The organism is Stenotrophomonas sp. YJH_SMC_54 (assembly GCF_059368435.1).
Window position 1 is genome coordinate 1 of the sequence record NZ_JCAFRS010000011.1, and the last position, 53,266, is coordinate 53,266.

64 protein-coding genes, 1 tRNA gene and 1 pseudogene (1 of these 66 cut by a window edge) are annotated in these 53,266 nt (G+C 65.7%); 38 read left to right on the forward strand and 28 right to left on the reverse strand.

The window, feature by feature from the left end:
• The coding region (locus AC5P5S_RS13375; RefSeq protein WP_146257439.1) for an integrase core domain-containing protein at positions 1–126 on the forward strand (126 nt) is incomplete at its 5' end.
• Between the two features lie 83 nt (positions 127–209).
• Here the strand turns inward: AC5P5S_RS13375 and AC5P5S_RS13380 are convergent.
• The 7 genes from AC5P5S_RS13380 to amaB form a co-directional block, all read right to left on the reverse strand.
• Complete coding sequence (locus AC5P5S_RS13380) at positions 210–1,097, reverse strand: DMT family transporter (protein ID WP_032966688.1); 888 nt, start codon at positions 1,095–1,097, stop codon at positions 210–212.
• Positions 1,098–1,129: 32 nt separating this feature from the next.
• Positions 1,130–2,191 carry a UDP-N-acetylmuramate dehydrogenase gene (gene murB / locus AC5P5S_RS13385; protein WP_049459957.1) on the reverse strand — a complete coding sequence of 354 codons (1,062 nt, stop codon included), beginning with the start codon at positions 2,189–2,191 and terminating at the stop codon, positions 1,130–1,132.
• An 8-nt stretch (positions 2,192–2,199) separates the two neighbouring features.
• Entirely contained in the window at positions 2,200–3,255 is a 1,056-nt protein-coding gene (locus AC5P5S_RS13390; protein WP_005409365.1) for a quinone-dependent dihydroorotate dehydrogenase, read from the reverse strand.
• 8 nt (positions 3,256–3,263) lie between these two features.
• Positions 3,264–4,034: a class I SAM-dependent methyltransferase gene (locus tag AC5P5S_RS13395; RefSeq protein WP_049459949.1), complete on the reverse strand. Its 771-nt coding sequence runs from the start codon at positions 4,032–4,034 to the stop codon at positions 3,264–3,266.
• 4 nt (positions 4,035–4,038) lie between these two features.
• Positions 4,039–4,323, reverse strand: a complete 285-nt coding sequence (locus AC5P5S_RS13400; RefSeq protein WP_005413144.1) for a DUF4190 domain-containing protein — start codon at positions 4,321–4,323, stop codon at positions 4,039–4,041.
• Between the two features lie 219 nt (positions 4,324–4,542).
• Positions 4,543–5,382 (reverse strand): SDR family NAD(P)-dependent oxidoreductase, encoded by an 840-nt coding sequence (locus tag AC5P5S_RS13405; RefSeq protein WP_049459950.1) that lies wholly within the window; start codon positions 5,380–5,382, stop codon positions 4,543–4,545.
• Entirely contained in the window at positions 5,382–6,914 is a 1,533-nt protein-coding gene (gene amaB / locus AC5P5S_RS13410) for an L-piperidine-6-carboxylate dehydrogenase (RefSeq protein WP_062605959.1), read from the reverse strand. Before amaB ends, AC5P5S_RS13405 begins: the two co-directional genes overlap by 1 nt.
• A 183-nt stretch (positions 6,915–7,097) precedes the next feature.
• Between amaB and AC5P5S_RS13415 the strand changes: the two genes are divergently transcribed.
• Positions 7,098–7,174, forward strand: a tRNA-Arg gene (locus AC5P5S_RS13415).
• A 93-nt stretch (positions 7,175–7,267) separates the two neighbouring features.
• On the opposite strand, the gene AC5P5S_RS13420 is transcribed toward AC5P5S_RS13415, so the two are convergent.
• The 6 genes from AC5P5S_RS13420 to AC5P5S_RS13445 all read right to left on the reverse strand — a co-directional run bounded on the left by AC5P5S_RS13420 (position 7,268) and on the right by AC5P5S_RS13445 (position 9,318).
• The gene (locus AC5P5S_RS13420; protein ID WP_231098200.1) at positions 7,268–7,747 is read right to left on the reverse strand and encodes a tyrosine-type recombinase/integrase; all 480 of its coding nucleotides are present in this window, start codon (positions 7,745–7,747) and stop codon (positions 7,268–7,270) included.
• A gap of 26 nt (positions 7,748–7,773) precedes the next feature.
• Positions 7,774–8,106 (reverse strand): site-specific integrase, encoded by a 333-nt coding sequence (locus AC5P5S_RS13425; protein WP_227415226.1) that lies wholly within the window; start codon positions 8,104–8,106, stop codon positions 7,774–7,776.
• Between the two features lie 8 nt (positions 8,107–8,114).
• On the reverse strand, positions 8,115–8,450 hold the full coding sequence (locus AC5P5S_RS13430) for a hypothetical protein (protein WP_227415225.1): 336 nt from the start codon (positions 8,448–8,450) through the stop codon (positions 8,115–8,117).
• Between the two features lie 11 nt (positions 8,451–8,461).
• A complete protein-coding gene (locus AC5P5S_RS13435) occupies positions 8,462–8,644 on the reverse strand; it encodes a hypothetical protein (RefSeq protein ID WP_062605956.1) in 183 nt (60 codons plus the stop codon).
• 109 nt (positions 8,645–8,753) lie between these two features.
• Complete coding sequence (locus tag AC5P5S_RS13440; protein WP_196757850.1) at positions 8,754–9,173, reverse strand: DNA N-6-adenine-methyltransferase; 420 nt, start codon at positions 9,171–9,173, stop codon at positions 8,754–8,756.
• 4 nt (positions 9,174–9,177) lie between these two features.
• Entirely contained in the window at positions 9,178–9,318 is a 141-nt protein-coding gene (locus AC5P5S_RS13445) for a hypothetical protein (protein ID WP_171968965.1), read from the reverse strand.
• A gap of 197 nt (positions 9,319–9,515) precedes the next feature.
• Here AC5P5S_RS13445 and AC5P5S_RS13450 point away from each other — a divergent pair, with 197 nt between their 5' ends.
• Complete coding sequence (locus AC5P5S_RS13450; protein WP_049431021.1) at positions 9,516–10,109, forward strand: hypothetical protein; 594 nt, start codon at positions 9,516–9,518, stop codon at positions 10,107–10,109.
• A gap of 439 nt (positions 10,110–10,548) precedes the next feature.
• Entirely contained in the window at positions 10,549–10,998 is a 450-nt protein-coding gene (locus tag AC5P5S_RS13455; RefSeq protein ID WP_155730702.1) for a hypothetical protein, read from the forward strand.
• A 5-nt stretch (positions 10,999–11,003) separates the two neighbouring features.
• On the opposite strand, the gene AC5P5S_RS13460 is transcribed toward AC5P5S_RS13455, so the two are convergent.
• The 4 genes from AC5P5S_RS13460 to AC5P5S_RS13475 are packed head-to-tail and all read right to left on the reverse strand — an operon-like array spanning position 11,004 to position 12,008.
• Positions 11,004–11,261, reverse strand: coding sequence for a hypothetical protein (locus tag AC5P5S_RS13460; RefSeq protein ID WP_062605952.1), 258 nt, complete (start codon positions 11,259–11,261; stop codon positions 11,004–11,006).
• Entirely contained in the window at positions 11,258–11,479 is a 222-nt protein-coding gene (locus AC5P5S_RS13465) for a hypothetical protein (RefSeq protein WP_049431011.1), read from the reverse strand. The genes AC5P5S_RS13460 and AC5P5S_RS13465 overlap by 4 nt, the downstream gene beginning before the upstream one ends.
• Complete coding sequence (locus AC5P5S_RS13470; protein WP_227415224.1) at positions 11,476–11,769, reverse strand: hypothetical protein; 294 nt, start codon at positions 11,767–11,769, stop codon at positions 11,476–11,478. Before AC5P5S_RS13470 ends, AC5P5S_RS13465 begins: the two co-directional genes overlap by 4 nt.
• Positions 11,766–12,008 carry a hypothetical protein gene (locus AC5P5S_RS13475; RefSeq protein ID WP_062605950.1) on the reverse strand — a complete coding sequence of 81 codons (243 nt, stop codon included), beginning with the start codon at positions 12,006–12,008 and terminating at the stop codon, positions 11,766–11,768. The genes AC5P5S_RS13470 and AC5P5S_RS13475 overlap by 4 nt, the downstream gene beginning before the upstream one ends.
• Positions 12,009–12,251: 243 nt before the next feature.
• Here AC5P5S_RS13475 and AC5P5S_RS13480 point away from each other — a divergent pair, with 243 nt between their 5' ends.
• The 3 genes from AC5P5S_RS13480 (at position 12,252) to AC5P5S_RS13490 (ending at position 14,158) form a co-directional block, all read left to right on the forward strand.
• A complete protein-coding gene (locus AC5P5S_RS13480) occupies positions 12,252–13,208 on the forward strand; it encodes a hypothetical protein (RefSeq protein ID WP_146257174.1) in 957 nt (318 codons plus the stop codon).
• 317 nt (positions 13,209–13,525) lie between these two features.
• Positions 13,526–13,711 (forward strand): hypothetical protein, encoded by a 186-nt coding sequence (locus AC5P5S_RS13485; protein ID WP_146257105.1) that lies wholly within the window; start codon positions 13,526–13,528, stop codon positions 13,709–13,711.
• Between the two features lie 147 nt (positions 13,712–13,858).
• Positions 13,859–14,158 (forward strand): hypothetical protein, encoded by a 300-nt coding sequence (locus AC5P5S_RS13490; protein WP_188246264.1) that lies wholly within the window; start codon positions 13,859–13,861, stop codon positions 14,156–14,158.
• Between the two features lie 521 nt (positions 14,159–14,679).
• Here the strand turns inward: AC5P5S_RS13490 and AC5P5S_RS13495 are convergent.
• The gene (locus AC5P5S_RS13495) at positions 14,680–15,483 is read right to left on the reverse strand and encodes a hypothetical protein (RefSeq protein ID WP_146257106.1); all 804 of its coding nucleotides are present in this window, start codon (positions 15,481–15,483) and stop codon (positions 14,680–14,682) included.
• On the reverse strand, positions 15,480–15,689 hold the full coding sequence (locus tag AC5P5S_RS13500; protein ID WP_062605944.1) for a hypothetical protein: 210 nt from the start codon (positions 15,687–15,689) through the stop codon (positions 15,480–15,482). The genes AC5P5S_RS13495 and AC5P5S_RS13500 overlap by 4 nt, the downstream gene beginning before the upstream one ends.
• Before the next feature lie 61 nt (positions 15,690–15,750).
• Between AC5P5S_RS13500 and AC5P5S_RS13505 the strand changes: the two genes are divergently transcribed.
• The 3 genes from AC5P5S_RS13505 (at position 15,751) to AC5P5S_RS13515 (ending at position 17,638) form a co-directional block, all read left to right on the forward strand.
• Positions 15,751–16,434 carry a hypothetical protein gene (locus tag AC5P5S_RS13505; protein WP_062605942.1) on the forward strand — a complete coding sequence of 228 codons (684 nt, stop codon included), beginning with the start codon at positions 15,751–15,753 and terminating at the stop codon, positions 16,432–16,434.
• Between the two features lie 427 nt (positions 16,435–16,861).
• Positions 16,862–17,047 (forward strand): phage major capsid protein, encoded by a 186-nt coding sequence (locus AC5P5S_RS13510; protein ID WP_231098201.1) that lies wholly within the window; start codon positions 16,862–16,864, stop codon positions 17,045–17,047.
• A gap of 57 nt (positions 17,048–17,104) precedes the next feature.
• Positions 17,105–17,638 carry a hypothetical protein gene (locus AC5P5S_RS13515; protein WP_062605940.1) on the forward strand — a complete coding sequence of 178 codons (534 nt, stop codon included), beginning with the start codon at positions 17,105–17,107 and terminating at the stop codon, positions 17,636–17,638.
• 5 nt (positions 17,639–17,643) lie between these two features.
• On the opposite strand, the gene AC5P5S_RS13520 is transcribed toward AC5P5S_RS13515, so the two are convergent.
• Positions 17,644–18,294, reverse strand: coding sequence for a hypothetical protein (locus tag AC5P5S_RS13520; protein ID WP_146257112.1), 651 nt, complete (start codon positions 18,292–18,294; stop codon positions 17,644–17,646).
• A 607-nt stretch (positions 18,295–18,901) separates the two neighbouring features.
• On the opposite strand from AC5P5S_RS13520, the gene AC5P5S_RS13525 reads away from it, so the two are divergent.
• Complete coding sequence (locus AC5P5S_RS13525; protein ID WP_180849171.1) at positions 18,902–19,330, forward strand: hypothetical protein; 429 nt, start codon at positions 18,902–18,904, stop codon at positions 19,328–19,330.
• Between the two features lie 333 nt (positions 19,331–19,663).
• Here the strand turns inward: AC5P5S_RS13525 and AC5P5S_RS13530 are convergent, their stop codons facing one another.
• Positions 19,664–20,629, reverse strand: a complete 966-nt coding sequence (locus AC5P5S_RS13530) for a hypothetical protein (RefSeq protein ID WP_143568313.1) — start codon at positions 20,627–20,629, stop codon at positions 19,664–19,666.
• Positions 20,630–21,520: 891 nt separating this feature from the next.
• Between AC5P5S_RS13530 and AC5P5S_RS13535 the strand changes: the two genes are divergently transcribed.
• The 4 genes and pseudogenes from AC5P5S_RS13535 (at position 21,521) to AC5P5S_RS13550 (ending at position 24,806) form a co-directional block, all read left to right on the forward strand.
• Complete coding sequence (locus AC5P5S_RS13535) at positions 21,521–21,910, forward strand: hypothetical protein (RefSeq protein WP_196757849.1); 390 nt, start codon at positions 21,521–21,523, stop codon at positions 21,908–21,910.
• Between the two features lie 584 nt (positions 21,911–22,494).
• Positions 22,495–22,947, forward strand: a complete 453-nt coding sequence (locus AC5P5S_RS13540; protein WP_049430985.1) for a hypothetical protein — start codon at positions 22,495–22,497, stop codon at positions 22,945–22,947.
• Positions 22,948–23,330: 383 nt separating this feature from the next.
• Positions 23,331–23,795 (forward strand): annotated as a pseudogene (locus AC5P5S_RS13545) (GNAT family N-acetyltransferase).
• Between the two features lie 117 nt (positions 23,796–23,912).
• Positions 23,913–24,806, forward strand: coding sequence for an AraC family transcriptional regulator (locus AC5P5S_RS13550; RefSeq protein ID WP_049459953.1), 894 nt, complete (start codon positions 23,913–23,915; stop codon positions 24,804–24,806).
• Here AC5P5S_RS13550 and AC5P5S_RS13555 read toward each other — a convergent pair.
• Entirely contained in the window at positions 24,754–25,584 is an 831-nt protein-coding gene (locus AC5P5S_RS13555) for a universal stress protein (protein WP_049459958.1), read from the reverse strand. The two genes, AC5P5S_RS13550 and AC5P5S_RS13555, sit on opposite strands and share 53 nt — an antisense overlap.
• Positions 25,585–25,756: 172 nt before the next feature.
• Between AC5P5S_RS13555 and AC5P5S_RS13560 the strand changes: the two genes are divergently transcribed.
• The gene (locus tag AC5P5S_RS13560) at positions 25,757–26,323 is read left to right on the forward strand and encodes a TetR/AcrR family transcriptional regulator (RefSeq protein ID WP_049469523.1); all 567 of its coding nucleotides are present in this window, start codon (positions 25,757–25,759) and stop codon (positions 26,321–26,323) included.
• Between the two features lie 30 nt (positions 26,324–26,353).
• Here AC5P5S_RS13560 and AC5P5S_RS13565 read toward each other — a convergent pair whose 3' ends face one another.
• Both AC5P5S_RS13565 and AC5P5S_RS13570 read right to left on the reverse strand, forming a co-directional pair.
• The gene (locus AC5P5S_RS13565; RefSeq protein ID WP_005409405.1) at positions 26,354–26,713 is read right to left on the reverse strand and encodes a response regulator; all 360 of its coding nucleotides are present in this window, start codon (positions 26,711–26,713) and stop codon (positions 26,354–26,356) included.
• Complete coding sequence (locus AC5P5S_RS13570; protein ID WP_414497920.1) at positions 26,703–27,866, reverse strand: two-component system sensor histidine kinase NtrB; 1,164 nt, start codon at positions 27,864–27,866, stop codon at positions 26,703–26,705. The genes AC5P5S_RS13565 and AC5P5S_RS13570 overlap by 11 nt, the downstream gene beginning before the upstream one ends.
• A 151-nt stretch (positions 27,867–28,017) precedes the next feature.
• On the opposite strand from AC5P5S_RS13570, the gene AC5P5S_RS13575 reads away from it, so the two are divergent.
• The 5 genes from AC5P5S_RS13575 to AC5P5S_RS13595 are packed head-to-tail and all read left to right on the forward strand — an operon-like array spanning position 28,018 to position 33,834.
• Positions 28,018–31,119 (forward strand): hybrid sensor histidine kinase/response regulator, encoded by a 3,102-nt coding sequence (locus AC5P5S_RS13575; RefSeq protein ID WP_231336823.1) that lies wholly within the window; start codon positions 28,018–28,020, stop codon positions 31,117–31,119.
• Positions 31,116–31,940 (forward strand): CheR family methyltransferase, encoded by an 825-nt coding sequence (locus AC5P5S_RS13580; protein WP_005409408.1) that lies wholly within the window; start codon positions 31,116–31,118, stop codon positions 31,938–31,940. The genes AC5P5S_RS13575 and AC5P5S_RS13580 overlap by 4 nt, the downstream gene beginning before the upstream one ends.
• Complete coding sequence (locus AC5P5S_RS13585) at positions 31,940–32,515, forward strand: chemotaxis protein CheB (protein WP_005413150.1); 576 nt, start codon at positions 31,940–31,942, stop codon at positions 32,513–32,515. The genes AC5P5S_RS13580 and AC5P5S_RS13585 overlap by 1 nt, the downstream gene beginning before the upstream one ends.
• Entirely contained in the window at positions 32,512–33,645 is a 1,134-nt protein-coding gene (locus AC5P5S_RS13590; RefSeq protein ID WP_005413151.1) for a hybrid sensor histidine kinase/response regulator, read from the forward strand. Before AC5P5S_RS13585 ends, AC5P5S_RS13590 begins: the two co-directional genes overlap by 4 nt.
• A 54-nt stretch (positions 33,646–33,699) precedes the next feature.
• Positions 33,700–33,834, forward strand: a complete 135-nt coding sequence (locus AC5P5S_RS13595; RefSeq protein ID WP_005413152.1) for a hypothetical protein — start codon at positions 33,700–33,702, stop codon at positions 33,832–33,834.
• Positions 33,835–33,849: 15 nt separating this feature from the next.
• Here the strand turns inward: AC5P5S_RS13595 and AC5P5S_RS13600 are convergent, their stop codons facing one another.
• The gene (locus tag AC5P5S_RS13600; RefSeq protein ID WP_012480019.1) at positions 33,850–34,170 is read right to left on the reverse strand and encodes an ArsR/SmtB family transcription factor; all 321 of its coding nucleotides are present in this window, start codon (positions 34,168–34,170) and stop codon (positions 33,850–33,852) included.
• Positions 34,171–34,256: 86 nt separating this feature from the next.
• Here AC5P5S_RS13600 and AC5P5S_RS13605 point away from each other — a divergent pair, with 86 nt between their 5' ends.
• The 3 genes from AC5P5S_RS13605 to AC5P5S_RS13615 all read left to right on the forward strand — a co-directional run bounded on the left by AC5P5S_RS13605 (position 34,257) and on the right by AC5P5S_RS13615 (position 36,226).
• Positions 34,257–34,694 (forward strand): YeeE/YedE family protein, encoded by a 438-nt coding sequence (locus AC5P5S_RS13605; RefSeq protein WP_043035070.1) that lies wholly within the window; start codon positions 34,257–34,259, stop codon positions 34,692–34,694.
• The gene (locus tag AC5P5S_RS13610) at positions 34,691–35,104 is read left to right on the forward strand and encodes a DUF6691 family protein (RefSeq protein WP_005409414.1); all 414 of its coding nucleotides are present in this window, start codon (positions 34,691–34,693) and stop codon (positions 35,102–35,104) included. The genes AC5P5S_RS13605 and AC5P5S_RS13610 overlap by 4 nt, the downstream gene beginning before the upstream one ends.
• A 69-nt stretch (positions 35,105–35,173) precedes the next feature.
• A complete protein-coding gene (locus tag AC5P5S_RS13615; protein WP_038645921.1) occupies positions 35,174–36,226 on the forward strand; it encodes a linear amide C-N hydrolase in 1,053 nt (350 codons plus the stop codon).
• Here AC5P5S_RS13615 and AC5P5S_RS13620 read toward each other — a convergent pair.
• Positions 36,223–37,002 (reverse strand): DUF6491 family protein, encoded by a 780-nt coding sequence (locus AC5P5S_RS13620; protein WP_033833286.1) that lies wholly within the window; start codon positions 37,000–37,002, stop codon positions 36,223–36,225. The genes AC5P5S_RS13615 and AC5P5S_RS13620 overlap by 4 nt on opposite strands.
• 81 nt (positions 37,003–37,083) lie before the next feature.
• Here AC5P5S_RS13620 and AC5P5S_RS13625 point away from each other — a divergent pair, with 81 nt between their 5' ends.
• Both AC5P5S_RS13625 and AC5P5S_RS13630 read left to right on the forward strand, forming a co-directional pair.
• The gene (locus AC5P5S_RS13625) at positions 37,084–37,782 is read left to right on the forward strand and encodes a helix-turn-helix transcriptional regulator (protein WP_005409417.1); all 699 of its coding nucleotides are present in this window, start codon (positions 37,084–37,086) and stop codon (positions 37,780–37,782) included.
• Positions 37,783–37,901: 119 nt separating this feature from the next.
• Positions 37,902–38,852 carry a DMT family transporter gene (locus AC5P5S_RS13630; RefSeq protein WP_062605936.1) on the forward strand — a complete coding sequence of 317 codons (951 nt, stop codon included), beginning with the start codon at positions 37,902–37,904 and terminating at the stop codon, positions 38,850–38,852.
• A 9-nt stretch (positions 38,853–38,861) separates the two neighbouring features.
• Here AC5P5S_RS13630 and AC5P5S_RS13635 read toward each other — a convergent pair whose 3' ends face one another.
• Positions 38,862–39,182: a hypothetical protein gene (locus AC5P5S_RS13635; RefSeq protein ID WP_162292024.1), complete on the reverse strand. Its 321-nt coding sequence runs from the start codon at positions 39,180–39,182 to the stop codon at positions 38,862–38,864.
• A gap of 27 nt (positions 39,183–39,209) precedes the next feature.
• Between AC5P5S_RS13635 and thrA the strand changes: the two genes are divergently transcribed.
• From thrA to thrC, 3 genes are read left to right on the forward strand one after another with little or no spacing between them, the layout of a single operon-like run.
• Complete coding sequence (gene thrA, locus AC5P5S_RS13640) at positions 39,210–41,714, forward strand: bifunctional aspartate kinase/homoserine dehydrogenase I (RefSeq protein ID WP_062605934.1); 2,505 nt, start codon at positions 39,210–39,212, stop codon at positions 41,712–41,714.
• The gene (locus tag AC5P5S_RS13645) at positions 41,711–42,625 is read left to right on the forward strand and encodes a homoserine kinase (protein WP_062605932.1); all 915 of its coding nucleotides are present in this window, start codon (positions 41,711–41,713) and stop codon (positions 42,623–42,625) included. The genes thrA and AC5P5S_RS13645 overlap by 4 nt, the downstream gene beginning before the upstream one ends.
• Positions 42,626–42,654: 29 nt before the next feature.
• Positions 42,655–43,941 (forward strand): threonine synthase, encoded by a 1,287-nt coding sequence (gene thrC, locus AC5P5S_RS13650; protein ID WP_062605929.1) that lies wholly within the window; start codon positions 42,655–42,657, stop codon positions 43,939–43,941.
• Positions 43,942–44,043: 102 nt separating this feature from the next.
• On the opposite strand, the gene AC5P5S_RS13655 is transcribed toward thrC, so the two are convergent.
• Positions 44,044–44,796, reverse strand: a complete 753-nt coding sequence (locus AC5P5S_RS13655) for a Crp/Fnr family transcriptional regulator (RefSeq protein WP_005409422.1) — start codon at positions 44,794–44,796, stop codon at positions 44,044–44,046.
• A gap of 126 nt (positions 44,797–44,922) precedes the next feature.
• Between AC5P5S_RS13655 and hisS the strand changes: the two genes are divergently transcribed.
• The 9 genes from hisS to hisF all read left to right on the forward strand — a co-directional run.
• Positions 44,923–46,317, forward strand: coding sequence for a histidine--tRNA ligase (gene hisS, locus AC5P5S_RS13660; protein WP_005413164.1), 1,395 nt, complete (start codon positions 44,923–44,925; stop codon positions 46,315–46,317).
• A gap of 304 nt (positions 46,318–46,621) precedes the next feature.
• Entirely contained in the window at positions 46,622–46,930 is a 309-nt protein-coding gene (locus AC5P5S_RS13665; RefSeq protein ID WP_005416326.1) for a YerC/YecD family TrpR-related protein, read from the forward strand.
• Between the two features lie 34 nt (positions 46,931–46,964).
• A complete protein-coding gene (hisG, locus tag AC5P5S_RS13670) occupies positions 46,965–47,876 on the forward strand; it encodes an ATP phosphoribosyltransferase (RefSeq protein WP_012480030.1) in 912 nt (303 codons plus the stop codon).
• Complete coding sequence (gene hisD, locus AC5P5S_RS13675; protein WP_049461200.1) at positions 47,873–49,168, forward strand: histidinol dehydrogenase; 1,296 nt, start codon at positions 47,873–47,875, stop codon at positions 49,166–49,168. The genes hisG and hisD overlap by 4 nt, the downstream gene beginning before the upstream one ends.
• Positions 49,165–50,259 carry a histidinol-phosphate transaminase gene (gene hisC, locus AC5P5S_RS13680; RefSeq protein WP_062605927.1) on the forward strand — a complete coding sequence of 365 codons (1,095 nt, stop codon included), beginning with the start codon at positions 49,165–49,167 and terminating at the stop codon, positions 50,257–50,259. The genes hisD and hisC overlap by 4 nt, the downstream gene beginning before the upstream one ends.
• Positions 50,256–51,329 (forward strand): bifunctional histidinol-phosphatase/imidazoleglycerol-phosphate dehydratase HisB, encoded by a 1,074-nt coding sequence (gene hisB / locus AC5P5S_RS13685; RefSeq protein WP_005409428.1) that lies wholly within the window; start codon positions 50,256–50,258, stop codon positions 51,327–51,329. The genes hisC and hisB overlap by 4 nt, the downstream gene beginning before the upstream one ends.
• The gene (hisH, locus tag AC5P5S_RS13690) at positions 51,326–51,928 is read left to right on the forward strand and encodes an imidazole glycerol phosphate synthase subunit HisH (RefSeq protein ID WP_024956882.1); all 603 of its coding nucleotides are present in this window, start codon (positions 51,326–51,328) and stop codon (positions 51,926–51,928) included. Before hisB ends, hisH begins: the two co-directional genes overlap by 4 nt.
• Positions 51,925–52,659, forward strand: coding sequence for a 1-(5-phosphoribosyl)-5-[(5-phosphoribosylamino)methylideneamino]imidazole-4-carboxamide isomerase (gene hisA / locus AC5P5S_RS13695; protein ID WP_062605925.1), 735 nt, complete (start codon positions 51,925–51,927; stop codon positions 52,657–52,659). The genes hisH and hisA overlap by 4 nt, the downstream gene beginning before the upstream one ends.
• Positions 52,653–53,266, forward strand: the 5' portion of a protein-coding gene (gene hisF / locus AC5P5S_RS13700; protein WP_005409431.1) for an imidazole glycerol phosphate synthase subunit HisF. The gene runs 163 nt beyond the window's last position; the window shows 614 of its 777 coding nt (coding positions 1–614); the start codon lies at positions 52,653–52,655; its stop codon lies off the right edge, out of view. Before hisA ends, hisF begins: the two co-directional genes overlap by 7 nt.

Below are 53,266 nucleotides of genomic sequence, written 5' to 3' on the forward strand. Positions count from 1 at the left end.
CAGCGCAATTCCGTGCTGACCCAATGGCTGCACCACTACAACTGGCACCGCCCTCACATGGGGATCGGTGGCCAGCCACCTATTTCCAGAGTCCTGCTGAACAACGTGGTGGGTTTACACAACTAACAGTCGACTCTACCCATGGCCTGTCCATGCACGACCCGTGGCTTGCCCGTGCAGGCCCCATGGCTTGTCCATGCAGATGGTTTTCATTCGGCGGGCTTGGCCGCTGCCGAGGCCGCCGCGCTTGCGGCGCGGCGCGACAACACGGCTTCGCGGTGGGCGATGTAGGCGTTGGCGGCGAGGATGATGCCGGCACCGATGAGCGTCCAGCGATCCACGCTTTCGTTGAACAGCAGCCAGCCGAGCAGCGTTACCAGCGGCAGCTGCAGGAAGCTGATCGGGGTCAGCGCCGAGACTTCACCGAGGCGCAACGCCCGCGTCCACAGCAGCTGACCGACGGTGCCCAGCACGCCGGTGGCCAGCAGCCACAGCCACGCCATGCCGGAGGGCCAGACCCAGACGAACAGTGCCGGGACCAGCGACAGCGGCACCCAGAACACGTAGGTGTAGAGCACCACGGTGTCAGCGCTGTCGACACGGGTCAGCTGCTTGATCTGGATCGCCACCAATGAGCTGAGCACGGCGGCTGCCACCGCTACCAGGCTGCCGGCGGTGAAGCCGGCGGTACCGGGGCGCACGATCACCAGCACACCGATGAATCCAACCACCACCGCGGCCCAGCGGCGTATACGCACGGTCTCGCCCAGCCACAGCACGGCGGCGATGGTGACGAACAACGGCGTGGAGTACGAGAGGGAAACCGCCTGCGCCAGTGGCAGATGGCCCAGTGCCCAGAACGCGCACAGCATCGAACCCAGGCCAATCGCACTGCGCACGAAGTAACGCGGCAGCTGCTGCGTTTTCAGCGGTGCATGGCCGGGGCGCAGCAGCATCGGCAGCAACGCGAGCAGGCCAAAGGCATTGCGAAAGAACGCCACTTCCTGGGTTGGTACGTACCGGGTGGCGTAGCGGATGGCGACGGCCATCAGGCCGAATGCCATCGTGCTGCCGAGCATCAGCAGCGCCGCCCGCATCGGAGTGGCGCTGGGGGAGAGGGCGGGGGTGTTCACCACTGTGCGCCGAGCAGGCGGGGCTCCGGTTCGATCGGCACGCCGAACTTCTCCAGCACCGAGGCGGAGATGCGTCGCGCCAGCGCCAGCAGTTCAGCACCGCTGGCATTGCCATGGTTGACCAGTACCAGCGCGTGGCTGGGGGCCACGCCGGCATCGCCTTCGCGGAAGCCCTTCCAGCCGCAGGACTCGATCATCCATGCCGCCGAGACCTTGCGCTTGTCGTCCTGCTCGGCCGGGAACACGGGCAGGTCGGGGAAGTGCTGCAGCAGCACATCGACCTGTTCCAGCGGCAGCACCGGGTTCTTGAAGAAACTGCCGGCGTTGCCCAGCACATCCGGGTCGGGCAGCTTGCGGCGGCGGATCGCGATCACCGCGTTGGCCACGTCCACCGCGCTCGGCAGCTCCACGCCCTGTGCCTGCAGTTCCTCGCGAATGCCGGCATAGTCCATGCGCAGGTCATGCAGCAGCGGCAGCTTCAGTTCGATGGCGGTGATCAGGTAGCGGTCCATCTGCTGCTTGAACACGCTGTCGCGGTAGGTGAAGCGACACTGCTCGTTGTCCAGCCGTACCCAGCTTTGTTCCTGGCAGTCCCAGGCCTCGACCGCCTGGATGAACTCGCCGACCTGCGCACCGTAGGCGCCGATGTTCTGGATCGGCGCGGCACCGGCGGTGCCGGGAATCAGGGCCAGGTTCTCCAGCCCGGACAAGCCTTCCTGCAGCGACCACATCACCAGGCCATGCCAGGGCACGCCGGCCCCGGCGCGGATCACCGCATGGTCGGCGCGGTGTTCCAGGAAGCTGATATCACGGTTGCCGAACACCAGCACGGTGCCCGGCAGGTCTTCGGCGATCAGTACGTTGCTGCCGGCACCCAGTACCAACAGGGGACCGCTGGCCACTTCGGGCAATGCCAGCACTTCCGGCAGCAGTGCGGCATCGTGCAGTTCCAGCAGCTGCGCGGCGCTGGCCTGCACGTGGAAGGTGTTCAGCGCCTGCAGCGGCGCATTGCGGGTGAGCGTCCAGCGCAGCGGGGCGTTGCCGTCGACGGTATCCATGGGCGCGCTCACAGTGGGGCCACCGCGCCGCGGCTCGGCGCTTCGCGGCGGCGACGGATCGCCTCCACGCATTCAGAGACCAACGCCGGGCCACGGAAGATCAAGCCGCTGTAGCACTGCACCAGCGCCGCGCCTGCGGCCATCTTGGCCACCGCATCGGCACCGGACAGGATGCCTCCGACACCCACCAGCGGTACCGATTCGGGCAGGCGCGAGCGCAGGCGGCGCAGCACCAGGGTGGACTGCTCCAGCACCGGCGCACCGGACAGGCCGCCGGCCTCGTTGGCCAGCGGGTCGCCGGCCACCTTGCTGTGGTCGATGGTGGTGTTCGTGGCGATCACGCCGTCCACCTGCAGTTCGCCCAGCACGCGCGCGGCGGCATCGATGTCGCGGTCACTCAGGTCCGGTGCAACCTTGACCAGCATCGGCACGCGGCGGCCGTGGCGCGCCGCGAGATCTTCCTGGCGGTCGCGCAACTGGCTGACCAGCTGGCGCAGCGCGGTCTCTTCCTGCAATTCACGCAGGCCGGCGGTGTTGGGCGAGGAGATGTTGACGGTGATGTAGTCCGCCAGCGGATACACCTTGTCCAGGCAGGCGATGTAATCGTCCACCGCCTGTTCGTTCGGGGTGTCCTTGTTCTTGCCGATGTTGATGCCGAGCAGGCCGCGGCGGTTGCGCGCGCGCTCGACATTGCGCACCAGCGCGTCCACGCCCGCATTGTTGAAGCCCATGCGGTTGATGATCGCGTTGTGTTCCGGCAGGCGGAACAGGCGCGGCTGCGGGTTGCCGGCCTGCGGGCGCGGGGTGATGGTGCCGATCTCGACGAAGCCGAAGCCGAGCGCGAACAGCGCATCGATGTGCTCGCCATTCTTGTCCAGGCCGGCGGCCAGGCCGACCGGATTGGGGAAGGTCAGCCCGAACACCGTGCTGGGCATCGGCGCGATGCGTGCGGCCAGCAGCGGCGTGGTGCCGGTGCGGTAGGCCAGGTCCAGTGCGGACAGGCCGAGGCCGTGGGCGCGCTCGGCGTCGAGCGAGAACAGGAAGGGGCGGGCAAGCGAATACATGCGTCGGTTCAGTCCAGCGTGCCGAGGAAGGCTCGGGTTCGATATTCAAAAGCGACCTGGCCGTCGACCGCGTGGGCGGCGAACAGGTCCTGCAGAGCGTCGATCATCGGCGCGTGGCGAGGATGACCGGATTGGGGTGCGTAGGAGGAGGACAGCAGGCGCCCGCGCAGGGCGTCGAAGTCCAGATGCTGTACGTTCGGCAACTCCACCATGCCGCGCAGGCCGCTGCCGAACCAGGCCTGCATGGTGGCATCGTCCTGGTAGCGCTCGGCCACCGCGGTGTAATCGGTGCCGTAGTCCAGCAGCAGCTGTTCGTAGCCGACCAGGAATGGACTGGCATCGAGCAGGCGCGAATTCCAGTAGATCAGTGCCAGGCCACCGGGGCAGAGGATGCGCTGCCACTCGGCGCGCACCGCCACGGTGTCGAACCAGTGGAACGCCTGCGCGACGCTGACCAGATCGATGCTGGCATCGTCCAGGCCGGTGGCCTCGGCGCGGCCATCGACGGCGGAAAAGCCCGGATACTGCGGCGCCAGCCACTCTTCGGCGGCGGCGCGCATGGCGGCGTTCGGCTCGACCGCCACCAGCGGATGACCGCTGGCCAGAAACTGACGGCTGGAAATGCCGGTGCCAGCACCGATGTCGGCGACACGGGCCTGGTGACTGACATCCATCGGGCCGTGCAGCCATTCCAGCAGCGCGGGCGGGTAATCGGGCCGGTAGCGGACGTAGTCGGCGACGCGGCTGCTGAAGCGTTCAGTGCTGTCGGAGGTGGTCATGGCGTCAGTTCGACACCGCGGCCAGCCACGCCAGGCCACCGAAGAACAGGATGAAGACCAGGATGGCGGCAAGTACCGCGCCGACCATCACCCAGCCCAGCACCAGGCCGGTAACGGCCAGGCCATCACCTTCCAGTTCGTGCGGGCGGCGGCGGATCTCGGCGCGGGCCATGTGGCCGGTGATGATGGCCACGATGCTGGCCACGAAGGGCAGGACGGTCCAGCTGGCGATGCCCATGACCAGGCTGACCACGGCCAGGGCGCTTGTCTGTCGGGGTGCCACGCTCATCGGGGTCCTCCTTGGCAGTGTGCACATGATAGTGCCTCTGCCCGGGCAATCCCATGCCCGGCGGATGCGATGGCAGGCGTGGACCCTGGTGGGCGAACGAGGTGCAAGCCCTGGTAGGCGTCGACCTCGGTCGACGAAAGGCATTTCAGCAGGGTAGGCGTCGACCTTGGTCGACGAAAGGCATGCCAACCAAGGTTGGCAGCTACCGGAGTGCCGGTATCAGCCCATCAACACCTGGCCGCCATCCACGTTGAGCACGCTGCCGGTGACCCAGCGCGCCAGCGGCGAGCACAGGAACAGGGCGGCGTCGGCAATTTCGCGCGGATGGCCGAAGCGGCCGAACGGGATCTTCGCCAGGGTGCCGTGGTACAGCGCCGGATCTTCGGTGCGACGGCGATCCCACAGGCCGTCATCGAACGCGATCGAGCCCGGCGCGATCGCATTGACCCGGATCCGGTCCCTGGCCAGCGCCAATGCCTGCGACGTGGTGTAGTGCGACAGCGCGGCCTTGGCGGCGGCGTAGGGCGCGCCACCGGGGCGTGGCTGCTGTGCGGCAATCGAGGACAGGTTGAGGATGCAGGCATCGCTGGATGCGCGCAGCCACGGCAGTGCCAGGCGCGAGGCCCGTACCGCCGCCATCAGGTCGATCTGCAGGCTGGCGGCCCAGCCATCCTCGTCGTCGGCCATGCCGTAGCCGGTAGCGTTGTTGATCAGCACATCGATGCCGCCGAGTGCACCGGCAGCGGCCTGCAGCCAGGCCTGGATCTGGCCGGCGTCGGCCAGATCGGCGGAGACGGTATGCAGTGGGGTGCCCTGTGCCTGCGCATCGGCACGCAGGGCATCCAGGCCGGCCTGGCCACGTGCGCAGACCGAGACCTGCGCACCGGCGCCGGCAAATGCCAGCGCCATTTCACGACCGATGCCCTTGCTGCCGCCGGCGATCAGCACGCGACGACCGGTGAAATCGAGGGTCGGAGCCCCATTGGGGATCCGGCCCTGGGCAGGGGTCAGATCGCCGGAGGGGCTCTGACCCGCAGCCATGGCAGAAACGTCCGCCATCACAGATCGAACTTGATGCCCTGGGCCAGCGGCAGCGAGTCCGAATAGTTGATGGTGTTGGTCTGGCGGCGCATGTAGACCTTCCAGGCGTCCGAACCGGACTCGCGGCCACCGCCGGTGTCCTTTTCGCCACCGAAGGCGCCGCCGATCTCCGCACCGGACGTGCCGATGTTGATGTTGGCGATGCCGCAGTCGCTGCCAGCGGCCGACAGGAACTTCTCGGCAGTCTTCAGGTTCTGCGTGAAGATCGAGGACGACAGGCCCTGCGGCACGCCATTCTGCATGTCGATGGCTTCATCGAGGGTGTCGTACGGCATCACGTACAGGATCGGCGCGAAGGTCTCGTGCTGGACCACGGCATCGCTGTTCTTCAGGCCGGAGACGATGGCCGGCAGCACGAAGTTGCCTGGGCGGTCGATGCGGGTGCCGCCGGTTTCGATGGTGCCGCCGGCCGCCTTGGCCTGGGCGATGGCATCGAGGAACTGCTGCACGGCGCCTTCGCTGTTCAGTGGGCCCATCAGGTTGGCCGCATCGGTCGGGTCGCCGATCTTGCCTTCGACCTGCTTGTAGGCCTTGACCAGAGTGGCCAGCACGTCGGCGTAGATCGAGCGGTGCACGATCAGGCGGCGGGTGGTGGTGCAGCGCTGGCCGGCGGTGCCGACAGCGCCGAACACGATGCCCGGCACGGCCAGCTTCAGGTCGGCGGTTTCGTCCAGGATGATGGCGTTGTTGCCACCCAGTTCCAGCAGGCAGCGGCCGAGGCGGCGCGCGACCTTCTCGTTGACGGTGCGGCCGACCTGGGTCGAGCCGGTGAAGCTGATCAGCGGCACGCGACGGTCATCGACCATCTTTTCCGACAGCGCGGTGCCCGCATCGTTGATCAGGAAGAAGATGTCCGGGAAGCCGGCTTCGCGCAGGGCGTCGTTGCAGATCTTCAGCGAGGCGATGGCGGTCAGCGGCGTCTTGTTGGACGGCTTCCAGATGCACACGTCGCCACAGATGGCGGCCAGGAACGAGTTCCAGCTCCACACCGCGACCGGGAAGTTGAAGGCAGAAATGATGCCGACCAGGCCCAGCGGGTGGTACTGCTCGTACATGCGGTGGCCGGGGCGCTCGGAATGCATGGTGTAGCCGTACAGCATGCGGCTCTGGCCCACGGCGAAATCGGCGATGTCGATCATCTCCTGCACTTCGCCATCGCCTTCCGGCTTGCTCTTGCCCATTTCGAGGGCGACCAGCGAGCCCAGGGCGTCCTTGTGCTTGCGCAGCGCTTCACCGCACAGGCGCACGGCTTCACCGCGGCGCGGGGCCGGCGTGGTGCGCCAGACCTTGAAGGCTTCCTGGGCGCGGGCGACGACGGTCTCGTACTCGGCCTCGGTGGTCGCGCGGACCTGCGCGATCGGCTCGCCGGTGGTCGGGTTGACCGGGGTGATCAGCTCACCGCTGGTCGCGCTCGACCACTCCCCGTTGCCCAGGTACGTGCCAGCGTTGATCGCGTCCAGGCCAAGGGACTTGAGCAGCTCGGAAGACATGCAGACTCCTGTGTTTCGTTACGTTGTTTGGTGCCATCGCGGGCAGGTGGGGGGCGCGATGAACTGAATCGCCGATGGTAGCAGAGCGGCCTGTCCGGCCATGGTGCAACGCGCCAGCGCCGCCGTGTGGAGCACGAATGCTTGGAGGGCAGGGTGTGTTGCCTGTAAACTTCCCGGCTGCATGGCCCCGTAGCTCAGCTGGATAGAGCGTCCCCCTCCTAAGGGGAAGGTCGCCCGTTCGAATCGGGCCGGGGTCACCATAATCAATGACTTAGGCGGACTCAGCGGTGGGCATTTCCCACTGTTTCCCGCATATCCACAGGATTTGGTCCCAGTGGTCCCAAAGGTCCTGCTCAGTACCTGAGCTTTGCCACCGCGCCATCGTCGCCCTCAGGCGTCAGATGGGCGTAGAACTTCTCGGTCGTGGCGTAATCAGCGTGCCCGGCCAGAATCTGCACCCTTCGCAACGGAACTCCGGCCATCACCACGTGGGCGCAGAAGGTGTGCCGTAGCCGGTGGAGGCTGCCGCCGATCCCAGCCCGCTTGGCATCGGACGCGAACCAGTCGGATACGGTGTCTTTGTGCACGGCCACCAGCGGATCGGGTAGGCGGCGCAGCGCCCAGCGCGCATACCGGTTAAGCTGCACCTCGCGCCACTTGCCTGACTTCGTGCGCCCCTGGCCATCTTCGTCTGGCTCGCTCTCGACCCTGAGTCTGCTCCCTGCCACCGAATCCTTGCCCAGTCCAACCAGCTCACTACGGCGCAGACCCGTGTGGGCCATGAAAAGCCACAGAGGCGCCCGACCGGGGTTCGCACGGTACAGCTTGCGCATCGCGGCCCGGTCGTAGAACCGCACCGCTACGCTGCGGACGCCGCGCGTGCCTGGGTTTCCTCCAGCGGGTTGAAGTCCAGTTCCTTCCACTTCACGCCACGCCGGAACGCGGCCTGCAGCCTACGCACCTCCTTGCCCACGGTCTCTGGTGCCACCTTGTCCTTGGTCAGGCGATCTGTCTTGTATGACTCCATTTCCATCGGGCGCAGGGTGTCGATCGGTCGATGGCCGAGGCGAGCAATGAACAGTCGGACTTCGCTCTTTGCCTTGCCGTGCGTAGTCGGGTCTTCCACCTTGTACCAGTCCAGGTACGCCTCCAGGAAATCCCTGACAGTGGGCAGCCGGGGGAGGATGCGCACACCATGGGTCAGTTCCGCTTCTTTCGCTGCTCGTACGCGCTCAGCCTCGCGTGGGCTGACGCGACCAATGGCGACACGGCTTCGCTTGCCGCCTTCCCGCCAGTTGAGGTACGCGGCGACATCGCGCCAGAAGATTGTGACCTTGACCATTGCTTGGAGCCGTAGATTGCAGAGTAGAGGGCAGCCTTCTCGTAGAGCTTCTTGCCCATGAAATTTCGTGGTTCGATGCCGTAGTCGGCGATGTTCGAATCGAACTGGCTTCGTGAAACCCCGCAGTAGTGCGCGGCCTCGTCCACGGTGAGCCAGTCCTTTCCGACGATGTCTAGCTTTTCAGCAGCTCCCATCGAGTCCTCCTTCAGTTCGCGGCCAGCGCAGCGCGCAGCTGCTCGGTGGCCTGGGTTGCTGCATCGCGCATGCGCAGAACCTCTGCGCGAAGGCAGATCACTTCATCGGCCGCGACCACCAGCTGCTCGCGCAGCACGTCCTTGGCCGGCTGCCTCATGCGGCGCGGTTCGCGGGGGAAGAGCTGGGCGTTCATGCGGCAGCCCCGAACAGGTCATCGTTCTTTCGAAATGCCGGTTCGAGCTTCATGCAATACCCTTCGAGCCCACAGGCGGCCAGCTGCCGCGCGTTGGATTCCCCGTAGGCTATGAGGACGGACGGTGCCCGTCGCTCATTGCTGGTTTGCCGTCTGGTGAACAGAACGCGATGCGGCCGCGCAAGAACAGAACTGCGTGGGCCCGTGGCCAGACCTGATCCTGGAACATGGTCGTCTCGGTTCGTGCAAAAACCAGAGCCACACCGTTCCCATGTTCCGCCATCCGCTGAAGCCAGCGAACGGCTTGGGCCCCATATGGCGGATTGCACCACACCCGACCTTGCCACTCCGCCGTCAGGCCGTCCCCGGGCAACTCGATGTGCCTGGCGGCCGACGGCCAAGGGCGTGGCGAAGGGGCTGCGCAGGGGTCGAGGTCGAAGGGACCGAGCGCGGCGAGGATGTGTGGCGGCGTGAGCCACGTTTCCTTGTTGAAGCCGCCGCCGTCGGCGTTTCCAAACTTATTGGCCATGAGCTCACCTCCGCCAGCACCAGCGCAGCCCGGCGCGCGCGGCAAGGCATGCGCGGCTGATCGCCCACAGGGTGGCGATGCCGGCCGCAAACCCGGCCAGGGCGAACACGTGGACCATTGCGGCGGTGAGCAGCTGGTCAGTCATGGGCAATCTCCGAGAGACGCGCAGTCGTGGCAAATGGATTACTAGGCAGGATGGAGCAGTGGGCAGCCCCAATGTGCAGATTCCGATGGTTGCCCGTCGCCGAAAGCGCGCCGTTATCTGGTTTAGCGCTGAGCGCCGTGTCAGACACGGCGGCTCTCCATGGCAGAATGGCGTCTCCACCATATGGAAATGGCCAGATGATCGTTGCTGAAGTCATGGTTCCTTGCTTCAATTTCGCGCCCACCTGTCGACTTGACTGGACGGCCGTGTCTGCTATCGGTGGTTGGGCTGCTGCCATTGCCACATTTCTCGCGGTGTACGTTCCCGCTCGCAACTACAAGGTGGATAACGAGAGGCGTGCCACGCGAGAGCGTCAGATCTCGTTTATCGAAATCAATCGTCTTCTTCCGAAAATCCTCGACGTGCGGGATCAAACTAAGACGATTAAGAACAAGATCCTGCCTGAAATACCGAAGGCCTTGGCCGCTGGGGCCGACGCCAAGACTGTCTCAGGTCTTCTGAGGGTTAAGGGGCAAGTTCCATTTGTCATCCTCTCTGATGGCCTGGAAATGATCTCTATTGGTGTCTCCAATTTGCAGTCCAGCCTTGATGTGCTGAATGCCTTTCTGGACGCCGGCGAGGAGATTGATATGTATGGTAATCATCCTTTTCATAGACTCTCTGATTACACGACGGCTCTTGACAACGTGGAGCTCGCCGCCCAGAACGTCTTGCTCGCGATAAAGAAGCTCACCGGTATTGACCTTGGAGGCCACGAACAAGGGAGTTGAGTGTCTGTGGTTCAGCGATCAGCATTGATTGGATCGCATGATCGCGCGCCGCGGCGGTCGGTCAGGATCATGTCGCGGTTGCTGGTCTCGCTCCAGACGACGGTAGTTCGTCAGAGCCGTTCCTACACTTAGACCCGCTCGTTCCGATGGATGAAGGTCATGGCAGAATCGGCTCCAGCACAGAGAGGGGGACCATGGGATGGCTCTGGGATTTAGTGAATGCCTTTCGATGAAGGCGGAGTGCGCGACGTTCTGGGCGGGGTGGGGAGCCATCGCCACCGCAGCCGTGGGTCTGGTGACTGTTCTGGTTGCTTTCCTTGCGTGGCGCACATCCCGGCAAGCCGCAACTATCGCTGCGAGGCAACACCTGGACTCTCAGGTTCTGTGGAAGGCACAAGCCCGAATCGTTGGACGCCTTTTGCTTCACGAAGTGACCGCTGTGCCGAAGAAGATCCAGACCTACGCGGCTGAACTTGACGCATTGCCCACACTCGACCCGAGCAGGGTCAAAGATTGGCGCGCCGTGAAAAACGCAGTTGAGCGCCTCGCCGAACCTTTGTTGCCCAGCGCGGAAGCCATCGCCGAGCGGATCCACTACCTGTCCGTAGATCTCGGCGCGGACCTGGCGACGATGATCAGCCACAGCAGGGATATCAACGCGGCTGCCTGCCACATCGCCGCGCACATCCACGAGCACCAGCCGATACCGACGATCATGGCTACACGTATCAGCGTCTCGTACACCGGCAGGCGGATGGCTTTGGAGGTGCTGCGGCAGCAACTTCAATTCGTGGCTAGCATCGCTCCTGATCTGGTCGATCGCTTCCGCGAGGAGGTTCTCAGCGAAAGCGAGCGCACCGAGGGACAGGAAAGAATCCCGGTCGCTTAAATTGCTTACTCTGCCAGCCCCATCGCAACTAGGTCGATCTCATCCACCTGGTCGCGAAGGTGGCGGCGCGCGCGGCGCAGGTGCCTGGCGATCACTGCGCGGTCTTCTTGGGCAAAGAAGGTCTCTGCGTGCATGTGCAGCGCACGGCGGTGGTCGCGGCGGTACAGGCGCCAGGTGATTGCGCTGCCGTCGACGGTTGGGAACCGGCCCCAAGCGACGCCCAGCGTCTCCTTGGGCGCGCGGCGTTCGATGTGGCGGCTCATGCCTTTGCTGCCTTCTTACCACCGCGGCGACCGTGTCGAGCCTCAACCACCTGCCTGCGGCTGATCGTGCTCTTGTCGATGCCGCTTGTGCCCGAGATTTCGACCTTGCCGCCGGCGGCCTTGAAGCGTGCGATGTCACTCGCCAGCTTCTGCCGGGCCTGGTCCTTTTCGCGGTCGGTCGCGCCACTGAAGACGGGCTTCACGTGGATGCTGGTCATGCTGCTGCTCCTTCGTAGACCCAGCGGCGCACCGTCCCGAACGGGACACCCAGCGCGGCGCTGATCTGGTTGACGGTGTTGCCGCTGGCCCGGAGCTGCCGGGCGCGGCGTTTAGTGGTGGCCGGCCAGTACCGGGCATGACGCTGGCGCGGTACCGGCATCCCTTGGCAGCGGGCCATGTCTTGAACCGCACGGGGCGAGCGTCCGAGGGCATCCGCGACGGTCATCGCGTCGCGGCCCTCCATCTGGCGCAGGGCCTGCAGTTCGCTGGTGCGCCAGAGCTCCATCACGCGGCCAGCGGGTACTGGTCGGCCGCATCCTGCAGACCGTGGATCATGGCCCGGCACATGTCCGGGAACTGCGCCTGGTCGTAGAGCTTAGTGGCACCGGTGGGATTGATCGGCTTGAACCCCAGCAGGGCCAGACCGTCGGCGCTGATCAAGAGCGGGGCGATGCGCGCGTTGATGTCGCCCGGCTTGATCTTGGCGACCTCGCGCGGCGCGGCGTTCGGTGCCGGGGTGCTGGCCATTGCCGTCGGAGCGCTTCGCGCCGGTGCCGCAGTCGCTGCCGGCGCGGCTGCCACCGGTTCGGTCTGCTGCTGGGCCGCTGCCTCTGCCGCGGCGTCGGCTGCCGCCTTCTGTGCGCGGGCAAGGCGCGTATGGTGGCTGAGAGGTATGGCGGTTCGTTAACGATTCGACAGTATCGCTATGAGCTAGTCAAGGCCCTAGACTGGATCCGGGGCCGAATGGCGGTGTGACGTCAGGGGAAGATCATGGCAGGCGATCCTGCGGCGGAGAATGCAGCAAATGTGAAGAGTGGCACTCCAACGTCCGGTGGAGGGGCATTCTATGGTTTTGGCCGTTGGCTCGTAGGAGTGGTTAGACCTTGGGGAGTATTCCTGAAGGTCGTTCTGGACCCCTATACTTTTCTACTCATAGCCGTCGGCGTCGTGCTGGGCTGGTTCGGACCCAAAGCTGTAGGTGAGAACTACAATGCCTTGCTGCAAATCGTTGTCGCTGTGGTAACGGGCGTGGTCGGGGCGAGGATCTCGACAGCGATGGCAGCTATCAACCAAGACGGTAAGCTATATGCAAGTGGCCGGATGGCTGTGCGTGGTCTGCGTTTGATTCTGACCAAAACGCTTGCGCTGGAGCGAAGGGTCGCCACTTTCGTTGCTGACTCTCAGAAGCAGCAGGTTCCAGAGGTCCGAGCTCAAGTCGCTATGCGCAACCTTGATGAAGTGCTCGAATCAATCCGGACGCTCCAGCTAGAAGTAGTTGGGTCGATCGAGAATTGGGTGGATGTCGTCCCCGATGCTGATGTTTCGAAGATATTCATGGCGGTAGGGGAGCTCCGTGACCAGCTGACCCAGAAGGACGAACAGCTCCGCGAAGCTGTGGAAAGCAAAGAGCGGCTCGAGAGTAAAGGTGAGACTGACACGCAGGCACTCAAACATGCAGAAAACCGCATTCGTGAGCTTGAGCGCGACAAGGCCGGGCTAGCAAATCAGATGCATTCGCTCAAGCAAGCCGCCACCCAGGGGTCGCAGTCCACCAGCGTCATGAATATGCTGACATTGGGCGATTACTTGAATCGAGTGGAGAATTCGCGCAAGGTCAGAAACCAGCGTTCTGAGATTACAGATCTTTCGCAAGCCATCCTCCCGATGAACGAGACTGGCGAGAAGGCCGGCTTGCATGAGGAGCTGGGTCGCCCCATCCCGAAGTGATTGACAGTGACGTTAGGAAATGAACTAATTCTGCAACTGTCAATAATTGTCCCTGAAGCCCCGGCCCTGCGCTGGGGCTTCTGCGTTTCCGGGACCCGAACACCGATCAACCTCCGCGCCGAAAGCCCCTCCGCTCGCCGTGAGGCGATTGGGGTTGGCGACAACGCAGGCGTGCGGTCTGCGCACGGCCTTTAGAGGCCGGGCAGCGCCTAGGCAGCGGTGGTGATCGGCCCTCTGCGCCCGCAGCCCCCCCGGACCAACCACATCCTCGCGCATCAGCCGGTTGCGGGGCGGGCACCTATGCAGGAGAGACCATGGTGAGCACCGAAACCGTAGCGGCCGCCATGGGCGCCGGCCAGTACGCGCAGCCGCTGGGGGATGCGTGCATCCAGTTCGGTACTGTGACCGTGCTTCAGAAGGCGCACTTCTTGGCTCAGGAAGGCCGCAGGAGGCGCCAATGGGCGCCGCTGAAAGGCTCGATTTATCAGTGGAGGATTGGCTGACCGTTGACGAAGCCGCCCACTACTGCGGCGTCTCCAATAGCCAGTTCAGGAAGAACGCCATGTGCTATGGGCTCACTCCCGCCGCTTCATGGGAAAGCAGTTGTACGAAAAGGCGGCGCTCTATGCCGCGATCGAAGGTGCAGAGGAATGGCAAAGGTTCGACTCTACTGGCGCGGCAGCAAGGCCCACCTCGACTGGGCGGAAGGCGGCGAGCGCTTTCGTTGGTCCATTGGGCAACCTGACGCCCGTGAGGCGGAGAGAATACGTGCCGCGAAAGAAGCAGAACTGACCCAAGGGGGGGGGCGGATCTCGGCGCGCCTGCCAAAGGTCCGCGACTACTTGGAGTGGTATCTGGACTGGTACGAGGCCAGGTTGCTAGACGACAAGGCGGCAAAGGAAACTGTGGGGAAAGGCAGCAGATCCGAGCACCGTGGCTCCTGGCGCTGACCGGTCGCTCGCCGATTTGTTGGATGCACTGGCTAGGCAGGTTCACCACGGTGAGCATCTGGAGGGGGATGCGGCGCAACAGCTTCTGGAGCCGGGCGCAACTCTGCTCATGGTGTTCGGCCCTCGGCTCGCGAATGGGTAGAGGAATGCTCGCCACTAGGTAGTTCTGGAAGCGGCAAACCTGGTGCTTCGGACGTGGGCGATGGAATGGCTCAACTCGGGAAAGCCTGGGGAGACCCGGCATGATCGAGCGATTGCCAGCAATCGCGGCTTGGCGGCTGTGCTGGGGGAGCTTGAGGCTGAGCGGAAACGCTAGAGCGCTCATGCGAACAGATCCAGTTGGGCCGGCAGTGCCGGTGCGCGCGGCGGCTCCGGCAGTGGGGCGGGGCGGTGGCGCGCAAACGCGCGCGCTGAGCGGCGTTGAACGAGAACCAGTAGCCCCGAGGCCATGCCGCCGCGCTCGCGCCTCGCTGAGGAAGACGCGCGCTGTGTGCTTGGCCTGTACAGCGGTGAGCAGCCGGTCACCCATGGCAGCTCTCCACGCGCCATGGCGTGGCAGAATGCCGGCGAATCCACAGGGGGATCAGCGAATGAGTATGCTGGATGGCGTCAGTCAGTGCTGGTGGCTCGGCAGTAAATGTCTGGTTGACTGGGATGCATGGTCGGCAATTGGGACGTTCTTTGCCGCGTTTCTGGCGCTGCAAATATCGCTTCGAGAACAGAGACGCAGACGGGAAGAAGCGCTGGAACGAGCCCTTGGCCTGTCCACGCTCTTGGAGCCCGATGTTCAGGAGTGGCACGAACGCATTCGGAAGTTGCGGCACCACATCCAACACGATCACGCCCAAGCGATTAATGAAAGCTTTGAGGCAGAGGGCGGTGACGTTCTTCAAGCTCCGGCTTCCGTACGAGAAAACCTCCATCGCATCCACGAGCTGCACAAAGCGGCCCAAGGACTTGCGGTCGCGGTGGCCTGCGCTGTCGCGGCCAGGAAAATGAAGTACCAAGTTAGAAGTGCGCTGCGACCTGGCGCTGAAGATCGGATTCTGATTTTGAACATTCTGGACACGCATCTGGAGATTGCGGACACGGAGCTGGAGAAAGCCCTCGAAGAGATCAACGCACGTATATTCGCGGGGCCTAAGAAGAGGCCGCGGTGGGCTCCATGGCGGCGCTGGTGAGAGCCGTTGAAGCCATACGGAAGAAAGGTCGCTTGCGTCGCTGTAGGCCTTGTAGGTCGTCCACGGTAGCGGTGGCAGCACATGCTCCAGCCTGGCCGTCCCACCGAGCCACACGTCCGCTTGGGTCGTCTTGTGGTTGCTCATGCATGCATGTCCTTGCTGTGGGTGGAGCGCTCGCTGTGCGCGGGGAGGTGTTCCCAGCGTTCGGCTTCGCCCAGGTAGTACTCATGGCGTTCCTGTCGGACGGTGGCGGTGAACTGCACGTGGTGCAGTGCGCGCTCGGCGGCTGCTCGGTTGGCCGTTGCCATGCGGGCTGGGTCGTGATCGAGGATGTCGAGCTGGCTATGCACAGCACGCCTCCGGGCACCGGGCCATGGCAGAATGCGGCCGAGTCCAAAGGGGGATCAGGGAATGAGCATGCTGGACGGCGTAATTCAGTGCTGGCCGCTTAGCAGTACTTGTGAGGTGTGGTGGGACGCTTGGGCTGTTGGTGTGGCAATGGGTGCTGCGGAAATTGCTCTCCTCGGCGCTATCGCGGTTGCGTATCTCGCTTATCAGGCCAACGAGCTCTCTCAGACTAGTCAACGAGAGGCTAGGGAAAAGGCGGCGACTGCTGAGCAACGTGAAATGGAAGAGAGAGCTCGTCAGGAGCGGGTCATTCTTTCCTTTCTTTCTGCTGAGCTCGAAGCCGTCGTCCGATGGTCGACGGCTTGTATTAGCTTGATGGAAGACGGGAGAGCTTTCGCTTTCGAAGAGTTCATTGCGAGCAAATCTGCACGTAAGACAATGTCCGATCAGGCGCATAGCCTCAGTGTCGAGAATGCTGGGCGGATGCTTCCGAGTTTCCACGTTTGTAGCCCCGCCATAGGGCTGAGGCTTGGACGGTTGCTGGGCGACCTCTACATTCAAAGGAGCTCGTTTTCTTCCTACAGCAATTGGCCCGACGTTGGACAAACGGAGGATGGGTTCACTGTGAGGCGAGCGGAGTGGCAAGTCTCGTTCAATCTCACCCTGTCCAGGCTTCGACGGATCCGATCCGACGCAGAGCATTGCTCTGCCGCCGCATTCGAAGTTGCGCTGCAGGACCCCGCCTGAGGTTCCTGCGCTCAGACCGCAGCATGCTGTGGCGGCAGTAGGCAAGCGCACCGCTGCTGCAATGCGGGCGAGGTCGTGATCGAAGATGTCGAGGTGGTTGCGCACGCTGGACTCCTGGGATGGGTTGCCGGCCGGTGGAGCCCGGCCGGCGCGGGCTCCCTGCGCTACAGGGGGAGAGCGCAGGGCAGGGGGGCAGTGGGTGGGGTGATGGGCGGGGTGCCGCCGGCCATGGCGGCGAAGAAGTCGTAGTCGGTCACGGCTGGCCGCCTATAACGCGAACGCTCGGCTTGCCGGCGACTTCGACGGGCCGGCCGATCTTCGTGCCGGGTTACGAGCAGGACAATCCGGGCGGTGCGCCGGATCGTCTGCTGAACCGCGATATCCAGATCAACCAGCACGCCCCGCCCCGGCCGCAGGCGCCACCTCGATCGCGTTCGGCGACTTCAGCTACTACGAGATCCGCGACGTGATGGCAGTGACCCTGTTCCGCTTCAACGACTCGGCCTATGTGAAGAAGGGCCAGGTGGGCTTCATGGCCTGGATGCGCTCTGGCGGCAACCTGGTTGACGTGGGCGGCGCGGTGAAGACCTTCAAGCACGGCGCTGCGGCTTAACTGCCTCGGCCCACGAACGGAGGGACGCCCCAGCGCGGGCGTCCCTCGGAGACCATCATGGCAAAGCAGAAGAACACCTCCGCGCAGGCGGCCAATGCCGTCGACCAGCGCCTGCTACGCGATCGCAAGTTCCGCGCGGGCCGGGAGACCCGCGGCGAGCTGAAGCAGCCGCGCGAGGAATCGCAGCACCGCCTCATCCACAAGATCGGACACCTGATGGTCGACATCGTCGAAGGCGGGGAGCAGCTGGGCGCGCACGATGCGGTGAAGCGTCTGCAGCTGGACGCTGACGTCTGCTGCGAGATCGTGGAAATGGACGCCACCCCAGTGATCGCCGCGGTGCTGGACGCCTGCGAGGCGCCTCTGGGTGCAGGCGCCCGCAAGGTGCCGGCCGGCGCGCTGCCGGAAATCCGCACCATCCCGGTCAAGCGCGCAGAGAGCCTGTCATTCGGCGAGATGGAACAGGCCCGGTTCCAGGAGCTGTTCGACGGTCTGACCGAGTACATCGGCCGCCGCTACACCCATGTGATGCTCGACGACGTGCGCGCCGAGTTCTGGAAAATGGCCGGGCAGAACAGGAGAGTGGCGTGAAAGAATCAATCAGAGGGATTAAGCGCGGAAGGGCGGAAGAAAAACGCCTCGATGCGATTCTGCGAAGTGGTCAGAGCCGCCAGCGTGTCCCAGAGCAGGCCATAGAACTTGCTCTTGCTGTAGGTGGCCATTCGAGATTTATACAGAGGGCCGCTTTGAAGGTGCTCGACGGTGGCGCCGGTGACGATCATCAGCTCGCGAGCGCGTGTGACGTTGTAGATCGCGCGCTGGAGGCCTTCGGCTGCAGGGCCAAGTTCATGAATTCGCGAAATCACTGCGGTGATAGCTGGTGGAATGTTCAGTGCACTCTCAGCGAGCGGACCGATCACGCAGGCATCTTCACCGAGAGACTGCGCGTGTTCGTCCGGATCCTCGTCGGTCCACACAGCATTGTTTCTTTCGGCAAACTCTTGGATGTGTGGCAGCAGCATCAGCCCCAGGCTGCGCGCCTTATCGGCCATCTCGCGCTCTTGTTTTCTCTCAGTCAGATAGTGCTGAGCCGAAGGAACTGCAACAGCGATAAGGATGGCCACGATGCTACCAATGGCCTGAACCCACGCGGGCGCGTCTTTGCCAAGCGATATCTGTCCGGTCAGGGACAGCAGCCCAAGAGCTGCACCGAAGCCCGCCGTGATCAGCGCGACGTACAGCAGCACCGTGATCCAGTTGATCCGATTCCTCGAGCCCATGTCGATATTTCCCCCTATCCATGGCGGGAGGATACGCACTCCCCTGCCGATCTGGGAGGGCTGCTGATGCGCTCGAAGAACTAGAAGGCGTTCACTCCTGCAGAGGAGCGGCACGTGGAAGCAGTAAAGCTGCTGCCATGCAGTGTCTGTAGCCGACCAGGACCGAGCGACGCCCACCACATCAAGTAGGGGCAGCACTACACCACCGTGGCCTGTGCAAGGGCTGCCACCTGGGCAGTTTCAACGGCATCCACGAGCAACGCCGCATGTGGCTCGTCATGAAGATGGACGAGCTGGCCGCCCTGAACGTCACCCTTTCCCGGCTGCAGCTGAAGGAGGCCGCACGATGATTCACCTTACCCTGCCGTAAGGGCTTCACCGGCCTGTTCAATGCCGCTGGCGTGATTCCGACTGCTGCCCCGACTGGCAGCTGGACAGCTTTTACCGACTCCGAGCTGATCGTGGGTATGCTCAATCAGGCGCTGCTCAACGTGTTCAACGGCACGAACACGGCGTTGATCGCCAACACGCTGCTGCTGCCTGGTCGAAGTTCAACCTGCTCGCCACCCGCAAGATGTGCGAGCACAGCGACAAGACTATCATCCAGCGGTACCTGGAGAACAACCTGCACACCGATCTGCCCGAGACCGAGTTCAAGGCCCTGACCTTCGCGCAGGTGAAGAAGGTCGGCAGCATCGGTGAGCGCGGCATCAGCACCAACATCGTCCAGTACGACACGCTGGACACCCTGGTGGCGCTGAAGGGCAAGGGCATCACTAACGCCGGTGACCCTCAGGTGGAGGTGGCCGAGGACCTGACCGACCCGGGCCAGGTTGCCCTTCGCGCTGCGGGCGACCCCAATGTGCCGGACGCCTATGCGTTCAAGGTGGAACGCGCCGACGGTTCCATCGAGTATCGGCTGGAGGCGCGTGCGAGGGTGACCTGTCGATTCAGGCGAGAGAGCACTGGTGCTGTAGGGCGCAGCCCTCATGAGGAAATGTGAGCCCCACCGCCATCACGACGGCAGGGCTCAGTCATCAGAAGGGTGCTACTGAAAGAACAAGCCCAACTGCGCAGGCAATCCAAGACAGAGTAAGCAGGAACAGCGTCCGTGGCTTATTGGTGAACCATTCGGCATTCCGCACCCTCGCTCTATAGGAAACGATGAGCGCGATGAAGACGAGGGATGGAATGATGTACGGCCAGACAAGAGCGCCCTTGGCACCCCTTCCGATCGACAGTCCGGCCAGCATCCATACTGCAGAGCTCATCGTCAGGATCAAAAATGCCCGGATAAGAATGCCGTTTCCGTGGATCAGTCGCTCTGATCCACGTTCTATGGGGTTAGGGAGTTCACTTGGCATTGTGCACCTGAGGGAGTGTAGGAACAGCCGATTCGGAAACCAACATATACCGGTGGAGAGTTTGCGCCGATCCAACGGACACCCAGGTTGTCGAGGTGTCTTATCATCTCACCACCCGGGCCTGCCGCAAGTGGGCCCGTCGGATAAATGTACGTTTGGGAAGCTTGATCGGGGCTCGCAATATCCTTCTGCCCGTCAGGAATCACATTGCCTGCTGCGTCTCGCCCGGATCCACGGATGTATCTGTACCCGTGATCTTGATAGGTGTATTGCACGAGAATGTAAGAGCCGTCAGGGAAGGGAATAGTGGTTACGATGCTGAAGGGGCTCGGCAGCTTTGTGATGTTGACGGCTTGAGAGAAGCCTGAAACGAGAACACGAAGGGTCTCTCCCACAAACCGCAAAGGCCCGAGATTGTCGTAGGATAGTGTTTTCGCAATAGCCGCCTCACGCCAAGCCGGTGTCGTCACCGCATCCATTGCATTCATCGGGTAGGTCTGAGGTGGATCGGCGAGTGGTATAGCCTGGGTGGGCGCTGCGGCGATCGCGCCACCGAATGAGTTGAGCGCAGCGCGGCTGTCATATACAGGCGCTTGGACTCTAACCGTCTCAGACCGGCCATTCGCGTCGTAGAGCTGCATGCCCGCATTGAACATTGCTTGTTCGTCCGCAGTCAGCATGATTTCCTTTACTTTTGTTCCGCCTGGAGCGGCAGCTGCGCGATAAAGCGGGCCGCCACTACCGGATACGTTCATGTGGTACAGGCGTCGATTCTTGAAATCCCAGAAGTAGTAGTCTCCGTCTCCTCCTGCCTTTGACTGCATCTGACGCTTTGTCAAAGTGCAGTCATCACAGGTTATTGAGTCGATTGCGTGTGCGGAGAGGGCACTTGTGAAAAGCGATATTCCGAGAATGACCTTTGCAGCCTTCAAACGCATTTCAGTCCCTTCCTGGAGTTGTAGATTGGCGTGCAATGTAAGCGCAGCGTGAACGTGCTGGCGCTTCACTTATACTCTTCAACCAAGCGCGAGCTTTTGCCGATTTTGGCGGGAGAACTCTTTGGTCACGTAGCATGGGTTGTTGGGAAAGGTGGACATTTGCCAGCCCTGCCTCTTGGGTTCCCTGATGGGGCAGTAATCACCAGCGTCGTGTGATCGAGTGGCAATGGACCCACGCTGGTCCCAGGCACTTCGTAAGTTGCTGATTGAGCGGGCGACGAAATCCCCTCCTAAGGGGAAGGTCGACCGTTCGAATCGGGCCGGGGTCGCCAGAATCAACAACTTGCGAAAGCCGCTATATCGCCACAGGCCATATCGGGCCATCAAAAGGCGCCATTTGGTCACAGTGGTGGTAATGGCGAATCAATAGGTTGGCTTCGCCACCGCACCGTCATCGCCCTCAGGGGGAGAGGTGCTCGTAGCACTTCCAGTAGTGGCCTAGTCGGCATGCCCGGCCAGGATCTGCACCTGTCGCAACGGCACTCCGGTGATGGCCATACCGTGTTCTTGTGCACGGCGACAAGCGGATCGGATAGACAGCGAAGTACACAGCGCGCATACCGGCCCAGCGGCACCTCGCGCCACTTGCCGACTTCGTGCGCCCCCGGCCATCTTCGTCTGGATCGCCCTCAACACTTCGGCGGCCCACCTCTGCCGGGAGGCTTGGTGGGCGGCTGGAGTTGGATTGCCGCGCGGCAATTGAATCGCAATGCCGTAAGGTAATATTTCTGCCAATCCGTTCGGAATTGCGCAAGGGCGGACGCGCAGTAGAATCAGCCAACAATAACGGAGGGGATCATGCGGAAAGGAATGCTTGGTGCTGCGGCCGCAATGGCCACGTTGATCGGCTGTTCCACGGTCCCCGTCACGGAGGAAACCGCCAGGCCGGTGCCTCCTGATCGTATCTACAAGGCCGAACGCTTGGCGCCGTCACCGGACCGTAGTGCGCAGATCTACATCATGCGGGACAAGGGTTTCCATGGATCTGCCTGCACGCATGCCATCTCTCTCAACAATGAGAAGGTGATGGACATTCGCCAGTCCGAAGCCGCCACGCTGTATGTATCACCAGGCTCCTACTTCGTGAAGCTCGACACAGGTGGTGGCGCCTGCCCGAACATTTCAACGTCTCAGAACCTGACCATCAACGCGGGCGAAAGGCAGGTCTATCGAATCCTGCTGCCGTCCGATGGGAGCCTTCGCCTGACCCGCGAGCAATAACCAAGCGCGGCAGGTCATGCAACGCCATGCAGGTGCTGGGTGAGGCGGACTCGGCCGCCGATGATCGAATCGTCAATCAGGCGGAATGACGGATAGAGGCCATCTTCGACGAACCCGGTGTACCCCGTGTCGACCAGCACTACTACTGGCGCAGTGCGTCCGGGCTGGGTACCTGGCCCAGGTAGAGGCTGGATTCACGCGGCCGCAGGCCATGCAACCGGTGTCCGCCAAGCTGGGCCCGGCAAAATGTAGGCAGCGTCGGATTGTCGGTCCCGTGAAAACCGCAATCCTGTGGTAGTAAAGGCCCCAGCGGTGGCATGACGCCGCCGACAGGGGGCAACATGAAGGCGATGACCGCTGTTCTGGTTGCGGCTGTGCTTTGCGTTGGTTGTTCAACCAAGGGGGGTTCCACTGCACCCTACAACGTCTCTTTCGTTGGCCATCCTTCCCGGGCCGCCGTAGCACCACCTCTACCTCCACCTCCGCCGCCCCCCGTTGACGGTCAGGCCCAGGCGCCTGATCCCAGCGGAGTCAAGCCTCCGAGGAGGCTTCCCCGCGACGGATGGTATGAGCCTGGAGAGGAGGTGGATGACGCCTCGGACGTTGAGGAGGCGTTGCCAGCGGTACTGGCGGAATGCAAGAAGCTCATCCTCGGGATGGAGAACAAATCCGTTGATCAGCGAAAGGCGTCCCTCTGGGTGTACGGGATCGGGCTGGTCGCGGGCACGGTCATCGCACCTGCACTTACGGCGGCGAACGCTGCCAAGCACGCCGGTGCAATAGCGGGACTAAGTGCATTGGGGGGCGCCTCTGGTATGGCGGGAAAGGCGCTGGAGGACTCTGGGTTTGGGGGATCCGCGGCAATTGCTGATCGTAGAGCCGTCGCTGACGTGATTCGTCTGAAGCTCCCAGTGATCACGGATCGCAGAGAGGCGTCGCACGATCGACGGAAGGCGCTTACGGAAATGCAGGCTGCATGCTTTGCCTACGATCTGACCACCCCGAAGCCCATCCAGTCGTCAACAACCGGCAAATGAACAAGGAAGGGCCCGCTCTCCGACGGGCCCTTCTCTTTTACACCCCGCGTTAAGTTCGCTGCCGTCACTTTGCTCCGGGTCATGCGGTACGACATGCTGGATACCTTGCTGGGCTCGCCCGCGCCCGCGCCGGCGGCGGATGGCTGGACGTTGCCATGGCGCCCACAATGCATCTCTACTACCGGCAACGCGTAATTGAGGTTCGCGATGAGTTGCCGAAGTACCTTGATGGCTGGGACGGCCCTATCTACCTGCAGGGCTGAAGCTGCGACTGTGATGGTGCAAGGGCATTGTCGCCGTACAACATTCAACGGCTGCCGCGCAGCGTGACGGCGCTGTGCGGGCCGCTCACGATCAGTGGACCAGACCACACAGGCATCCTCATGCCCGCACAGTTGCAACCGGTCCAACCACTGCACTACCCACGTATCGCTGGCTGGCTCGATTCGCTTGCAGCGACGCAACGCTGGGCCGGCCCAGGCGTTGCCTTTCCGCTGCTGCCCGAAGCGTTCGCACAGACGCTTGAACTGGCCTAGCGACCGGGTTAGGTGCTGCTGGACGGGGAGGGCGCGTGCTTGGGGTTCGGCCAGTACTGGTTGACCGCGCCCGGCACCGCCCGCCTGGGCCGCATCATTGTTTCGCCGCAGGCGCGTGGGCGCGGCCTGGGGCGGGTGCTGGTGCAGTTGTTGAGTGCCGAGGGCCTGCGGTCGCCTGGAGTGCAGCGCCTGACCCTGCGCGTCTACCGTGACAATGTCGCAGCGGTGGCCCTCTACCGCGATCTCGGCTTCCAGCCGGTGGAAGACGCTTCGACGCCGGAACTGCTGTTCATGCAGCGCAGCGGGGTCTGATCCAGCTTCAGCGTCGGCTACTGCGGGTGGGGGCGGTATCTTGATCATTCCGGTACTTTTCACAGGTCTGGCGCCGGGCCCGATATGCTGGGCCCCGGAATCCCGCCGGATCAGCCCGTGGACCGCATTCCCCAGCTTCTGGAACAGGACGAATCCATGCGCCTGGAGGTCAGCACGCTGGCGGAAGGCTTGGGTGTTCCGCTGTCGTTCGGGCACGCCTATCTGACGGTGCTGGTGTGCGTGTCCGGGCGTGCGCGGTTCGCACTGAACTTCCGCGAAGTGGCGGTGCAGCGGCACGACGTACTGGTGCTGGCGGAGGATACGCTGGCGCTGCTGCGGCAGCGTTCGCGCCGCTTCCTTGCGGTGGCCTGCCTGGTGCCGAAAGCGCTGGCCTCGGAGGTGGCCTATGTGCTGCCCAATGCACTGTTCAAGTTCCTGCACGAGCACCCCCATTGTGTACCGTCACCGCTGGAGGTGCCGCTGCTGCAGGGTTGGCTGCAGCAGTTGATGGATGCCCAGCACAACGGTGGCCGCCATCGCCACGTGATGCTGCGCAACCTGCTGCAGACCTTTTTCCTGAAGTTCGCCACATTGCTCCCGGCATACTACGAGGCGGCGCCGCCGGTCGGCCGACGCGAGCGCCTGGCCTGGAGCTTCTGGGAACTGGTCGGCCAGCGCAGCACGCGCCAACGCGACGTGCAGTCCTACGCCGAGGTGCTGTGCATTACCCCGTTCTACCTCTCGCAGGTGACCCGGGAATGTTTCGGCGAAACGCCGAAGGCGTTGATCGACCGCCAGGTGGTGCTGGAGATCAAGGCGCTGCTGAGCTACAGCGAACTGCCGATCGGACGCATCGCCGAACGCCTGTGCTTCGAGGACGCGTCCTACCTGTGCCGCTATTTCCGGCGGCACACCGGCCAATCGCTGACCGGCTACCGCCGGGCGGGGCAGGGCGGTATCAGTGCGATACGAACAAGGGCGCCGGTACTTCGGCGAGCAGATCCTCGGTGACCCCGCCGAGCACGCGTTCGACCACGCGACTGCGGCTGTAGGGCCCCAGCACCAGCAGATCGGCTTTGGCATCAAGTACATGCTGGCGAATGGTGGCAGCTACGCCCCCTTGGCTGGAGCTGATCGCCTGGATCTCCACTTCAACGCCGTGCCGCGCCAGATGCTGGGCCATTTCAGCGCCGGGTGCCGCTTCAGCCTTGGGCGTGTCGACCATCAGCAGGTGCACGGCCTGCGCCCGGGCCAGCAGAGGCAGGGCATCTGCCACCGCACGACGGGCCTGCTTGCTGGCATTCCAGGCCACCACGATACGCCGGCCGACCTGCTCGCCCTTCCAGTGCGGCGGCACCAGCAGCATCGGTACCCCGGTCTGGCGAAGCGTGCCCAGTGGATGCCAGCCGGAGGGCGCGCCTGGTGTGTGCGGATAGCCGGCGATGATCAGGTCGCAGTACAGCGACTGCAGCGCCAGGTCAGCGCCACCCAGGTAGTCCGAGACGATGCGCAGTTCGGTGCTGATCTGCAGCGGCTCGGACACGGCACGCAGGTTCTGCATCAGCTGTGCGGTGCAGGCGGCATCCGCGCGGGCCTCGTGGTCCAGCGCGGCGGCGATGCCGGCACCGCGCGCGAAGCCGTTGGCGATGTCGGTGGGATGCAGGGCCGTGGAGACTGCGACCAGATGCGCCTGCTGGGCCTGCGCCAGGTCGGCGGCGATGTTGAGAACGCGGTGCCCGGTGTCGCTGGCGTCGAACAGCACGGCGATATCGCGTAGTGGGTGCAGCATGGCGTTGTCTCCCTCGATGCCTGTGACGCGTTCCCTGCCGTGCACCGACCCGGGGGCACCGGACGCACCGCTGTTGTAGCGCATTCGTGATTCGTGTGAATCATATTTGATTCAGTTTATTAATTGATGATTCATGCTAGCGTGAGGGTCAGCCCACACCCCCTCGCTTTTCATGCGACCTGCCGCAGCACGTACACGACGCGACCTGCCCCATGCGCTGGCGGCCACCCTGGTCAGCCATCCACGCTGCACCCTCAGCGAACTCGCGCGCGGGGCGGGCATCAGCCGCGCGACCCTGTACCGGTTTGCGCCTACCCGGGAGGCGATCGACGAGGCCCTGTTCGCAGCCGGTTTCGAGCGCGTGGAAGCGGCGGCGGCCTGGTTCGACCAGGGCGGTGATGCACGCCACGTGCTGGAGCAGGTCACCGCCACGCTGCTGGCGGACTGGGAGCTGGTGACGCTGCTGTTCGCACGGATGATGGAAGAACAGCAGCGCCTGGGCGACCTGCACCTGCTGCCGGAGCGCTGGGCGCCGATCGGCGGGCGCTTCGAGGCCTTCTTCCTGCGGGGTCAGGCGGCCGGGGAGTTCAACGTCGGTTTCACCGCGGTATGGCTCGCGGACTTCTACTGGAGCTGCTTCTACGGCATCACCTGGTCACTGGCACGCGGTCGGCTGGCGCCGGCAGCGGCAGCCTCTACGCTGCTGGCATCGTTCCAGCGCGGGGCGATGATGGGTTGACCGCAGGGGCTTCCTGCGGGGCGCCGTGGCTTACGCCTGCCTGAGCAGCTGCACCAGCTGGCGCAGGCGATAGGGCTTGGGCAGGAACTCCACCTGCTCGGGCAGCGGCGGCAGCTGCGAACGGGCATAGCCGGACGAGAGGATCATCCTTGCCTGCGGCTGTTCGCGTGCCACATGCTCGCTCAGCTCGATGCCGGACATGCCGTTGGGCATGCTGACGTCGCTGAACACCACGTCGAAACGTGCTTCGCCCTTGAGCAGTTCCGCCGCCTCGTGGCCATCGGCGGTCGTGGCCACATCGATGCCGAGGTCGCGCAGGGCCAGGCCGATCATTTCACGCAGATCGGTCTGGTCTTCCACCATCAGTACGCGGATCGGGTCATCGGTCATCGGCAGGGTCCTCCATTGCGGGTAGCAGCAGGCTGACCGTGGTGCCGACACCGGGCGTGGTGGACACGTCGACGAAGCCGCCGCTCTGGGTAGTGAATCCGAACACCTGGCTCAGGCCCAGGCCGCTGCCTTTGCCGATGTCCTTGGTGGTGAAGAAGGGCTCGGTGGCCCGTTCGGCGATGTCGGCCGCCATCCCGTGGCCTTCATCGCAGACGCTGAGGGTGACATAGCCACGTTGCAGCGTGGAGTCCGCGTCCGGGTCGAGGCGATGCTCCAGCGCGGTGCCGATCAGGATGCGACCGCCTTCAAGGGTAGCATCGGCGGCATTTGCGACCAGATTGGCCAGCGCCGTCTGCAGCTGCAGCGCATCGGTGTTGACCGCAGGCAGGCCGGGTGCCAGCTGGGCATCCAGCATCACCGTGGGCGGGCAGGCGCGTTGCAGGTCCGGCAGCCATTGCTGTATCAACACGTTGATATCCAGTGGTTCGCGGATCAGGGTCTGGCCAGTGCTGAACGCCAGCAGCTGGCGGGTCAGCAGCGCACCACGATCGGTCGCGCTCTGCGCGGCATCGAGCAGCTCGGCGGCGCGCGCATCGTCACCGCCAACGCGCAGGGACAGCAGGTCCAGTGCGTTGCCGATGGTGGTCAGCAGGTTGTTGAACTCATGCGACAGGCCGCGGCTGAGTCGGCCGACGGCCTCGAACTGTTGGGTATTGCGCAGCGCTCGTTGGGCATCACGCAGCAGGCGCTGTGCCTGCCACTGTTCGGTGATGTCGCGGGTGATCTTGACGAAGCCGAGCAGCTCACCCGCTTCAACCACCGGCTCGATGACAACACTGGCACGGAATGACGAGCCATCGCGGCGTACCCGCCAGCCCTCATTGGCAACGTGGCCATGCTGCGCTGCATGACGGAGCAGGCGTTGCGGTTCTCCTGCCTCGCGGTCGGCGGCCAGGTAGAAGCGACCAAAGTGGGTGCCCACCACTTCATCGGCTGAATAGCCCTTGATGCGCTCCGCACCCGGGTTCCAGCTGCAGACGATGCCATCCGGATCAAGCAGGTACAGCGCATGGTCGCGCACGCTGTCGATCAGCAGTCGCAGTTGGCGGGAAGGGTCCGTCAGCACGGACGTCGTAGAGGCGGCAGCGTCCACGTAAAAATAAGTGTTACCCCTGTGAGGGACGTGAAGCTAGGCATTCAAGTGTGAAGGAGGTGTGGAGGCGGGACACGTGCCATTTGTCCTGTGCGGCTGAATACGACACGGAGTACCATCACCCACCCTTTTTGTTCTGGAACCGACCTGCATGCGTCCTGGTGCGACTACGCGTGACCGCTGGATCTGGATGACTTCCGCCGTGCTGCTGGCTGCGACCATCGCATTGGAGCTGGTGGTACCGCTCGGTTATGCAGTATGGCTGGCGTATTTCCTGGCCGTGGGCGTCACGGTGTTCCAGCGCAGTGCGCGCGCGCCGTTCATCGTGGCTGTGCTCGCCTGCGTCCTGCTGGTCATCGGTTTCAACATCGCCCCGGCCAGCTCGAACTCGGCGTTCTCGCTGGTCAACCGAAGCATCGGTGGTTGTGCGTTCCTGATGATCGCGCTGATCGTCTCCCGCGCGATCCAGGCACGCCGGGACGCAATGCGGGCGTTGTGGCTGCAGGAGGCCGAGAACGCGGTAGCGATGAGCCTGCGCGGCGACCTCGGCCCGGAGCAGATTGCCGAGGCGGCAGCCACCAGCCTGGGCGCGCAACTGGAGGCCGACGTCGGCGCCGTGTACCGGCTGGAAGGCGGACGACTGCAGCTGACCGGCGGCCTGGCGTTGCCGTCCGGCATGCCGGCGTCGCTGGCATTGCAGGAGGGCGTGGCCGGGCAGGTGGCGCGGGATGAGTGCATCCGTCACCTGAAGGGCAGCGACGACGCCGTACTTGAACTGCAGACCAGCCTGGGGCGGTTGCCGGTGCGCGAGCGCATCCTCGCGCCGATCAGCAGTGACGGCACCGTGGTAGGCATCGTCGAGCTGGGACGCGCCCGGGCGGGTGCGCAGCGCGACCTGGATCGCGAGCTGCTGGAGCGCTGCGCCGAGACCATCGGCATGGCGCTGCGTGCATCGCTGCTGCGCGCACAACTGGTGGTGCTGCTGGAGGAATCGCAGCGCCAGGGCGAGGAGCTGCAGGCCCAGCAGGAAGAGCTGCGCGTGGCCAATGAGGAACTGGAAGAGCAGAGCCGCAGCCTGCTGCAGTCGCAGAGCCATCTGGAAGAACAGCAGGCCGAGCTGGAACAGAGCAACGTCCAGCTGGAAGAGCGGACCCACGAGCTGGAGGCGCAGAAGCAGGCACTGCTGGTCGCGCAGAGCCAGCTGGTGCGCAACAGCAACGAACTGGCCGCGACATCGCGCTACAAGTCCGAGTTCCTGGCCAACATGTCGCACGAACTGCGCACGCCGCTGAACAGCTCGCTGATCCTGGCCAAGCTGCTGGCCGACAACAAGGACGGCACGCTCACCGAAGAACAGGTGAAGTATGCGCGTGCGATCCTGTCGTCCAACAACGATCTGCTGGCGCTGATCAACGACATCCTGGACCTGTCGCGCATCGAGGCCGGCCACGTCGAGCTGGCCGATGAAGTGGTGGTGACCGACAGCGTGCTGCAGCGCCTGCGCGAGACTTTCGAGCCGATGGCGCGGCAGAAGGGCCTGGCCCTGCAGATCGAGGCCGATGCGCTGGCGCCGAGCCAGCTGGTGGTCGACAGCCAGCGACTGCAGCAGATCCTGAAGAACCTGCTGGCCAATGCGGTGAAGTTCACCGAGCATGGAAAGGTCAGCCTGCACGTGCGCGCGGCCGGCCAGGGGCGCATCCGTTTCGAGGTCTGCGACAGCGGTATCGGCATTGCCCGCGAGCAGCTGCAGGTCATCTTCGAAGCCTTCCGCCAGGCCGATGGCAGCACCCGTCGCCGCTACGGTGGCACCGGCCTGGGGCTGTCGATCTCGCGTGATCTGGCCGAGCGCATGGGCGGCAGCATCCAGGTCGACAGCGAACCGGGCCGTGGCAGCTGCTTCATTCTGGAACTGCCGTTGCAGGGCGCGCCCGCCTCGAACGCCGCGGACATCGCCGCAGCCCCCGTGGCCTCGCCGGTCGCGGCCGCTGTGCCGGCGATGCAGGTGCCAGCAAGGGCTCCGGTGGCGCCGACGACGACGGTGCCCAGCGTGGCCGACGACCGCGGTCGTCGCCAGCACCCGGGCCGCCTGATCCTGGCCGTCGAGGACGACGCCACGTTCGCCGAAGCGCTGGTGGCCCTGGCCCATGAACTGGATTTCGACTGCGTGGTGGCCGGGACGGCCGAAGAGGCGCTGGCCCTGGCCGGCGAACTGCGACCGAACGGCATCCTGCTCGATATCGGCCTGCCGGACGTGTCCGGCCTGAGCGTGCTGGAGCGCCTGAAGCGCAACCCCGATACCCGCCATATTCCTGTGCACGTGGTCTCGGCAACGGACCGCAGCCAGGTGGCGCGCGAGCTTGGCGCGATCGGGTTTGCGATCAAGCCGACCACGCGCGAGCGCCTGGTAAGCGCCATCGAGCAGCTGGAACAGACCAGCCAGCGCGACGTGCGGCGCCTGCTGATCGTCGAGGACGACAGCGAGCTGCGCCACAACCTGGAACTGCTGCTGGGCCGTGATCAGCTGCAGATCGTCGCCGTGGGAACGCTTGCTGGCGCGCTGGAGCAGCTCAGCACGGTCACCTTTGATTGCATGGTGATGGACCTGTCACTGCCTGACGGCAGCGGCTACGACCTGCTCGAACACATGGCCGGCAACGATGACGTCGGCTTCCCGCCGGTGATCGTCTATACCGGTCGCGCGCTCGGTCGCGAGGAAGAACAGCGCCTGCGCCGCTATTCCAAGAGCATCATCATCAAGGGCGCACGTTCGCCCGAACGCCTGCTGGATGAAGTCACCCTGTTCCTGCACAGCGTGGAAGCCAGCCTGCCCACCGACCAGCAGCGCCTGCTGCGCGAGGCGCGCCGTCGCGACACCGTGCTCGATGGACGCACCGTACTGCTGGCCGAGGACGACGTGCGCAACATCTTTGCGCTGTCCAGCGTGCTCGAGCCGCTGGGCGTGACGCTGGAGATCGCGCGCAATGGGCAGGAGGCAGTGGACCGCCTGGCCGAGCGCGAAGTCGACCTGGTGCTGATGGACATCATGATGCCGGAGAAGGATGGCCTGGCCGCGATGCGCGAGATCCGCGCGCAGCGTCACCTGCAGGACCTGCCGATCATCGCGCTGACTGCCAAGGCCATGCCGGACGACCGTGAGCGTTGCCTGCAGGCGGGCGCCAACGATTACATCGCCAAGCCCATCGACGTCGACAAGCTGGTCTCGCTGTGCCGGGTCTGGTGCTCGCGGCAATGAACGAACAGGCGCTGTTCGACCTCGAACTGAAGGTCCTGCTGGAGGCGCTGTACCAGCGCTACCACTACGATTTCCGCAGCTATGCGGTGTCGTCGCTGCGCCGACGCATGCGCCAGGCGATGCAGCGCTATGAGTGCGAGCGGCTGGTCGACCTGCAGTACCGGCTGCTGCACGAGCCGGACCTGTTCGCCCAGGCCATGCAGTTCTTCACCGTGCAGGTCTCGGAGATGTTCCGTGACCCTGCGTATTTCCGTGAGCTGCGCGAGCAGGTGGTGCCAGTGCTGCGTACCTATCCCTCGGTGAAGCTGTGGGTGGCCGGCTGCAGCACGGGCGAGGAAGTGTGGTCGCTGGCGATCCTGCTGCATGAGGAAGGCCTGCTCGAGCGCAGCATCGTCTATGCCACCGACATCAATCCGGCCGCGCTGGCCACCGCCGAGGCGGGCGCCTATGGCATCGACCGGATGGCCCAGTTCAGCCGCAACTACCTGGCCGCCGGTGGCACCGCGTCGCTGTCGGACTACTACGCTACCGCCTACGATGGTGCGGTGTTCGACCGCCAACTGCGCCGCAACGTGGTGTTCGCCGACCACAGCCTGGCCACCGATACCGTGTTCTCCGAAGTGCACCTGGTGTCGTGCCGCAACGTGCTGATCTATTTCAACCGCGACCTGCAGGATCGTGCCGTCGGCCTGTTCCGCGAAGCGCTGGTGCACCGGGGCTTCCTTGGCCTGGGCAGCAAGGAGTCGCTGCAGTTCGGGTGCCACCACGATGCCTTCGAGGTCTGTTCGCGAGAGCACCGCCTGTACCGGAAGGTGGCCTGATGACGCTGCCGGTGCGTCCGGCCGTGCTGGTGATCGGCGCGTCCGCCGGTGGCGTGGCGGCCCTGCAGGCGGTGCTCGGTGCACTGCCGGCGAAGCTGCCGGTACCGGTACTGGCCGTGCTGCACCTGCCGCGAGACCGCACCAGCCGCATCGCCGAGGTGCTGGCGCCGTACTGCGCGTTGCCGGTGCGCGAAGCCGAAGACAAGCAGCCGTTGCAACCGGGCACGGTGACGTTCGCGCCGCCGGATTACCACCTGCTGGTGGAGGACGAGGGGGCGTTGGCGCTGTCGGTGGATGCACCGGTGCTGTTTTCCCGTCCGGCCATCGATCCGCTGTTCGATTCCGCTGCTGCGGTGTTCGGCGCGCAGGTATTGGCCCTGCTGCTGACCGGTGCCAGCAGTGATGGCAGCGAGGGCGTTGCCGCCGTGCGCCGTGCCGGTGGCCATGCCTGGCTGCAATGTCCCGAGGAAGCCGAGGCGTCGATGATGCCCGCTTCCGCCCTGCAGTACGCCGGCGCCGATGCCGTGCTGCCCCTTGAACTGATGTGTCGCCGCCTGAAGGAGTTGTTTGCATGAACCTGTTGCCACCGGAACCTGCGCAGTCGCAGACCCCGGTCAACCTCCTGATCGTCGATGACGTGCCGCAGAACCTGGTAGCCATGCAGGCCCTGCTGCAGCGCGAAGGGGTCAACCTGCTGCTGGCCGGCTCGGGCGCGCAGGCGTTGGAGCTGCTGCTCGAGCACGAGGTGGCATTGGCCCTGCTTGACGTGCACATGCCGGAGATCGATGGCTTCACCCTGGCCGAACTGATGCGCGGTTCGCATCGCAGCCGCGACGTGCCGATCATCTTCCTGACCGCCTCTCCGGATGATCCCCTGCGCGTGTTCAAGGGCTACGAAAGCGGTGCGGTCGATTTCCTGCACAAGCCGGTGGCGCCGCAGGTGATCCTGAGCAAGGTCAACGTCTTCATCGAGCTGTACCAGCAGCGGCAGCTGCTGAAGGCGCGCAACGAGGCACTGGAGCGGGCGCTGAAGCTCAACGAGACGATGGCTGCCGTTTTGACCCACGACCTGCGCACGCCGTTGTCGGCGATCCTGCTGTGCACCGACAAGCTGGCGCTGGAGCTTCCGGAAGACAACGCAGGCGCGCAGCAGACGCTGCAGTACCTGGAAGCCAGCACCCTGCGGATGGCGCGGATGGTCGAGCAGCTGCTGGATTTCTCGCGGATCCGCAGCGGTGGCCTGAGGCTGGAGGCAAGTGCCTGCGATCTGGCCGACGTGACGCGCGCGGTAGTCGCCGAGGCGGGCAGCGCGCATGGGGCGGACCGGATCCACCTGGACCTGCAGGGAGACACGCGGCTGCAGGGCGATCTGGATCGCCTTGGCCAGGTCGCCGCCAACCTGGTCGGCAATGCGCTGACCCATGGCAGCGAGGCGAGGGTGGAGGTGGATGGGCGCGACCCGCGCGGCGTATTGCTGCGGGTCAGCAACGCCGGCCGGATCGATGACGCGCTGTTGCCGCGACTGTTCGAACCGTTCAAGGCCAGCTTCCACCAGAGCAAGGGCCTGGGCCTGGGCCTGTACATCGTCGATCAGTTCGTCCGCGCGCACGGCGGGCGCATTGCGGCCCGCAACGAAGCGGGCCAGGTGGTGTTCGAGGCAATGCTGCCACGACGCTGCGACGGCACGGTCTTGGCGGCAACCTGAACGCTTCGGCCAGCGTTCCGGCGGACTGAGACGGACTGGTCCGCAACTGCCAGCGTGGGTGCCTATTCTCGCCAGCTTTCCTGCAGTGACTGGTCCGGATTCTCCCGGCGCCTGCAGGGCGATCGTTCGGCACCGACGCCAGTGGACCTGCTCGATCAGGTGGTGCAGCCGGCGCTGCATGCAGGCTGATGGTCTGCGCCGGATTCAGCGCGAAGCAGCCCCGCAGTACGCCGCATGCAGCGCCTGCAGCACGCCCAGCGCCGGCCCTTCAAGGACCCGGTAGTGGATCGCCTGCGCTTCGCGCCGGGTCGCCACGATATCCAGTCCGCGCAGCACCGCCAGATGCTGTGACAACGCCGATGCGCTCAGGCCGGTCAGTGCCTGCAGTTCCGGTACCGGCGCTTCACCTTCCACCAGGCGGCACAGCACCCGCAGCCGGGCCGGGTGGGCCAGGCTTTTGAGCAGCGTGGCTGCCTGCGACGCGTGTTCGGCCATCGCGGCGCTGTCGAGCTGGGTCCGGGCCATGGTTGACCATCTTATTTAGAATGATCTAATTTAGAATAATCTAAACAAATGGGCAATCCCATGTGCGGCAGCGAAGAGGGCAGGGCATGAACCTGCCATGGAGTGCGGCGGCAGGTGGTGCGTTGATCGGCGCCGCCGCGGTGCTGTTGCTCGCCACCATCGGACGCGTGGCGGGCATCAGCGGCATCACCGCAGGCAGCCTGCGCGCAGGCAAGGGCGAGCGTGCCTGGCGCTGGGCCTTCCTGGCCGGCCTGACCGCATCGGCGGGGCTGGTGCTGTGGTGGCAATCGGTGCCCGAGGCATCGCCGCGTGCGCTGCTGCGTGATGCGCTGCCGGCATGGCAGTTGATGGGAGCCGGCCTGCTGGTCGGCTTCGGTACGCGGCTGGGCAACGGCTGCACCAGCGGTCACGGTGTGTGCGGCATGGCCCGCGCTTCGAAGCGATCGCTGGCGGCCGTGCTGGTGTTCATGGCCTGCGCGATGCTGACCACCTTCCTGGTCCGTCATGGCGGAGGCCCAACATGAGCCGCGCAGTCTGGGCCGCCGGCGCGGCGGGCGCATTGTTTGGCATGGGGTTGGCACTTTCGGGAATGACCGACGCGCGTCGTGTCCTCGGCTTCCTCGACATCACCGGTGACTTCGATCCCACGCTGCTGTGGGTGCTGGGCTCGGCGCTGCTGGTCAGCGCGATCGGGCAGCGGTGGGTGTTGCGGCGACAGCAGCCGCTGTACGCAGACCGCTTCCGGCTGCCTGTTACCCGGCGTGTGGATGCTCGCCTGCTGCTGGGTGCCGCGCTGTTCGGGATCGGCTGGGGCTGGGCGGGCTATTGCCCAGGCCCGGCCATCGCCGGGGTGGCCGTGGCGTCGCGCGAAGCCCTGTGGTTCGTGCCTTCGATGCTTGCAGGATTCTGGCTGCACGACCGCTTCGTCCGTTGAGGCTTTCACCCCTGTCTCACCCTGCCTGGGGTCCTATCTTCGGATCACGGGGAAAAGGAGTGCAACGACATGGCACGGATGAAGTGGATGGGAAGGGGAATGCTGGCGGTCGCGCTGGCCGCAGCCGTGGCACCGGCACTGGCCTGCACGCGCGCGGTGTACCTGGGTGACAACGGCGATGTGATCACCGCGCGCTCGATGGACTGGAAGGTCGATGTGGCGACCAACCTCTACATACTGCCGCGCGGCATTGCGCGCACCGGCCAGGCCGGCCCGAAGTCGCTGGCGTGGACCGCGCGCTACGGCTCGGTGGTGGCCACCGGCTACGACGTGTCGACCACCGATGGCATGAACGAAAAGGGCCTGGTAGCCAACCTGCTGTGGCTGGTCGAATCGGAGTATCCGCAGCAGCGTGGCAACAAGCCGGGCCTGGCGATTTCGCTGTGGGCGCAGTATGTGCTGGACAACTTCGCTACCGTGGAAGAGGCGGTCGCCGCGTTGAAGCGCGAGCCGTACGCGATCGTCACCGACAAGGTGCCCGGTGAAGATCGGCAGGCGACGCTGCACCTGTCGCTGTCCGATGCCAGCGGCGACAGTGCCATCGTCGAGTACATCGGCGGCCGCCAGGTGATTCACCATGACCGGCGCTACCAGGTGATGACCAATTCGCCGATCTTCGAGCAGCAGCTGGCGCTCAACAGCTACTGGCAGCAGATCGGCGGCACGGTGATGCTGCCGGGCACCAACCGCTCTGCTGACCGTTTCGCGCGCGCCTCGTTCTACATCAACGCCATTCCCAAGGCCGAGGATCCGGTGGAGGCCCTGGCCAGCGTGTTCAGCGTGATCCGCAACGCGTCGGTGCCGTATGGCATCACCACGCCGGGTGAGCCGAACATCTCATCCACGCGCTGGCGCACCGTGGCCGACCACAAGCGGCGGCTGTACTTCTTCGAATCGGCATTGACCCCGAACACCTTCTGGGTCGATCTGAACAAGGTCGATTTCGCCGGCAAGGTACTCAAGCTCGACCTCGGCAAGGACCAGCGCAATACCTTCGCCGGTGATGCACTGGGCCAGTTCGTGCCCAGCGCACCGTTCGCCTTCCTCGGCGTCGACGGTTAGTTCGACGCCTGGCTGGAGGCCGGGTAGACCGCCTGGATCGTGCAGCTGCCGCGCGTGTACTGCGGCAGCGGGGCGATGCTTTCACCGCGCAGATCGTCTGTCTCGAATTCGGCAGTCATGATCCGATCGCCGGGATTGCCACAGATCAGGCCGTTCTGCAGGCCCGAGTGGAAGCTCAGCTGCGGCGCGCGGTCGAGCTGGCGGCAGTGGCTGCCGAGTTCGACCCGGTAGTAGCGATGGCCGCCATTGCGGCGCGGATTGGTCTCCACCAGCATGCCCTGCGGGTCGGATGACCAGGCACGCACGTTGCGCGTGGCAAAGCAGTAGGACGGTGAGCCGCCGAAGCTGCGACGCACCTCCTTGCGTTCGCGGATGGTCACGGCAGGCAGGGTAGCGGTGCGCAGGCGGCCGCTGTCGCGGGCGACGCTGGCATAATCGCGATTCTGCAGCGGGGTGACCGCGCTGATGGTGCATCGGCGGCCGTCGACCACGACGCGTTCGCTGGGGCGGCCGCAGGCCCAGCCGGCGGGGGCTTCCAGTTTCAGCGAAGTGGCACCGCGGACGCCGGGACAATCTTCGTTGAAGTCGATCCGATAGGCCTGGCCGGAGGCGGCGCGCAGTGCGATCGAGCGCGGTGATGCCTGCTCCACTTCCTGTACGCCGACAGCGTCCATGCAGTGCGGAGCCGGGGGCGTACGCTCCTGAGCGGAGACCGAAGCGGCGAGCGCCAGGCCGAGGCCGGTGGCGAGCGCCAGGGACACCTGCTGATGGGTCATGTCCTGCACTCCCTGCGTTGGATGACGGTTCGACTATAGCAACGGTTTGCACGGCCGTTGTTACACGCGCACACTGCTCGGATGGGCGCCATCTTCCATCTGCGGCACTACGGCCAGGCCACCGGCCTGGACCGCCATGACTACGCGCAGTGGGTGCTGCCAGTGCAGGGTGAACTGCAGTTCGAAATGGAAGGTCGCGGAGGTCGGCTGGACGTGCTGCAGGGGGCATTCGTGGCCGCCGGTGAGGCGCATGACCAGATGGCTGATGGTCCCAATGGTTTCGTGATCGTTGACTGTCCTCCGGGCGTACTTGATGACGGCACGCAGGAGCATCTGTGCCGGCAGCGCTGGCTGCATCTGCCGCTGGCATTGCGCCGACGCCTGGCTGAGGTGCAGGCAGGGCAGTCAATGCCGGCGCTGCTGCCGCAGTTGCTGCAGGTATTTGCACCTGCCGGCAGTGGCGCGCGCATGCAGGGTCTGTGTGCGGCGGTCCAGGCCGACCCCGGGCAGGCGTGGCCGGTGGCGCGCATGGCGGGGTTCGTCGGGGTCAGCGAGAGCCGTTTGCATGCGCTGTTCCGGCAGGAGTTCGGGCTCAGCCCGCAGGCCTGGCTCAGTGCAAGCCGGTTGCGTTGGGCCAAGCACCAGCTGCGCACCAGCGTGGCGCCGATCAGCGATATCGCGCTGGCCGCGGGCTATTCCGAGCAGAGCGCACTGACCCGTGCGCTGCGCCGCGAGTGCGGCCAGACTCCCGCAGCGTGGCGCCGGGGCGCCGGACTGTAGGGTCGAGCCACGCTCGGCTTTGCGCACGCGCGGCCGGTCAGGGCAATAGCCTCGGTCAAGAGCGCCCGCTGGCCAGTGCTTACACTGCGCGGCCTGTTCTCTCCCCCCGAAGAACCCGAATGCGCAACAACCCGATGGCCCTGGGCATCGCCAATGGCGTTGCCGCTGGCGCGCTGTGGGGCGTGGTCTTCCTCGCGCCCGCTGTGCTGCAGTCGTTCAACGCCCTGCAACTGTCCGCCGGTCGCTACCTGGTCTATGGCCTGATCGCCGTAGCCCTGTTGCTGCCGCGCTGGAAGCGGCTGGCACCGCGGCTGGGCCGCGCCGAATGGATCGGCCTGTTGTGGCTGAGCCTGGCCGGCAACCTCGTGTATTTCCTGTTGCTGGCCACGGCGGTGCAGTGGGCCGGCGGCGCGGCGGCGTCCCTGATTGTCGGCCTGATTCCGGTGGTGGTCACCCTGGTCGGCGTGCGCGAACAGGGCGCAGTGCCTTTGAAGCAGCTGCTGCCGGCACTGGGCCTGTGCGTGCTGGGCGTGGCCCTGGTTGGTTGGGAAGCACTGATGTCCGAGCACCTGGCAACCCCGTGGCGGCAGCGCCTGATCGGCCTGCTGTGCGCGTTCGGCGCGCTGTTCTCGTGGGCGTTGTACTCGATCGGCAACAGCCGCTGGCTGGCGCGTCGACCGGACTTGTCCAGCCACGACTGGTCGCTGCTGACCGGCGTCACCACCGGCGGCCTGGCCCTGCTGCTGGTGCCGATGGCCTTCATCGGGCACACCAGCGGGCACACGGCGGCGCAGTGGAGTGGTTTCTGGGCAATCAGTGCCGGTGTGGCGGTGGTGGCCTCGATCCTCGGCAATGCGTTCTGGAACCGCGCCAGCCGCCTGCTGCCGCTGACCCTGACCGGACAGATGATCGTGTTCGAGACGCTGTTCGCGCTGGCGTATGCCTTCGCCTGGCAGCAGCGCTGGCCTTCGCTGCTGGAAGCGCTGGCGATCGTGTTCCTGGTGGCCGGCGTGATGCTGTGCGCGCATGCCCATCGTAGTCCACGGGCGATCGCCGAACATGCCGACTGAATGCGTGCGTCAAGCGTGCTGATGCTGCCTTGGTCTCAGATGCAACCAAATGCCGGCACGTTGAGCGATGATCGCGGCACTGGTTTTTTGCATCGCAGCACTTGACAGCAGGCCGGCGCACAGTGTTTTCTGTGCGTCATGGTTCTTGATGCCGCCCACGCCAGCCTGATCGCTCCCGCTACCGCGGGCCGTTCGACTGCGCCGGTCGCCACCACCACCATTACCACCACCACCGTCACCACTGCCCTGGTGCGGCCCGTCGTCTTCGTGTAACTCCCGAAAACCACGGCCCCGCACCATACAGGTGGCGGGGAAACTCGACACCTGCATGCGACGGGGCCTCCTGCCGAGGTCTGCATGTCTTCCCACGCCCCCGCTCATCCCGTTGCCCCGGCCGATCTGGCTGCACCGTCCATCGTCGTGCACAAGTTCGGCGGCACCTCGGTGGCCGATGCCGAACGCTACCGCCATGTTGCGGCCCTGCTGCTGGCCCGTCCCGAATCGCTGCAGGTCACTGTCGTTTCGGCAATGAAGGGCGTTACTGACGCGCTGATCGAGCTGGCCCAGCTGGCGGCCAAGGGCGACGAAGCCTGGCGCGAGGCCTGGCATGCGCTGCGCGCGCGTCACCGTGGCGCCGCCGTGGCCCTGCTGGGCGAGCAGGTGGGCGAGACCGTCGAGTGGATCGACGCCCGCTTCGATCAACTGGCCGAAGTGCTGGCGGCGCTGGCGGTGATCGGCGAGCTGCCGCGCGAAGTGCTCGACCGCGTGCAGGGCCTGGGCGAAGTATTCTCCGCGCAGCTGCTTGGCACCCACCTGCGTGCCTTGGGCGAAGACTGTGCGGTACTCGATGCACGCGACGTGCTGGTGGTCGGGCATGGCGAACTGGGCGTGGATGTCGACTGGGAGTCCAGCGCGGACCGCCTGGCCAAGTGGCGCCTGCGGCATCCGCAGATGCGCCTGGTCGCCACCGGTTTCGTTGCCCGTGACCGCCATGACCGCATCACCACGCTCGGCCGCAATGGCAGCGACTATTCCGGCGCGATCTTCGCCGCGTTGTTCAATGCCGATGAACTGCACATCTGGACCGACGTCGACGGCGTGCTGTCGGCCGACCCGCGGCTGGTGCCCGAGGCGGTGCAACTGGAGTCACTGAGCTACGACGAGGCCTGCGAACTGGCTTATTTCGGCGCCAAGGTGGTGCACCCGCAGACGATGTCGCCGGCGATCCGCCTCGGCCTGCCGATCTTCATCCGCAATACGTTCCAGCCGGCGCATCCGGGGACGCGCATCAGCGCCGAGCGCTCGCCGCGCGGGCCGGTGAAGGGCCTGACCCTGAGCCCCGGGCTGTCCCTGTTGAACCTGGAAGGCACCGGCCTGATCGGCGTGCCCGGTACCGCCGAGCGCGTGTTCGCGGCGCTGCGCCAGGCGCAGGTGTCGGTGGTGATGATCTCGCAGGGTTCGTCAGAGCATTCGATCTGCTGCGTGGTGCGCGCTGCCGAAGCGGCGCGTGGCCGTGAGGCACTGCTGCACGCGTTCGCGCATGAACTGTCGGTAGGGCAGGTGCAGCGCGTGCAGGTCAGTGAGGGCGTCAGCGTGCTGGCGGCAGTGGGTGACGGCATGGCCGGCCAGCCCGGTGTGGCGGCGCGCCTGTTCGAGGCGCTGGGACGCGCGCAGGTGAACATCCTGGCGATCGCGCAGGGCTCGTCGGAGCGCAATATTTCTGTGGCGGTGGACAGTGCCGATGCCACCCGCGCATTGCGGGCCGCACATGCGGGCTTCTGGCTGTCGCCGCAGACGTTCGCGGTCGGCGTGATCGGGCCGGGCAACGTCGGCGCGGCACTGCTGGACCAGCTGCTGGCGGCCCGCCCGCAGCTGCTGGCCAAGGCCAATGTGGATCTTCGCCTGCGCGCGCTGGCCTCGCGTTCGCGCATGCGGCTGGAAGTGGACGGCCTGCACGCTGATTGGCGGGAGGCATTGCAGGACGCGGGCGAGCCCAGCGACCTGGATCGCTTCACCGAACACCTGCTGGCCGCGCACCTGCCGCATGCGGTGGTGATCGACTGCAGTGGCAGCGCCGACGTGGCCGAGCGCTATGAGGGCTGGCTGGCCGCCGGCATTCACGTGGTGACTCCGAACAAGCAGGCCGGTGCTGGCCCGCTGCCGCGCTACCAGCGCATCCGCGCTGCTGCGGCGGCCAGTGGTGCGCGCTTCCGCTACGAAGCCACGGTGGGCGCGGGCCTGCCGGTGATCACCACGCTGCGTGATCTGGTCGATACGGGCGACGAGGTGCTGGCGATCGAAGGCATCTTCTCCGGCACGCTGGCGTGGCTGTTCAACCGCTTCGACGGCAGTCAGCCGTTCTCGCAGCTAGTCGCGCAGGCGCGGTCGATGGGCTACACCGAGCCGGACCCGCGCGATGATCTTTCGGGCGTGGACGTGGCGCGCAAGCTGGTGATCCTCGCCCGCGAGGCCGGCCACGCGCTCAGCCTGGAACAGGTACAGGTGGAAAGCCTGGTGCCGGCGCTGCTGCGCGATGGCAGCGTGGATGACTTCATGGCGCGGCTGGGCGAGTCCGATGCCAGCCTGTTGCAGCGGTTGCAGGACGCGCGGGCGCGTGGCGCGGTGCTGCGCTACGTGGCACAGCTGGGCGCTGACGGTGCCTCGGTGGGCCTGCAGGAACTGCCCGCCGACCACGCCTTCGCCAACCTTCGGTTGACCGACAACGTGGTGCAATTCCGTACCCGTCGCTACTGCGACAACCCGTTGGTGGTGCAGGGTCCGGGCGCCGGCCCGGAAGTCACCGCCGCCGGTGTGTTTGCCGACCTGCTGCGGGTCGCGGCCGGTGAAGGAGCACGCCTGTGATCGCACGTGCGTTCGCGCCGGCCTCGGTGGCCAACGTGGCGGTGGGCTTCGACATTCTTGGTCATGCCATCGCCGGTGTTGGCGATACCGTGACCGTGCGCCGCATCGAGGAACCGGTGGTCTGCATCGAAGCGATCCGTGGCAGTGCGGTCGAGCTGCCGCTGGAGGCCGCCGGGAACACCGCCGGCGCTGCGCTGATGTCACTGCGCGAAGGCCTGGGCCTGGATTTCGGATTCGCGGTGGAGATCGACAAGGGCATTCCGTTCGGTTCCGGCATGGGCGGTTCGGCAGCGTCATGCGTTGCGGCGCTGGTTGCCGCCAACGCGCTGCTGGATGTACCGCTGTCGCGCGAGGCGCTGTATCCGTTTGCGCTCGATGGCGAGGCGGTGGCCAGCGGTGGCCGCCACGGCGACAACGTGGGGCCGCTGCTGCTGGGTGGTCTTGCGCTGTGTACGGCCGATCGCCTGCTGCCAATTCCGGTGCCGGCGACCTGGCACAGCCTGCTGGTGCATCCGCACGCGGTGCTGGAAACACGCCGTGCGCGCCAGGTGCTGCAGGGCAGCTACGCGCTGGGTGAATTCGTGGCACAGAGTGCGAACCTCGCGCTGGTACTCAGTGGTTGCCATCGTAGTGATGCGGCGCTGGTGCGGGCTGGATTGCGCGATGTGCTGGTGGAACCACGGCGGGCCGGCCTGATTGCAGGTTTCGAAGCAGCCCGCGATGCGGCGCTGTCGGCCCATGCAATGGGTGCGGGCATCTCCGGTGCCGGACCCAGCGTGTTCGCCTGGTTCGAGGACGCCGACCAGGCCCGCACCGCTGCCGCACCGGTGCAGGCGGCATTTGCCGCCGCCGGTTTCGACAGCGATGCCTGGGTGTCGCCGCTGGATGCACCGGGAGCCCGCTTGTGCTGAATCCTTCCCCTTTACTGGATACCGAACCCATGCAATTTGTTTCGACCCGGGGTCAGTCCCCGGCCGTTGGCCTCAGTGCGGCGATCGCTTCAGGATTGGCGCCCGATGGAGGGCTGTATGTTCCGCAGGTGCTGCCGGCGGCACGTGAGCTGCGGGCCGGCGCAACGCTGGCCGATACCGCCGCCGATCTGCTGGCACCGTTCTTTTCCGGCGACGCGCTGGAGTCTGCGTTGCCGTCGATCTGCCGGGAAGCGTTCGACTTTCAGGTTCCGCTGCGTGCATTGGGCGGCGGTGACCATGTGCTGGAGCTGTTCCATGGGCCGACGGCGGCGTTCAAGGATATCGGTGCGCGCTTCCTGGCCGGAACACTGTCGCGGCTGCAGGCCGGCAAGGACCGCGATCTGACGATTGTTGTCGCCACGTCTGGCGATACCGGCGCCGCCGTTGCTGCGGCCTTCCATCGCCAGCCCGGCGTGCGCGTGGTGGTGCTGTATCCGGATGGCCGCGTGTCACCGCGCCAGGCGCATCAGCTCGGTTGTTTCGGCGACAACATCCAGGCGCTGCGCGTGGCCGGTGCCTTCGACGATTGCCAGGCGATGGTCAAGCAGGCACTGGCTGACCGCGAACTGCAGGCGCAGGTGCCGCTGAGTTCGGCCAACAGCATCAGCCTCGGCCGCCTGCTGCCGCAGATGAGTTATTACGCGCATGCGGCGTTGTCCCATTACGCGACGCATCGTCGTCGGCTCAACCTGGTGGTGCCGACCGGCAACCTTGGCAATGCGATGGCGGCCGTGCTGGCGCGCGCGCTGGGCGTGCCGATCGGGCAGATCGTGCTGGCCACCAATGCCAATGCGGTACTGCCGGCGTATTTCAATGGCGGCGACTACCAGCCGCAGGCCAGCGTGGCCACCGTGGCCAATGCAATGGACGTAGGGGCGCCCAGCAACTTTGAACGCCTGCGCTGGCTTTACCTCGGAGATGACGCCGAGCTGCGCGCTGCGTTCCGCGCGTTCGCGGTGGATGACGTGACCATCCGCGCGACGATTGCGGCGGCGCATGCCAGCAACGGCGAACTGTTCTGCCCGCATACGGCCACAGCGGTGAAGGTGCTGCAGGACCTGCGTGCGCGCGGCGCCAAGGGCGACTGGGCGGTGGTGGCCACGGCGCACCCGGCCAAGTTCGAGGCCGTGGTCGAGCCGCTGATCGGCGAAACGGTGGCGGTGCCGCCTGCGCTGGATGCGTTGCTGCAGCGGCCCGCGCACGCGGAACCGTTGGCCGCGGAGTATGCGGCGTTGCGCGAGGTGTTGCTGCGTTGACCGGAGATGGACGTGGTTGCCGGCCAGCGGCCGGCACTACCCGTGCTGCGTCCACCTGGTAGTGCCGGCCGCTGGCCGGCAACCCAGCCAACCGCGATGCGGTCAGATCAACCCTTCACCGGCCAGCGTGCGCAACCCGTCCTCGTCGAGGATCTCCACCACGTTCAGGTGGGGCAGGGCGATCAACCCCTGCTGGCGCAGCTTGGTGAAGGTACGGCTGACCGTTTCCATGGTCAGGCCCAGATGGTCGGCGATGTCGCCACGCCCCATCGGTAGCGAGACGCGCAGGCCATCGCCACCCAGCTTGGCCTCGCGCGCGGCCAGGCGCAGCAGGAAGTCGGCCACTTTCTCGGCCGGCTGCAGCCGCGCCAGTGCCAGCGCGGCATCCTGGGCGGCGTCCAGCTCCTGGCAGGCACGCTGCAGCAGCTTGCGTTCCAGGTGCGGGAAACGGCTGCGAAGCGCCTTCATCTGCGGCAGCGCGACACGGCATACGCGGCTGTCTGCGATGGCCTCGATATCGTAGCGGTGGTGGTCACTGCCGCTCAGGCCCAGGTAGTCGCCAGGAAGCACGAAGCCATTGATCTGGCGGCGGCCATCGGCCAGGGTGCGCACCAGGCGCAGGGCACCGCCGGTCAATGTATAGACATGGTCGCGCTCTTCGCCGGTGCGGGCCAGGGTACTGCCCATGCTGACCTGCTGGGAAACGGTGACCTGTTCCAGTGCCTGCACTTCATCGGGCGACAGCGCCGAGCACACCGCAAGGTGGCGAACCGAGCAGTGCAGGCAGTCCAGCGTGTTGCAGGACGGCGAGGCGGGATCGTTGGTGGCGGGCGGAGCGCCGGAAGGCCGTGACATGTTGCGGGGGCGTATCGCGGGCGGGGAGGGCCTTATGATACTTCAAGCGGCCGTTCGACCCTGCCCGAGGCGGGGGCGCTAGAATGTCGCCCCCTCCCACGTCCCGTTCCAGCAGGAGTTCCGCCCGTGATCAAGCCCCGTACCCCGCCCGGCACCCTTGAACTGTTGCCGCGCGAGCAGATTGCGTTCCAGCGCATGCTGGACGTGATCCGTCGCAACTACGAGCGCTTCGGGTTCCTGCCGGTGGAGACGCCGGTGTTCGAGCTGTCCGACGTGCTGCTGACCAAGTCCGGTGGCGAGACCGAGCGCCAGGTGTATTTCGTGCAGTCCACCGGTGCGCTGGCCAACGCCGCCGAATCGGGTGACCGTTCGCTGCCGGAAATGGCGCTGCGCTTCGACCTGACCGTGCCGCTGGCGCGCTACGTGGCCGAGCACGAGCATGAACTGACCTTCCCGTTCCGTCGCTACCAGATGCAGCGGGTGTACCGCGGCGAGCGCGCCCAACGCGGCCGCTTCCGTGAGTTCTACCAGTGCGACATCGACGTGATCGGCAAGGACAGCCTGAGCGTGCGATACGACGCCGAAGTGCTGGCGGTCATCCACGCGGTGTTCTCGGAACTGCGCATCGGTGACTTCAGCATCCAGCTGAACAACCGCAAGCTGATGCGTGGCTTCTTCGAGAGCCTGGGCGTGGCCGAGGGCGAGCGCCAGCTGGCAGTGCTGCGCGAAGTGGACAAGCTGGACAAGCGCGGCGCCGATTACGTGCGCGAGACGCTGGTGGGCGAGGGCTTCGAGATTCCGGCCGAGCAGGTCGAGAAGATCCTGGCGTTCGTGGCCGTGCGTTCGCAGGGCCATGCCGATGCACTGGCGCAGCTGGCCACGCTTGAAGCCGACGCCGGTTCTTCGGAGATCCTGCGTACCGGCGTCGCCGAACTGCGCGAAGTGCTGCAGCTGGTGCAGGCGCTGGGCGTGCCGGAAACCGCGTACTGCCTGAATTTCTCCATTGCGCGCGGCCTGGACTACTACACCGGCACCGTCTACGAGACCACGCTGACCGACCACCCGCAGATCGGTTCGATCTGCTCGGGCGGCCGCTACGAAGACCTGGCCAGCCACTACAGCAAGTCGAAGCTGCCGGGCGTGGGCATCTCCATCGGCCTGTCGCGCCTGTTCTGGCAGCTGCGCGAAGCCGGCCTGATCGATGGCATCGAGGGCAGCAGCGTGCAGGCGCTGGTGGCGCTGATGGACGAGCAGGGCATGCCGCAGTCGCTGGACATCGCGCGCCGCCTGCGCGCCGGTGGCATCAATACCGAAGTGCAGATGGAGCCGAAGAAGATCGGCAAGCAGTTCCAGTACGCCGCCAAGGCCGGCATCCGCTTCGTGGTGCTGGCCGGCGAGGACGAGCTGGCGCGCGGCGTGGTGGCAGTGAAGGACCTGCTGCGCGAGCAGCAGTTCGAAGTCTCCCGCGACGAGCTGGCCAGCACCCTGCAGGTCGAGCTGGAGCAATCGAAGGTGATGTAACGGCCCCTGGCAGCATGCAGCGCTTCAACGAAACGCCCACCAACCGGTGGGCGTTTTCGTTTCCGGGCCCCGTTCCGGGGTCAGAGCCGTTTTCCTCTGGAAAACAGATCCGACCCCAGCCGTCCCGACAGCTCGCGACCACCTGTCGAGGGCGGGGTCGGTCCGGAACCCAGCTGTGCCGATGCTCCGCCCTCTGTGGGTGCGGGGCAGCTGCCCTGCCGCCCCAAACCCTGCATTTGACGCACCGCGCAAGAATGCGCTAATGTACTAACGCGCTATTACATTGATGCATGGAAACGACCCCGTGAAAGCCCGCCCCGAAATTGCCGCCAAAGACCCGAAGGCCGACCTTGAAGCCCTGGCCCGGGCCTTTGCCGCCCTGCGCGAGCCGGAACAGGTCGAGGCCTTCCTGCGCGATCTGTGCACACCGGCCGAGCTGGAAGCCATGGCCGACCGCTGGAAGGTGGTGCCGCTGCTGCAGCAGGGCGTGCCGTATCGCGAGATCCACGAGCGCACCGGGGTCAGCGTGACCACCACCGGACGGGTGGCGCGAACGCTCGAGCATGGCCATCGAGGCTATGCCGCCGCCATCGACCGCCTTGCTTCGCGCTGATCCGCGCCCCGTTCCGAACTTCGAGACCTCCCCCATGAGTGCAACCCAGGCAGCGCCGGCACGAGACCGGCTGCGTATCGCCATCCAGAAGAGTGGCCGGCTGGCCGAACCCGCGCGCAACCTGCTCAGCGCCTGCGGCCTGAGCTGGCGCGAGAGCCGCGACAAGCTGTTCTGCTACGGCGAATCGCTGCCGGTGGACCTGCTGCTGGTGCGCGACGACGACATCCCCGGCCTGATCGCCGACGGCGTCTGCGACCTCGGCATCGTCGGCCGCAACGAGCTGGACGAGCAGGCTGCGGCACGTCGCCAGATCGGCCTGCCGGATGCCTACCAGGCACTGCGCGGACTGGGCTTTGGCCAGTGCCGGCTGATGCTGGCGGTACCCGAGGAGTGGCAGTGGCAGGGACCGGCGCAGCTGGCCGGTGCCCGCATCGCCACCAGCTACCCGGCCATCCTCAAGCAATGGCTGGCCGAACAGGGCGTGGACGCACAGGTGGTCGAGCTGTCCGGGTCGGTGGAAATCGCCCCGCGCCTGGGTACCGCCGACCTGATCTGCGATCTGGTCTCCAGCGGCGCCACGCTGCGCGCCAACCAGCTGACCCCGGTGCACAACCTGCTCGACAGCGAGGCGGTGCTGGCCGGTGCGGTGCGCGTGCCGGATGATGCACGTGCATCGCTGCGCGCGATGCTGCTGCGCCGCCTCGACGGCGTGGTGCAGCGCCAGGACCGCAAGCTGTTGATGTTCCGCGCCAGCGAGGATCGCGTCGACGCGCTGGCGCAGCTGCTGGCCGATGCCGAGCCGCTGGTGCGGCTGCCGGCCGACGGCGGCGCACTGCGCCTGCAGACCATGTGCCCGGGCCCGCTGAGCTGGCAGCGCATGGAGGAACTCGAGCGCGCCGGCGCGCAGGGCTTGATGGTACTGAGCGTGGAGCGGTCGCTGGCATGAACCGTCTGATCTGGTCCCGACTTGATGAGGCCGCGCGCAGTGCGGCACTGACCCGCCCGGTGCAGACCGTGGCGCAGCAGACCCGCGATGCGGTGGCTACGCTGATTGCACAGGTGCGCGGGCAGGGCGATGACGCGCTACGTGCGATTACCGCACGTTTCGACGGCGTCGAGCTGCCATCGTTCGAAGTGAGCGAAGCCGAGTTCGCAGCGGCCGATGCCGCCGTCCCCGCCGAGCTGCGCCAGGCGATGGTCGAAGCTGCCGAACGCATCGCCCGCTTCCACGCCGCCGGCATGGGTACGCGGTATGCCGTGGAAACCGCACCGGGCGTGGTCTGCGAACGCATGCTGCGCCCGATCGGCCGCGTCGGCCTGTACGTGCCGGCCGGCAGCGCACCGCTGCCGTCCACCGCGTTGATGCTGGGCGTGCCCGCGCAGCTGGCCGGCTGCCCGCAGGTGGTGCTGTGCACGCCGCCACGCGCCGACGGCACGGCCGATCCTGCGGTGCTGGTGGCCGCACGCCTGACCGGCGTGCAGCGCGTGTTCAAGCTGGGCGGCGCCCAGGCCATCGCTGCGATGGCTTACGGCACGGCCAGCATTCCGGCCTGTGACAAGCTGTTCGGGCCGGGCAACAGCTTCGTGACCGAAGCCAAGCAGCAGGTCGCACAGGACGGCGCCGCCGCCATCGACATGCCGGCCGGTCCCTCCGAAGTGCTGGTGATTGCCGATGCAGGTGCAAACCCGGCGTTCGTTGCAGCCGACCTGCTGTCGCAGGCCGAGCACGGCCCGGATTCGCAGGTGCTGCTGCTGACCGACGATACCGCGATGCTGGCGGCGGTCGAGGCCGAAGTCGAGCGCCAGGTGGCCTTGCTGCCGCGCCAGCAGATCGCACGCCAGGCGCTGTCGGCCTCGCGGCTGATCCAGGTCGACTCGTTGGACGAAGCCTTCGCGATCAGCAACCGCTATGCACCGGAGCACCTGATCCTGGCATTGCGTGATCCGCGTGCGTGGCTGGACAAGGTGCAGGCGGCCGGCTCGGTGTTCCTGGGTGATTACACCCCCGAGGCACTGGGCGACTACTGCAGCGGCACCAACCACGTGCTGCCCACCGCGGGTGCCGCACGTGCCTACAGTGGTGTCAGTGTGGCCAGCTTCCAGAACCTGATCAGCGTGCAGAGCGCCAGCGCCGCCGGCCTGGCAGCGATTGGCGGTTGCGCGCGCATCATCGCCAGTGCCGAAGGCCTGGATGCACATGAACGTGCGGTCGCAGTGCGCATGGAGGTGGCAGCATGAGCACGGCGATCGAAGATGTGCTGGCACTGGTGCGCCCGGATCTGCAGGCGTTCGCCGGTTACAGTTCGGCGCGCAGCTCGTCGGTGCAGGGCGAGGTCTGGTTGAACGCCAATGAATCAGCCTGGGCCAATCCGGCAGACGCCGCAGGCAGTAGCCGGCGCTATCCCGAACCGCAGCCGTTGGCATTGCGTGAGGGACTCGCGGCGCTGTACGGCGTGACGCCACAGCAGCTGCTGATCGGTCGCGGCAGCGACGAAGCCATTGATTTGCTGGTGCGTGCCCTGTGCGTGCCGGGCCGCGATGGCGTACTGGTCACGCCGCCGGTGTTCGGCATGTACGCCGTCTGCGCACGCCTGCAGGGCGCCGCATTGATTGAAGTGCCGCTGGTGGACAGCGAGGATGGCCTGCGCGCCGATCTGGATGCGGTGATCGACACCGCCAGGGCGCGCAATGCCAGGCTGGTGTTCCTGTGCGCACCGTCGAACCCGGCCGGCAGTGATATCGCCCTGGACGAGGTCGAACGGGTGGCGGTTGCGTTGCGCGGGCAGGCACTGGTGGTGGTGGACGAGGCCTATGTCGAGTACGCGCAGCGTCCGTCGACGACCACGTTGCTGGCCGCGCACGCCAACCTGGCGGTGCTGCGCACGCTGTCGAAAGCACACGCACTCGCGGCCGCGCGCATTGGAACGCTGATCGCGGTCCCGGAGCTGATTGCCGTGCTGCGCCGCTGCCAGGCGCCGTATCCGGTGCCGACCCCGTGCGCGGAACTGGCCGTGCAGGCCCTGCAGCCGGCCGCGCTGGCACGCACCGCCGAGCGCGTGGCCACGGTCATCGCCGAGCGCGAACGCCTGCGAACGGCACTGGCCAGCCTGCCCGGTGTACGCCGGGTGTACGCCTCGTCCGGCAACTACCTGCTGGTCCGCTTCGCCGATGCGCAGGCGGCGTTCGATACGCTGCTTGCTGCAGGGGTGGTGGTGCGCGACCAGCGCGCCGCGCCGCAGCTGGGCGATGCGCTTCGCATCAGTATCGGCAGCCCGGAAGAGAATGACCGCGTGCTCGCGGCCCTGTCGGCGCGGAGGGCCGCAGCATGACCCCGATCCTGTTCATCGACCGCGACGGCACCCTCATCGAGGAGCCGTCCGATTTCCAGATCGACGCCTACGAGAAGCTGCGCTTCGTGCCGCAGGTGATCCCGGCGCTGCTGAAGCTGCGGGATGCCGGCTACCAGTTCGTGATCGTCACCAACCAGGATGGCCTGGGCAGCGACAGCTACCCGCGTGCCAGCTTCGATGGCCCCAACGAGCTGATGCTGCAGATCTTCGAAAGCCAGGGCATCACTTTCCGTGACGTGCTGATCGACTGCAGCTGGCCGCACGACAATGCGCCGACCCGCAAGCCGGGCATCGGACTGATGACGGCTTATCTGCAGGACCGCAGCATCGACTGGGCGCGTTCGGGCATGGTCGGCGATCGCATCACCGACCTGCAGTTTGCCGACAACCTCAACATCCGCGGTTTCCAGCTGCGCACCGCGCAGTTTGGTGGCGAGTGGGATTGGCCGGGCATTGCCCATGCGCTGGCCGATGCGCCGCGCACCGCCGTGGTCCAGCGCAACACGAAAGAAACGAAGATCCGCGTCGAACTGGACCTGGATTGCGCGGGTGATGCACGCATCTCCACCGGCCTGCCGTTCTTCGACCACATGCTGGAACAGATCGGCAAGCACGGTGGCTTCGCGCTGGACATCCAGGCCGAGGGTGACCTGCACATCGACGAACACCACACCATCGAGGATACGGGGCTGGCCCTGGGCCAGGCGCTGCGCGAGGCGCTGGGCGACAAGCGCGGCATCGGCCGCTACGGTTTCACCCTGCCGATGGACGAGACGCTGGCCAGCGCTGCGCTGGACTTCAGTGGCCGCCCGTACTTCGTGTTCGAGGGCGAGTTCAAGCGCGAACGCGTGGGCGATATGCCGACCGAGCTGGTGCCGCATTTCTTCCGCTCGCTGTGCGATGCCAGCGGCCTGAACCTCAACCTGCAGGTACGCGGCGACAACGATCACCACAAGGTGGAGGCGTGCTTCAAGGCCCTGGCCCGCGCGCTGCGTCCGGCGCTGGCCCGGCAGGGCACGGCACTGCCGAGCACCAAGGGGGCGCTGTGAGTGACGTTGCGCTGATCGATGCCGGCGGCGCCAACCTGGGCTCGGTGCGCTACGCACTGGAGCGCCTGGGTGCGACTGTGCGGCTGGTGCGCGATGCGGACGGTCTGGTCGGTGCGCAGCGGGTGATCCTGCCCGGCGTCGGCGCCGCCGGTCCCGGCATGCAACGCCTGCATGCGCAAGGCCTGGTGGAACCGCTGCAGCGACTGGAGGTGCCGCTGATGGGAATCTGCCTGGGCATGCAGCTGCTGTTCGAACGCTCCGAGGAGGCGGGTGTGGAGACACTGGGACTGATTCCCGGCGTGGTGCGCAAGCTGGTGCCGGCCTGCGGCATCCGCGTGCCGCACATGGGCTGGAACCGCCTGCTGCCGCTGCGCGAATCGCTGCTGCTGCGCGGCGTGCCGGAGCGTGCCAGCGCCTACTTCGTGCACAGCTACGCGGCCCCCCTCAATACCCACACCGTCGCTGCCTGCGACCACGGCGGCCTGTTCACTGCCGTGGTGGAGCAGGGACGTTACTACGGCGCACAGTTCCACCCCGAGCGCTCCGGCGAGACCGGCTCGCTGATGCTGCGCAATTTTCTCGAGGGCACTGCTGCATGAGTTTCATCGTCTACCCCGCGCTGGATATCCGCGACGGCCGCGTGGTGCGGCTGCGCCAGGGCGACTACGCGCAGGAAATCTCGTATGGCGACGATCCGTTGCCACGCGCGCAGGCCTTCGCCGCGCAGGGTGCGCAGTGGATGCATCTGGTCGATCTGGACGCCGCACGCGCCGGTGGCTACACCCTGGCGCCGCTGCTGGCTGCGATCCGCGCGCACACGCCGCTGCAGGTGCAGACCGGCGGTGGCGTGCGCGGCCGCGACGATGTGGCGCGCATCCTCGATGCAGGCGCCGGTCGCGTGGTGGTCGGCTCGCTGGCGGTGCGTCGCCCCGATGAAGTGGTCGGCTGGCTGGAGGAATTCGGCGCCGAGCGCATCACGATTGCGCTGGACGCGCGCCAGGACGCACAGGGGCAGTGGCAGCTGCCGGTGCACGGCTGGACCGAGAATGCCGGGGTGACCCTGGATGAGCTGGCTCAGCGCTACGCGCGCGCCGGCATGCGCCACCTGCTGTGCACCGACATCGCCCGCGACGGCATGCTGGCCGGGCCCAATATCGACCTCTATCGGCACCTGTCCGGCTTGTTGCCGGGTGTGGCGGTGCAGGCGTCCGGTGGCATCCGCGACGTAGCCGATGTGGCCGAGGCACGTGCCGCCGGCTGCGGCGGTGCGATTCTCGGCAAGGCACTGCTGGAGCAGCGCATGGACCTGGCGGAGGCACTGGCATGTTGAGCCGCCGCATCATTCCCTGCCTGGACGTGCGCGATGGCCGTGTGGTCAAGGGCGTGCGCTTCCGCGACCACGTCGACATGGGCGACATCGCCGAGTTGGCGCAGCGCTATCGCGACCAGGGGGCGGACGAGCTGGTGTTCTATGACATCGGCGCCAGCCCCGAGGCGCGTTCGGTCGACGTGGCGTGGATCGAGCGCATCGCACGCTTGATCGACATTCCGTTCTGCGTGGCCGGTGGCATCGACAGTGTGGAAACCGCGCGCCGCGTGTTGTTTGCCGGTGCCGACAAGGTGTCGATCAACTCGCCGGCGCTGGGGCGCCCGGAGCTGATCACCGAGCTGGCGGACGAGTTCGGCGTGCAGTGCGTGGTGGTGGGCGTCGATTCGGTGCGCGAGGCCGACGGGCAATGGCGGGTGCGTCGTTTCAGCGGCGATCCGGACAAGACCCAGGCGGTGCCGCTGCGCACCCTGGACTGGATCGTCGAAGCACAACGGCGTGGCGCGGGCGAGATCGTACTGAACTGCATGGACAGCGATGGCGTGCGCCGTGGCTACGATGTCGTGCAGCTGCAACAGGCGCGGGCACTGTGCCAGGTACCGTTGATCGC

Bases quoted from the DNA above. Each gene is read 5' to 3' on its own strand.
- AC5P5S_RS13380 (WP_032966688.1), bottom strand. From the start codon at position 1,097: ATGCGGGCGGCGCTGCTGATGCTCGGCAGCACGATGGCATTCGGCCTG.
- murB (WP_049459957.1), bottom strand. From the start codon at position 2,191: ATGGATACCGTCGACGGCAACGCCCCGCTGCGCTGGACGCTCACCCGC.
- AC5P5S_RS13390 (WP_005409365.1), bottom strand. From the start codon at position 3,255: ATGTATTCGCTTGCCCGCCCCTTCCTGTTCTCGCTCGACGCCGAGCGC.
- AC5P5S_RS13395 (WP_049459949.1), bottom strand. From the start codon at position 4,034: ATGACCACCTCCGACAGCACTGAACGCTTCAGCAGCCGCGTCGCCGAC.
- AC5P5S_RS13400 (WP_005413144.1), bottom strand. From the start codon at position 4,323: ATGAGCGTGGCACCCCGACAGACAAGCGCCCTGGCCGTGGTCAGCCTG.
- AC5P5S_RS13405 (WP_049459950.1), bottom strand. From the start codon at position 5,382: ATGGCGGACGTTTCTGCCATGGCTGCGGGTCAGAGCCCCTCCGGCGAT.
- amaB (WP_062605959.1), bottom strand. From the start codon at position 6,914: ATGTCTTCCGAGCTGCTCAAGTCCCTTGGCCTGGACGCGATCAACGCT.
- AC5P5S_RS13420 (WP_231098200.1), bottom strand. From the start codon at position 7,747: ATGCGCAAGCTGTACCGTGCGAACCCCGGTCGGGCGCCTCTGTGGCTT.
- AC5P5S_RS13430 (WP_227415225.1), bottom strand. From the start codon at position 8,450: ATGGGAGCTGCTGAAAAGCTAGACATCGTCGGAAAGGACTGGCTCACC.
- AC5P5S_RS13435 (WP_062605956.1), bottom strand. From the start codon at position 8,644: ATGAACGCCCAGCTCTTCCCCCGCGAACCGCGCCGCATGAGGCAGCCG.
- AC5P5S_RS13440 (WP_196757850.1), bottom strand. From the start codon at position 9,173: ATGGCCAATAAGTTTGGAAACGCCGACGGCGGCGGCTTCAACAAGGAA.
- AC5P5S_RS13445 (WP_171968965.1), bottom strand. From the start codon at position 9,318: ATGACTGACCAGCTGCTCACCGCCGCAATGGTCCACGTGTTCGCCCTG.
- AC5P5S_RS13450 (WP_049431021.1), top strand. From the start codon at position 9,516: ATGATCGTTGCTGAAGTCATGGTTCCTTGCTTCAATTTCGCGCCCACC.
- AC5P5S_RS13460 (WP_062605952.1), bottom strand. From the start codon at position 11,261: ATGAGCCGCCACATCGAACGCCGCGCGCCCAAGGAGACGCTGGGCGTC.
- AC5P5S_RS13465 (WP_049431011.1), bottom strand. From the start codon at position 11,479: ATGACCAGCATCCACGTGAAGCCCGTCTTCAGTGGCGCGACCGACCGC.
- AC5P5S_RS13475 (WP_062605950.1), bottom strand. From the start codon at position 12,008: ATGGCCAGCACCCCGGCACCGAACGCCGCGCCGCGCGAGGTCGCCAAG.
- AC5P5S_RS13480 (WP_146257174.1), top strand. From the start codon at position 12,252: ATGGCAGGCGATCCTGCGGCGGAGAATGCAGCAAATGTGAAGAGTGGC.
- AC5P5S_RS13490 (WP_188246264.1), top strand. From the start codon at position 13,859: ATGGCAAAGGTTCGACTCTACTGGCGCGGCAGCAAGGCCCACCTCGAC.
- AC5P5S_RS13495 (WP_146257106.1), bottom strand. From the start codon at position 15,483: ATGAGCAACCACAAGACGACCCAAGCGGACGTGTGGCTCGGTGGGACG.
- AC5P5S_RS13505 (WP_062605942.1), top strand. From the start codon at position 15,751: ATGAGCATGCTGGACGGCGTAATTCAGTGCTGGCCGCTTAGCAGTACT.
- AC5P5S_RS13515 (WP_062605940.1), top strand. From the start codon at position 17,105: ATGGCAAAGCAGAAGAACACCTCCGCGCAGGCGGCCAATGCCGTCGAC.
- AC5P5S_RS13525 (WP_180849171.1), top strand. From the start codon at position 18,902: ATGTGCGAGCACAGCGACAAGACTATCATCCAGCGGTACCTGGAGAAC.
- AC5P5S_RS13530 (WP_143568313.1), bottom strand. From the start codon at position 20,629: ATGCGTTTGAAGGCTGCAAAGGTCATTCTCGGAATATCGCTTTTCACA.
- AC5P5S_RS13535 (WP_196757849.1), top strand. From the start codon at position 21,521: ATGGCCACGTTGATCGGCTGTTCCACGGTCCCCGTCACGGAGGAAACC.
- AC5P5S_RS13555 (WP_049459958.1), bottom strand. From the start codon at position 25,584: ATGCTGCACCCACTACGCGATATCGCCGTGCTGTTCGACGCCAGCGAC.
- AC5P5S_RS13560 (WP_049469523.1), top strand. From the start codon at position 25,757: ATGCGACCTGCCGCAGCACGTACACGACGCGACCTGCCCCATGCGCTG.
- AC5P5S_RS13565 (WP_005409405.1), bottom strand. From the start codon at position 26,713: ATGACCGATGACCCGATCCGCGTACTGATGGTGGAAGACCAGACCGAT.
- AC5P5S_RS13575 (WP_231336823.1), top strand. From the start codon at position 28,018: ATGCGTCCTGGTGCGACTACGCGTGACCGCTGGATCTGGATGACTTCC.
- AC5P5S_RS13580 (WP_005409408.1), top strand. From the start codon at position 31,116: ATGAACGAACAGGCGCTGTTCGACCTCGAACTGAAGGTCCTGCTGGAG.
- AC5P5S_RS13585 (WP_005413150.1), top strand. From the start codon at position 31,940: ATGACGCTGCCGGTGCGTCCGGCCGTGCTGGTGATCGGCGCGTCCGCC.
- AC5P5S_RS13590 (WP_005413151.1), top strand. From the start codon at position 32,512: ATGAACCTGTTGCCACCGGAACCTGCGCAGTCGCAGACCCCGGTCAAC.
- AC5P5S_RS13600 (WP_012480019.1), bottom strand. From the start codon at position 34,170: ATGGCCCGGACCCAGCTCGACAGCGCCGCGATGGCCGAACACGCGTCG.
- AC5P5S_RS13605 (WP_043035070.1), top strand. From the start codon at position 34,257: ATGAACCTGCCATGGAGTGCGGCGGCAGGTGGTGCGTTGATCGGCGCC.
- AC5P5S_RS13610 (WP_005409414.1), top strand. From the start codon at position 34,691: ATGAGCCGCGCAGTCTGGGCCGCCGGCGCGGCGGGCGCATTGTTTGGC.
- AC5P5S_RS13615 (WP_038645921.1), top strand. From the start codon at position 35,174: ATGGCACGGATGAAGTGGATGGGAAGGGGAATGCTGGCGGTCGCGCTG.
- AC5P5S_RS13620 (WP_033833286.1), bottom strand. From the start codon at position 37,002: ATGACCCATCAGCAGGTGTCCCTGGCGCTCGCCACCGGCCTCGGCCTG.
- AC5P5S_RS13625 (WP_005409417.1), top strand. From the start codon at position 37,084: ATGGGCGCCATCTTCCATCTGCGGCACTACGGCCAGGCCACCGGCCTG.
- AC5P5S_RS13630 (WP_062605936.1), top strand. From the start codon at position 37,902: ATGCGCAACAACCCGATGGCCCTGGGCATCGCCAATGGCGTTGCCGCT.
- AC5P5S_RS13635 (WP_162292024.1), bottom strand. From the start codon at position 39,182: ATGCAGGTGTCGAGTTTCCCCGCCACCTGTATGGTGCGGGGCCGTGGT.
- thrA (WP_062605934.1), top strand. From the start codon at position 39,210: ATGTCTTCCCACGCCCCCGCTCATCCCGTTGCCCCGGCCGATCTGGCT.
- thrC (WP_062605929.1), top strand. From the start codon at position 42,655: ATGCAATTTGTTTCGACCCGGGGTCAGTCCCCGGCCGTTGGCCTCAGT.
- AC5P5S_RS13655 (WP_005409422.1), bottom strand. From the start codon at position 44,796: ATGTCACGGCCTTCCGGCGCTCCGCCCGCCACCAACGATCCCGCCTCG.
- hisG (WP_012480030.1), top strand. From the start codon at position 46,965: ATGAGTGCAACCCAGGCAGCGCCGGCACGAGACCGGCTGCGTATCGCC.
- hisD (WP_049461200.1), top strand. From the start codon at position 47,873: ATGAACCGTCTGATCTGGTCCCGACTTGATGAGGCCGCGCGCAGTGCG.
- hisC (WP_062605927.1), top strand. From the start codon at position 49,165: ATGAGCACGGCGATCGAAGATGTGCTGGCACTGGTGCGCCCGGATCTG.
- hisB (WP_005409428.1), top strand. From the start codon at position 50,256: ATGACCCCGATCCTGTTCATCGACCGCGACGGCACCCTCATCGAGGAG.
- hisA (WP_062605925.1), top strand. From the start codon at position 51,925: ATGAGTTTCATCGTCTACCCCGCGCTGGATATCCGCGACGGCCGCGTG.